46 protein-coding genes (1 of these 46 only partly in view) are annotated in these 57,671 nt (G+C 67.6%); 39 read left to right on the top strand and 7 right to left on the bottom strand.

Going from position 1 to position 57,671, the window contains the following annotated elements; genetic code table 11:
• The 4 genes from BW990_RS15105 to BW990_RS15090 all read left to right on the top strand — a co-directional run.
• Positions 1-278: the final stretch of an exo-alpha-sialidase gene (locus BW990_RS15105; protein WP_143526223.1), read on the top strand. It extends 1,021 nt beyond the left edge of the window; 278 of the gene's 1,299 nt are visible here — the last part of the coding sequence; its start codon lies off the left edge, out of view; its stop codon occupies positions 276-278.
• Positions 279-708: 430 nt separating this feature from the next.
• A complete protein-coding gene (gene putA, locus BW990_RS15100) occupies positions 709-4,371 on the top strand; it encodes a bifunctional proline dehydrogenase/L-glutamate gamma-semialdehyde dehydrogenase PutA (protein ID WP_076449193.1) in 3,663 nt (1,220 codons plus the stop codon).
• Positions 4,372-4,458: 87 nt separating this feature from the next.
• Positions 4,459-5,985 (top strand): Na+/H+ antiporter NhaC, encoded by a 1,527-nt coding sequence (gene nhaC, locus BW990_RS15095; protein ID WP_076449191.1) that lies wholly within the window; start codon positions 4,459-4,461, stop codon positions 5,983-5,985.
• Between the two features lie 236 nt (positions 5,986-6,221).
• Positions 6,222-6,998: a cobalamin-binding protein gene (locus BW990_RS15090; protein ID WP_076449189.1), complete on the top strand. Its 777-nt coding sequence runs from the start codon at positions 6,222-6,224 to the stop codon at positions 6,996-6,998.
• A gap of 67 nt (positions 6,999-7,065) precedes the next feature.
• Here BW990_RS15090 and BW990_RS15085 read toward each other — a convergent pair whose 3' ends face one another.
• Positions 7,066-7,479, bottom strand: a complete 414-nt coding sequence (locus BW990_RS15085; RefSeq protein WP_076449187.1) for an Rrf2 family transcriptional regulator — start codon at positions 7,477-7,479, stop codon at positions 7,066-7,068.
• 144 nt (positions 7,480-7,623) lie between these two features.
• On the opposite strand from BW990_RS15085, the gene BW990_RS15080 reads away from it, so the two are divergent.
• From BW990_RS15080 to BW990_RS15070, 3 genes are all read left to right on the top strand, one after another.
• Positions 7,624-8,832, top strand: a complete 1,209-nt coding sequence (locus BW990_RS15080) for an NnrS family protein (RefSeq protein ID WP_076449245.1) — start codon at positions 7,624-7,626, stop codon at positions 8,830-8,832.
• A gap of 11 nt (positions 8,833-8,843) precedes the next feature.
• A complete protein-coding gene (locus BW990_RS15075) occupies positions 8,844-9,512 on the top strand; it encodes an NnrU family protein (RefSeq protein ID WP_076449185.1) in 669 nt (222 codons plus the stop codon).
• Between the two features lie 82 nt (positions 9,513-9,594).
• Complete coding sequence (locus BW990_RS15070; protein WP_076449183.1) at positions 9,595-9,891, top strand: DUF6455 family protein; 297 nt, start codon at positions 9,595-9,597, stop codon at positions 9,889-9,891.
• A 48-nt stretch (positions 9,892-9,939) separates the two neighbouring features.
• Here BW990_RS15070 and BW990_RS15065 read toward each other — a convergent pair whose 3' ends face one another.
• Positions 9,940-10,635: a helix-turn-helix domain-containing protein gene (locus BW990_RS15065; RefSeq protein WP_076449181.1), complete on the bottom strand. Its 696-nt coding sequence runs from the start codon at positions 10,633-10,635 to the stop codon at positions 9,940-9,942.
• A gap of 257 nt (positions 10,636-10,892) precedes the next feature.
• On the opposite strand from BW990_RS15065, the gene BW990_RS15060 reads away from it, so the two are divergent.
• From BW990_RS15060 to BW990_RS15010, 11 genes are read left to right on the top strand one after another with little or no spacing between them, the layout of a single operon-like run.
• On the top strand, positions 10,893-12,260 hold the full coding sequence (locus BW990_RS15060; RefSeq protein ID WP_076449179.1) for an MFS transporter: 1,368 nt from the start codon (positions 10,893-10,895) through the stop codon (positions 12,258-12,260).
• A 60-nt stretch (positions 12,261-12,320) separates the two neighbouring features.
• Positions 12,321-13,718 carry a NarK family nitrate/nitrite MFS transporter gene (locus BW990_RS15055; RefSeq protein WP_076449177.1) on the top strand — a complete coding sequence of 466 codons (1,398 nt, stop codon included), beginning with the start codon at positions 12,321-12,323 and terminating at the stop codon, positions 13,716-13,718.
• A 59-nt stretch (positions 13,719-13,777) separates the two neighbouring features.
• Positions 13,778-17,518 (top strand): nitrate reductase subunit alpha, encoded by a 3,741-nt coding sequence (locus BW990_RS15050; RefSeq protein ID WP_076449175.1) that lies wholly within the window; start codon positions 13,778-13,780, stop codon positions 17,516-17,518.
• The gene (gene narH / locus BW990_RS15045) at positions 17,515-19,038 is read left to right on the top strand and encodes a nitrate reductase subunit beta (RefSeq protein WP_076449173.1); all 1,524 of its coding nucleotides are present in this window, start codon (positions 17,515-17,517) and stop codon (positions 19,036-19,038) included. Before BW990_RS15050 ends, narH begins: the two co-directional genes overlap by 4 nt.
• Positions 19,038-19,751, top strand: coding sequence for a nitrate reductase molybdenum cofactor assembly chaperone (gene narJ / locus BW990_RS15040; protein WP_076449171.1), 714 nt, complete (start codon positions 19,038-19,040; stop codon positions 19,749-19,751). The genes narH and narJ overlap by 1 nt, the downstream gene beginning before the upstream one ends.
• 12 nt (positions 19,752-19,763) lie before the next feature.
• Complete coding sequence (gene narI, locus BW990_RS15035) at positions 19,764-20,576, top strand: respiratory nitrate reductase subunit gamma (RefSeq protein WP_076449169.1); 813 nt, start codon at positions 19,764-19,766, stop codon at positions 20,574-20,576.
• Positions 20,577-20,581: 5 nt separating this feature from the next.
• On the top strand, positions 20,582-21,379 hold the full coding sequence (locus BW990_RS15030) for a peptidylprolyl isomerase (protein ID WP_076449166.1): 798 nt from the start codon (positions 20,582-20,584) through the stop codon (positions 21,377-21,379).
• Positions 21,380-21,398: 19 nt separating this feature from the next.
• Complete coding sequence (locus BW990_RS15025; RefSeq protein ID WP_076449164.1) at positions 21,399-21,974, top strand: hemerythrin domain-containing protein; 576 nt, start codon at positions 21,399-21,401, stop codon at positions 21,972-21,974.
• On the top strand, positions 21,964-22,581 hold the full coding sequence (locus BW990_RS15020; RefSeq protein WP_076449162.1) for a carbonic anhydrase: 618 nt from the start codon (positions 21,964-21,966) through the stop codon (positions 22,579-22,581). The genes BW990_RS15025 and BW990_RS15020 overlap by 11 nt, the downstream gene beginning before the upstream one ends.
• Positions 22,578-22,877 carry a hypothetical protein gene (locus BW990_RS15015; protein WP_076449160.1) on the top strand — a complete coding sequence of 100 codons (300 nt, stop codon included), beginning with the start codon at positions 22,578-22,580 and terminating at the stop codon, positions 22,875-22,877. The genes BW990_RS15020 and BW990_RS15015 overlap by 4 nt, the downstream gene beginning before the upstream one ends.
• 10 nt (positions 22,878-22,887) lie before the next feature.
• Positions 22,888-23,409, top strand: a complete 522-nt coding sequence (locus BW990_RS15010; protein ID WP_076449158.1) for a DUF2478 domain-containing protein — start codon at positions 22,888-22,890, stop codon at positions 23,407-23,409.
• A 73-nt stretch (positions 23,410-23,482) separates the two neighbouring features.
• Here BW990_RS15010 and BW990_RS15005 read toward each other — a convergent pair whose 3' ends face one another.
• Positions 23,483-24,268, bottom strand: a complete 786-nt coding sequence (locus BW990_RS15005) for a helix-turn-helix domain-containing protein (RefSeq protein ID WP_076449156.1) — start codon at positions 24,266-24,268, stop codon at positions 23,483-23,485.
• Positions 24,269-24,391: 123 nt separating this feature from the next.
• Between BW990_RS15005 and BW990_RS15000 the strand changes: the two genes are divergently transcribed.
• The 19 genes from BW990_RS15000 to BW990_RS14910 all read left to right on the top strand — a co-directional run bounded on the left by BW990_RS15000 (position 24,392) and on the right by BW990_RS14910 (position 51,948).
• Entirely contained in the window at positions 24,392-25,315 is a 924-nt protein-coding gene (locus tag BW990_RS15000; RefSeq protein ID WP_159441663.1) for a type II toxin-antitoxin system RatA family toxin, read from the top strand.
• A 481-nt stretch (positions 25,316-25,796) separates the two neighbouring features.
• Complete coding sequence (locus BW990_RS14995; protein ID WP_076449153.1) at positions 25,797-27,770, top strand: phage tail sheath subtilisin-like domain-containing protein; 1,974 nt, start codon at positions 25,797-25,799, stop codon at positions 27,768-27,770.
• Between the two features lie 17 nt (positions 27,771-27,787).
• The gene (locus BW990_RS14990; RefSeq protein WP_076449151.1) at positions 27,788-28,315 is read left to right on the top strand and encodes a phage tail protein; all 528 of its coding nucleotides are present in this window, start codon (positions 27,788-27,790) and stop codon (positions 28,313-28,315) included.
• Between the two features lie 4 nt (positions 28,316-28,319).
• On the top strand, positions 28,320-28,976 hold the full coding sequence (locus BW990_RS21520) for a hypothetical protein (protein ID WP_076449149.1): 657 nt from the start codon (positions 28,320-28,322) through the stop codon (positions 28,974-28,976).
• A complete protein-coding gene (locus BW990_RS22135) occupies positions 28,973-29,749 on the top strand; it encodes a hypothetical protein (RefSeq protein WP_200798056.1) in 777 nt (258 codons plus the stop codon). Before BW990_RS21520 ends, BW990_RS22135 begins: the two co-directional genes overlap by 4 nt.
• Positions 29,749-31,062, top strand: a complete 1,314-nt coding sequence (locus BW990_RS14975) for a Pvc16 family protein (RefSeq protein WP_076449146.1) — start codon at positions 29,749-29,751, stop codon at positions 31,060-31,062. The genes BW990_RS22135 and BW990_RS14975 overlap by 1 nt, the downstream gene beginning before the upstream one ends.
• Positions 31,059-32,882: an ATP-binding protein gene (locus BW990_RS14970; RefSeq protein WP_076449145.1), complete on the top strand. Its 1,824-nt coding sequence runs from the start codon at positions 31,059-31,061 to the stop codon at positions 32,880-32,882. Before BW990_RS14975 ends, BW990_RS14970 begins: the two co-directional genes overlap by 4 nt.
• On the top strand, positions 32,879-33,127 hold the full coding sequence (locus tag BW990_RS14965) for a hypothetical protein (protein WP_076449143.1): 249 nt from the start codon (positions 32,879-32,881) through the stop codon (positions 33,125-33,127). The genes BW990_RS14970 and BW990_RS14965 overlap by 4 nt, the downstream gene beginning before the upstream one ends.
• Positions 33,124-38,298, top strand: coding sequence for an eCIS core domain-containing protein (locus BW990_RS14960; RefSeq protein WP_076449142.1), 5,175 nt, complete (start codon positions 33,124-33,126; stop codon positions 38,296-38,298). The genes BW990_RS14965 and BW990_RS14960 overlap by 4 nt, the downstream gene beginning before the upstream one ends.
• Position 38,299: 1 nt before the next feature.
• Positions 38,300-38,950, top strand: coding sequence for a CIS tube protein (locus BW990_RS14955; RefSeq protein ID WP_076449141.1), 651 nt, complete (start codon positions 38,300-38,302; stop codon positions 38,948-38,950).
• 14 nt (positions 38,951-38,964) lie between these two features.
• Positions 38,965-39,312, top strand: coding sequence for a tail protein X (locus BW990_RS14950; protein ID WP_076449140.1), 348 nt, complete (start codon positions 38,965-38,967; stop codon positions 39,310-39,312).
• 6 nt (positions 39,313-39,318) lie between these two features.
• Entirely contained in the window at positions 39,319-40,461 is a 1,143-nt protein-coding gene (locus tag BW990_RS14945; protein WP_076449139.1) for a hypothetical protein, read from the top strand.
• The gene (locus BW990_RS14940) at positions 40,458-40,955 is read left to right on the top strand and encodes a phage baseplate assembly protein V (RefSeq protein ID WP_076449138.1); all 498 of its coding nucleotides are present in this window, start codon (positions 40,458-40,460) and stop codon (positions 40,953-40,955) included. Before BW990_RS14945 ends, BW990_RS14940 begins: the two co-directional genes overlap by 4 nt.
• Entirely contained in the window at positions 40,955-41,284 is a 330-nt protein-coding gene (locus BW990_RS14935; RefSeq protein ID WP_076449137.1) for a hypothetical protein, read from the top strand. The genes BW990_RS14940 and BW990_RS14935 overlap by 1 nt, the downstream gene beginning before the upstream one ends.
• Before the next feature lie 18 nt (positions 41,285-41,302).
• The gene (locus BW990_RS14930; protein WP_076449136.1) at positions 41,303-41,662 is read left to right on the top strand and encodes a GPW/gp25 family protein; all 360 of its coding nucleotides are present in this window, start codon (positions 41,303-41,305) and stop codon (positions 41,660-41,662) included.
• Positions 41,663-41,665: 3 nt separating this feature from the next.
• Complete coding sequence (locus BW990_RS14925) at positions 41,666-44,194, top strand: baseplate J/gp47 family protein (protein WP_076449134.1); 2,529 nt, start codon at positions 41,666-41,668, stop codon at positions 44,192-44,194.
• Positions 44,191-46,926: a putative baseplate assembly protein gene (locus BW990_RS14920; RefSeq protein WP_076449132.1), complete on the top strand. Its 2,736-nt coding sequence runs from the start codon at positions 44,191-44,193 to the stop codon at positions 46,924-46,926. Before BW990_RS14925 ends, BW990_RS14920 begins: the two co-directional genes overlap by 4 nt.
• A complete protein-coding gene (locus BW990_RS14915) occupies positions 46,923-49,019 on the top strand; it encodes a hypothetical protein (protein ID WP_076449131.1) in 2,097 nt (698 codons plus the stop codon). Before BW990_RS14920 ends, BW990_RS14915 begins: the two co-directional genes overlap by 4 nt.
• 34 nt (positions 49,020-49,053) lie before the next feature.
• The gene (locus tag BW990_RS14910) at positions 49,054-51,948 is read left to right on the top strand and encodes a DUF6519 domain-containing protein (protein WP_076449129.1); all 2,895 of its coding nucleotides are present in this window, start codon (positions 49,054-49,056) and stop codon (positions 51,946-51,948) included.
• 460 nt (positions 51,949-52,408) lie between these two features.
• Here BW990_RS14910 and BW990_RS14905 read toward each other — a convergent pair whose 3' ends face one another.
• Positions 52,409-53,026, bottom strand: a complete 618-nt coding sequence (locus BW990_RS14905; RefSeq protein WP_076449128.1) for a TetR/AcrR family transcriptional regulator — start codon at positions 53,024-53,026, stop codon at positions 52,409-52,411.
• 85 nt (positions 53,027-53,111) lie between these two features.
• On the opposite strand from BW990_RS14905, the gene BW990_RS14900 reads away from it, so the two are divergent.
• Entirely contained in the window at positions 53,112-53,516 is a 405-nt protein-coding gene (locus BW990_RS14900; RefSeq protein WP_076449126.1) for a hypothetical protein, read from the top strand.
• Complete coding sequence (locus BW990_RS14895; protein WP_200798055.1) at positions 53,516-54,148, top strand: LysE family translocator; 633 nt, start codon at positions 53,516-53,518, stop codon at positions 54,146-54,148. Before BW990_RS14900 ends, BW990_RS14895 begins: the two co-directional genes overlap by 1 nt.
• Positions 54,149-54,439: 291 nt before the next feature.
• On the opposite strand, the gene BW990_RS14890 is transcribed toward BW990_RS14895, so the two are convergent.
• The 3 genes from BW990_RS14890 to BW990_RS14880 all read right to left on the bottom strand — a co-directional run bounded on the left by BW990_RS14890 (position 54,440) and on the right by BW990_RS14880 (position 57,404).
• A complete protein-coding gene (locus BW990_RS14890; protein ID WP_076449122.1) occupies positions 54,440-55,180 on the bottom strand; it encodes a maleate cis-trans isomerase family protein in 741 nt (246 codons plus the stop codon).
• Positions 55,177-56,571, bottom strand: coding sequence for a dihydropyrimidinase (hydA, locus tag BW990_RS14885; RefSeq protein ID WP_076449120.1), 1,395 nt, complete (start codon positions 56,569-56,571; stop codon positions 55,177-55,179). Before hydA ends, BW990_RS14890 begins: the two co-directional genes overlap by 4 nt.
• 74 nt (positions 56,572-56,645) lie before the next feature.
• Positions 56,646-57,404, bottom strand: coding sequence for a GntR family transcriptional regulator (locus BW990_RS14880; RefSeq protein WP_143526221.1), 759 nt, complete (start codon positions 57,402-57,404; stop codon positions 56,646-56,648).
• Positions 57,405-57,671: the final 267 nt, after the last annotated feature.

Below are 57,671 nucleotides of genomic sequence, written 5' to 3'. Positions count from 1 at the left end.
CGGTGGGCCGGGTCGATGTCGCGCTGCTCGGGGATGGCAGCGCGCTGGTGTCCTGGGTCGCCTGGCGCGCGGAGGGCGAGGACCTGATGCTGTGCCGGGTGGAACCGGGTGCGGGGTGTTCGGCCCCGGCGGTGCTGGCCACGAACAGGGCCGGCGCGTCGGTGAACTTTCCCCGAATGGTGCGACGGGGCCGCGATGTCTTCATCGCCTGGACCCAGCCGGACGGGACCGGCGACCGCATCGAGATGCGCCGGGTCAGATTGACGCAGCGCGACTGAACGCGTGGGCGCGGTCCGGGGGGTCGGTATGGCGCGCTTCGCCGGAGGGGCGGGCAGGACGCGCGGCGTCGATGACAGGCCGCGCAATCGGATCCGGCGGCCGAGCGGCAATCGCAAGGCCGTGCGGTCCCGATGGCGGTGGCGAAGGGGGCTGTCGACCGGCGCAAGGAAAATGCGCGGGGCGCGACCGCCATCGCAACCGCCGCCGATGCCTTCGATTGACGCGTTTCGCATCGGACCTGCCGGGCAAAACAGGGACTCTCTCGGGTCCACGGTTGACGCCCAAGGTAATATCAGTTTTGCTGTCAGCTTCTGAAATCACGACGAAAAGCCGCCGCGATCACCTGTAAGAATTTGAAAAATATACCAATTAAGCGTTACTCGGTGCCCGGGCGGAAAGACTTCACCTGCAAGCCTTCGGGAGGCCCACATGAACGAGCTAACACCAGTTGATCAAACCGATCCTGGCGCGTTTCGAACCAAGGTCCGCGAAAATTACACTTCGGATGAAGCCGAGGTCCTGCGCGCGCTGATCGAGCGGTGCAATCTCTCAGAAGACGAGCGCCGCAAGATCGCCAGCGTCGGCGCGCAATATGTCGACCGCGTCCGCAAGGAAACCTCGCCCTCGATGATGGAGGCGTTTCTCGCCGAATACGGCCTCTCGACCGAGGAAGGCGTGGGCCTCATGTGCCTTGCCGAGGCGCTTCTGCGCGTGCCCGATGCCGAGACCATCGACGATCTGATCCACGACAAGATCGAGCCCTCGAACTGGGGCGCGCATCTGGGCCATTCGTCGTCCTCGCTGGTGAACGCCTCGACCTGGGCGCTGATGCTCACGGGCAAGGTGCTCGATGACGATCCCAAGGGTCCGACCCGCGCGCTGCGCGGCCTTGTGCGCCGGATGGGCGAGCCGGTGGTGCGCACCGCCGTCGGCCAGTCGATGCGGATTCTCGGCCGGCAATTCGTGCTGGGCCAGACCATCGAAGAAGGCATGAAGAACGCCCGCGAGCTGGAAAAGAAGGGCTATACCTATTCCTACGACATGCTGGGCGAGGCGGCACGCACGGACGAGGACGCCGTGCGCTACCAGAAGGCCTATGCCAAGGCGATCACCGCGATTGCCAAGCAGGCCAAGGGCGACGTGCGCTCCAGCCCCGGCATTTCGGTGAAGCTGTCGGCGCTGCATCCGCGCTATGAATACACCCACAAAGAGACGGTGATGTCCGAGCTGGTGCCGCGCGCCAAGGAACTCGTGCGGCAGGCCGCTAAGGCCAATATCGGCTTCAACATCGACGCCGAGGAACAGGACCGCCTCGATCTGTCGCTCGACATCATCGAGGAGCTGCTCTCGGATCCCGAGCTGGAAGGCTGGGACGGCTTCGGCGTCGTGGTGCAGGCCTACGGGCGCCGTGCCGCACCGGTGATCGAATACCTCTACGATCTGGCCGAGCGGCTGGACCGCAAGATCATGGTCCGCCTCGTCAAGGGCGCCTACTGGGACACCGAGATCAAGCTCGCGCAGGAAATGGGCGTGGAGCGCTTCCCGGTTTTCACCCGCAAGGCCAATACCGATGTGAGCTACATGGCCTGCGCGCGCATGCTGATGGACCGGCGCGACCGGATCTATCCGCAATTCGCCACGCATAACGCGCATACCTGCGCCGCCGTGATCGCGATGGCAGGCAACGACAAGGACAGTTTCGAATTCCAGCGCCTGCATGGCATGGGCGAGTCGCTGCACGGCATCGTCAAGCAATCCGAAGACACGCGCTGCCGCATCTACGCCCCGGTGGGCGCGCATCGCGACCTTCTGGCCTATCTCGTGCGGCGGCTGCTGGAGAACGGCGCGAACTCGTCCTTCGTGAACCAGATCGTCGATGAAAGCATCCCCTCCGAGGAGATCTCGCGCGACCCGGTGAGCGAGGTGCAAAAGCTCGACCAGATCGCCAATCCGACGATCCGCCTGCCCGGAGAGTTGTTCCCCGACCGGCGCAATTCGCGCGGCTTCCGCATCAACGAGCCCGCCTCGATCCTGCCGCTTCTGGCCGCGCGCGAGGCCTGGTCCGACAAGACCTGGAGCGCCGCACCGATGCTGGTGGGCAACCCCGCACCCAAGGGCGAGGCACGCGACGCGCTGTCGCCCGCCGATCTGACCCATGTCGTCGGCACCGTGCACGAGGCCACCTCCGAGGAGGTCGCCGCCGCGCTCGATGCCGCGGGCCCCGGCTTCGAGGAATGGTCCGCGCGGCCCGTCTCGGAGCGGGCGGATATCCTGCGCAAGGTCGCCGATCTCTACGAGGAAAACATCGCGGAGCTCTGCGCGATCACCACGCGCGAGGCGGGCAAGACCTTGCTCGACGGCATCGCCGAGGTCCGCGAGGCGGTCGATTTCCTGCGCTTCTACGCCAACGAGGCGGAGCGTCTGGAAGAGGAGGAGCCGGGCCAGGCCCGCGGCATCTTCGTCTGCATCAGCCCGTGGAACTTCCCGCTGGCGATCTTCACCGGCCAGATCGCGGCGGCGCTTGCCGCGGGTAACGCGGTGCTTGCGAAACCGGCCGAACAGACGCCGATGATCGCCGCGCGCGCCGTTCAGATGATGCGCGAGGCCGGTCTGCCGGAAGGCGCGCTGCAGCTTCTGCCCGGCGACGGCCCGACCGTGGGCGGCCCGCTGACCAGCGATCCGCGGATCGCGGGCGTGTGCTTCACCGGCTCGACCGAGGTGGCGCAGATCATCCACAAGGCGCTCGTCAAGAATGCCGGGCCCGACGCCGTGCTGATCGCCGAGACCGGCGGTCTCAATGCGATGATCGTAGATTCCACCGCGCTGACGGAACAGGCGGTGCGGGATATCCTGATCTCGTCCTTCCAGTCCGCGGGGCAGCGCTGTTCGGCGCTGCGCATGCTCTACGTGCAGGAAGAGGCGCGCGAGCGGCTGCTCGATATGCTTTATGGCGCGATGGACGCGCTCAGCATCGGCGATCCGTGGAACATCGACACCGATGTCTCGCCGGTCATCGACGAGGAGGCGCGCAAGGGCATCACGGACTATGTCGCGGCGCAGGAAAAGGCCGGACGCGTGCTGAAGACGCTGCCCGCGCCCGAAAAAGGCTCCTACGTGCAGCCCGCGGTCGTGAAGGTGGACGGGATCGGCGATCTCGAACGCGAAATCTTCGGCCCGGTGCTGCATGTCGCCACCTTCAAGGCGTCGCAGATCGACAAGGTCGTGGATGCGATCAACGCCCGCGGCTACGGCCTGACCTTCGGCCTGCATACCCGGATCGACGACCGCGTGCAGCAGATCGTGGAGCGTATCGAGGTCGGCAACACCTACGTGAACCGCAACCAGATTGGCGCCATCGTGGGCTCCCAGCCCTTCGGCGGCGAGGGTCTGTCGGGCACCGGGCCCAAGGCGGGCGGGCCGCTTTACCTGACGCGCTTCCGGCGCACCGGCAAGGTCGGAAGCTACGACGCGCCCAAGGGCGACGCGGTCGATGCCGCGGGTCTCGGCAAGGCCATCGCGAAGCTCGATGCCCGCAACTGGGCGGCGCGCGTGGATGACCGGGTCTCGGTGCTGCGCAAGGCGCTGTCGGGCTCCAAGGGCGAGATCCGCCGCGCGCTGAACGAGACGGCGGCCTTCGACATGACGCCCCAGACGCTGCCAGGACCCACTGGCGAGAGCAACCGCCTCGGCATGTATCCCAAGGGCAAGGTGTTGTGCCTCGGCCCGACGGTCGAGCTGGCGCTGGCCCAGGCCGTGCAGGCGCTCGGTGCCGGGTGCGGCGTGGTCATCGTGGCGCCCGGCGCGAAGGAGGCCGCGCAGCCGCTCGTCGATGCGGGCGCGCCGGTCGCGGCCCTCGATGGCATCGTCGCGCCGGAGACCCTGACGACGCTGGACGGCATCGCGGCGGTCGCCGCCGCAGGCGCCTCCGACTGGACGCGGGACTTGCGTCTGGCGCTGGCGCAACGCGAGGGGCCGATCGTGCCGCTCGAGACGCAGGTTATCTGCCCCGAGCGCTTCGTGGTGGAGCGGCACCTCTGCATCGACACGACCGCCGCGGGAGGCAATGCGAGCCTCCTTGCGAGCGCGGAATAAGCGGTCGGGCCCGCCCAACAAGGCGGGCCCAGCCGGCATTCGCATTCCAAAACGATAATACGGAACCTGAAAACAGGGGGATATCCCATGTCATCTGATACGAAGGAACCGCGCGCGCCATCGCTCGGTCTGGCACTCGTTCCCGTCGTGCTGACCCTGGCGGTGCTGGGCGTGCAGCTATTCTATTTCGACGATTTCACACCGCATATTCCGCTTTCCATCGGTCTCGCGATCACCTCGATCGTGGGGGTCTATCTCGGGCATTCGTGGCCCAACATCCAGGACGGCGTCTTCCACGTCATCAACGTGTCGCTGCCATCGGTGTCGGTGCTGATCACGGTGGGGATGATCATCGGCGTCTGGATCGCCTCGGGCACGGTGCCGACGCTGATCTATTACGGCCTGGTGCTGTTGTCGCCGCAGATCTTCCTCGCCGCGGCGATGATCCTCTGTGCCATCGTCTCGCTGTCGCTGGGCACGTCCTGGGGCACGGTCGGTACCGTGGGCCTCGCGCTCATGGGGATCGGCGCGGGCTTCGACATCCCGATGTACTGGACCGCCGGCGCGGTGGTCTCGGGCGCCTTCTTCGGCGACAAGATCTCGCCCCTGTCCGACACCACCAACCTCGCCCCGGCGGTGACCGGCACCAACCTTTTCGACCACATCAAGAACATGATGCCGACCACGGTCCCGGCGATGCTGATCGCGCTGGCCATCTATACCTGGGCCGGCTTCTCGATGGTGGGCGATGGCGACACCTCGTTCGAGCGGATCGAAAGCATCACCGTGGCGCTGCAGGAGAACTTCTGGATCTCGCCCTGGCTGCTGATCCCGGCGCTTCTCGTCATCGCGCTGGCGGTCACCAAGAAGCCGCCGATCCCGTCGCTTTTCGCGGGCGTCGTCGTCGGCGGCCTGATGGCCATCGGCTTTCAGGGCGCGGGGCTGCACGACGTGTTCACCTTCGCCAATAGCGGCTATTCCATCGATACCGGCGTGTCCGAGATCGACAGCCTGCTCAATCGCGGCGGCATCCAGTCGATGATGTGGACCATCAGCCTCGTCCTGATCGCGCTCGGCTTCGGCGGCGCGCTGGAGCGCACGGGCTGCCTCGAGACGATCATCAACGCGATCATGACCAAGGTCACGAGCTTCGCGGGGATCCAGACCTCGGCCATCGGCACCTCGGTCGCCACCAACCTCGTCGCGGGCGATCCCTACCTCTCGATCGCGCTGCCGGGCCGCATGTACGCGCCGGTCTATCGCGGCATGGGCTACTCGACGCTGAACCTCAGCCGCGCCATCGAGGAAGGCGGCACGCTGATGTCGCCACTTATCCCGTGGAACGCAGGCGGGGCCTTCGTCATCAGCGCGCTGGCGCTCGGCGTGGCGGACGGCAATGTCGAGAACCTGCTCTACATCCCGCTGGCTTTCGCCTGCTGGCTGGCACCGGTGATCGGCATCATCTACGCCGTCACGGGTCTCTTCTCGCCCAAGGCCACGCCCGAGGAAATCCAGGGCTGGAAGGATAGCGGCGAGGCGATTAAGGACCTCAGCGATCACGGCTTTGAGGGACTCGACAGCGCACCGTCCGGACGGGCCCAGCCCGCCGAGTGACGCCAAGACAAAGCTGGTCGCGCTGCGGCGCGGCCAGCATGGCCTGACGATGGCACGCGCACCGGCGCATCCCCGATCTTCGCACCTTTGACAGACCCGACCCTCCATGCAGCGCTTCTGCACGCGTTGGCATGCGCGCGACCGTTCCCCGGTCGACACCGGCGTCGATCCGGGCCAGATATCGCGCAACGCTCACGCCGCCGCCCTTCGGGGGCCGACCGAAAGGGGTGCGAACCATGCGCGTCTTCCCGCCCGAACGCATCGTCTGCCTCACCGAGGAGACCGTCGAGACGCTGTACCTTCTCGGTGCGCAAGACCGCATCGTCGGCGTCACGGGCTACGCGGTCAGACCCGCCCGCGTGCGGCGGGAAAAGCCGCGCGTCGGCGCCTTCACCTCCGCCGATCTGGAAAAGATAAAGGCGCTGGAGCCCGATCTCGTCCTGACCTTCTCGGACCTTCAGGCCGATATCGCGGCCGATCTCCTGCGCGCGGGCATCGCCGTGACGGGCTTCAACCAGCGCGACATCGCGGGCATCTTCGCGATGATCCGACATCTCGGCGCTCTGGTGGATCGCGCGGACCGCGCGGCGGAGATCGTGGCCGAGTACCGTGCGCGGCTGGCGCAATGCACCCGCGCGGCAGAGGGCAAGCCGCGCCCGAAGGTGTATTTCGAGGAATGGGACGACCCGATGATCTCCGGGATCCGCTGGGTGTCGGAACTGGTGGAAATCGCGGGCGGGCAGGAGGCCTTTCCGGAAATCGCGAAAGAGCCGTCGGCGGTCAGGCGCATCGTGACCTCGGAACAGGTGATCGCGGCGCAGCCGGATGTCATCATCGCCTCGTGGTGCGGCAAGAAGGTGCGTCCCGAAAAGATCGCGGCCCGACCGGGATGGGACCGCATCCCGGCCGTTCGCGAGGGCCGCATCACCGAGATCAAGTCGCCGCTGATCCTGCAGCCCGGCCCCGCCGCGCTGACCGACGGTCTGGACGCGATCCTGCACGCCCTGGGCTGAGGCGCACCGCCGGGCTGCCGGGCTGTCGGCACGAAGGGCCCGCGATCGGGGCGAGCGCCGCCCCGCGTCAGGCGCGTTCGGGGCGGTAGATGCAGTCTGCCAGCGTGCTGCGATTGAGCTCGGCGACGAAGGCCGCCTCCGCATGGGCCAGCCGCGCCTTGAGGCGGCATCGGGGCGTGAGGGTGCAGGCATTGCCCGCCGGGGCGAAGCATTCCACCAGCACCTGGTCGGCTTCCAGCTCGGCGATGACGTCCCCAAGCCGGATATCCTCGGCGGGGCGGGCCAGGAACGCGCCGCCGCCGCCGCCGCGGCGGGTCCCGAGATAGCCCGCGTTGGCAAGCGCCGAGATCACCTTGGCCAGGTGATTGCGGGATATTCCGAACTCCGCGGCGAGGTCGGCAGCGGTGAAGGCGCGGTCGGGCGCGCCGGCCATGCGCATCAGCACGCGCAATCCGTAATCGGTGAAGGAGGTGAGACGCATGGGCGCGATCCTGATTTGGTATTTGCAATACGTATTAAATGGGTCTAATCGGTAAATCAAATACGTATTCGTATCTTCCGGACGGCGCCGCAGACGACATCGTTCCGACGGCGCCTCGGACCGCCCTTGGAGGGGCTGATCCCGATGACCGAAACGACCGCCCGACAGATGCGTGCCTGGATCGGCCCCGCGATCCTGACCTACGGGTTCCGGCCTTTCTTTCTCGGGGCCACCCTCTGGGCGGCCGTTGCGATGGTGGTGTGGATCGGGGTGCTGACCGGATCGCTGCGGCTGCCCACCGCCTTCGATGCGGTGAGCTGGCACGCCCACGAATTCCTGTTCGGCTATCTGGGCGCCGTGGTCGCGGGCTTCCTGCTGACGGCGGTTCCGAACTGGACGGGACGGTTGCCGATCGTCGGCTGGCCGCTCGGGGCGCTGGCGGCCATCTGGCTCGCCGGGCGCGTTGCGGTGACCCTGTCGGGGGGCCTGAAACCGCTTCCGATCGCGCTCATTGACCTCGCGTTTCCGGCGGTCCTCGCGCTGGTCATCGGGCGCGAAATCTTCGTGGGGAAGAACTGGCGCAATCTCACGGTGCTGGGGATGCTGGGCGCTTTCGCGGCGGGCAATGCGCTGTTCCACTGGGAGGCCGCGCGGGGCGTCTTCGCCGCGCAGGGCATGGGGCTGCGGCTGGGCGTCGCCGCGGCGATCATGATGATCGCGGTCATCGGCGGGCGCATCGTGCCGTCCTTCACCCGCAACTGGCTGGTCAAGCAGGGAGGCGGGCGTCTGCCCACGCCCCCCATGCAGCGCTTCGACCGGATCGCGCTGCTCGTGCTTCTTTTCGCGTCGCTCCTGTGGGTGCTGCGTCCGGCGGATATGGCCACGGGCCTGGCCCTCGGAGGCGCCGGGCTCTGCCATCTCATCCGGCTGGCGCGATGGGCGGGGCACCGGACCCTGGCGGAGCCGCTCGTGACGGTGCTGCATGTGGCCTATGCGCTTCTGCCGCTCGGGGCGCTGGCGCTCGGTGCGGAGATCGTCGCACCCGGTCTGCTCGGCATGGGGGCGGCGCAGCATCTCTGGATGGGGGGCGCCATCGGGCTGATGACGCTGGCCGTTATGACCCGGGCGACGCTCGGGCATACGGGTCTGGCGCTGCGGGCCGGCGCAGGGACGGTCGCGATCTATGCGGCCCTGCTGCTGGCCGTCCTTCTCCGGGTTGTGGCGGGGGCATGGCCCGCGGCGGCGCCTGCGCTCCATGCGGTCTCCGGAGGGGCGTGGGTCGCGGCCTTCGCCGGTTTCGCGGTGTTCTACGGCCCGGCGCTGCTGCGCCGACCCGCGGCGAAGCGTCTTTGACGGAGGGAACCATGGGCTGGATCGAATTCATCGCGGCCTTTGCCACCTTCTTCCTGTCGCATGCGCTGCCGGTGCGCCCTGCGGTCAAGCGCTGGCTTCAGGCGCGTCTCGGGGCCACCGGGTTCACGGTGCTCTATTCGCTGGTCTCGCTCGCGGCGCTGAGCTGGGTGATCGCGGCGGCGGGACGCGCGCCGGTGGTGCCGCTCTGGAGCCGTGCGCCATGGCAGACGCACGTGGTGCTGGCGCTGATGCTGCCGGTCTGTCTGATCCTCGCGCTCGCCATCGCTGGGCCGAACCCGTTTTCCTTTGGCGGTGCGCACAATGCGCGCTTCGATCCGGCCCGGCCCGGTATCGTCCGGGTCTCGCGCCATCCGCTGCTGCTGGCGCTCGCGCTCTGGGCGGCGGCGCATCTGGTGCCGAACGGCGATCTTGCGCATGTGATCCTCTTCGCCACATTCGCGGGGTTTGCCGCGCTCGGCGGACGCCTGATCGACCGCCGCAAGGCATGGGAAATGGGCCCGGACTGGCAGCGGATGCGCGCGCGTGTGGCGCAGGCGCCCATGGTGCCGCGGCCCCTGTCCCGGGGCAGCGCGGCGGCCCGGCTGGCCCTCGGGGTCGCGCTGTATGCAACGCTTCTGTGGCTGCACCCGTGGCTCTTCGGCGTCGATCCCTTGGCGTGACCGAGGCCGGTTTTGGGAGCGCTGACGCGTGACAGAAAAGACCGCCCATGCTATCATTTGACCACTGTTCCGGAGCTCTGCCATGCCCGCCTTGTCCCCCGATACCCTGACCATCGACGCCTTCGAAGAGAGAATGCGGCTGAGACGGCGCATGTTCGCGCAATGCGGTGTGAGCGTCGCGGCGTTGCATGCGGCCCAGGATCTCGATGCCGCAGCCCGGCGCAGCGTGGAAACCTGCGTGTCCTGCGATGCCGACGGGTCCTGCGCGGCATGGCTGGGCGCGGGGCAGAGGGGCGAGACGCCGCCGCGCTTCTGCCCGAACCGGGATCTCATCGCGTCGCTGCGCGCGGACGGGCGCGCAGACATGCCCGTCAGCTAGACCGCCCGGCAGGCCGAAGTGGGTCTCGGTCAGGCCCTGTCCGGCGCTTTATGTCGCGAAATCGTCGATCAACGGGTCGGGCTTCGCGAAAGCCACGAGGTTCGTGGGATCGTCGATCCGGATCCGCGTGCCGGTCACCGAAACGCCGTAGGGCTGAAGGCTCTTGAACGCCCGGCTCAGGTTCTCGGGGGTCATGCCCAGGAACGAGGCGAGCCTGCGCTTTTCGAACGGCAGGTCGAACTCGGTCCCGGAAGCGTTCTTGTGCTGCCTCAGCAGGTAATTGGCGAGCCGTTCGAGCGAGGTTCGAAGCTTGAGGTCTTTCTGCGCCTTGATGACCGAGCGGTAGCACTGGGCCAGCTCCGTCACGATGGCCCGGGCGAAATCGTTGTCGGCATCGAAGACCGCGCGCACGTCCTGGCTGGGGATCAGGGCGATCCGGCTTTTTTCCAGCGTGCGCGCCGACATCAGGTAAGCGGCGTCCTTGATGGTCGCGGCGAGGATGAAGGTCGAGATGGGCCGGACCGCAGCCATGCTGGATTCGCGGCCGTTCCAGTGAGAGAACAACTCGACCGCGCCCGACAGCACCACATGCAGGAAGTCGCTGGGTTCGCCTTCGGTGATCAATTCGATCTGGGGCGGGAAGTTCTGCACATAGGCGCCGCGCATGAGCGCGGTGAAATGCTCATCCGCCATCTCGTGGAAAAGATGCAGCCCCCGGATGTCCGGGTAGTCCGACTCGGGCATCCCTAAGCGCAATATCCACCCCCTTGATATTTATCAGGCAGTCGATTGACCAAAAACAAGGCCCCGACTGATCGCTGTCCCGCGCCTTCTTGATAGCCTGCGCGCGCCGTTCTGACAAATTTTGGCAAGTCATTTATTTCAAACGAGTTTCCCGGTGTTTTGATCTGGATCAACCCCAAATCGCCCGCCCGGTCCGCATTTTGCGGCCAAGCCCGTCATTGGCGCCAAGCCGATGCGGAATCTTGGAGGGACAGCGCATGCACGCACTCGACGGCGTCTCACGCTCGGACCAGTACCGGGCCCTGGGGCTCAGCACCTTCGCGTTCACGGTCTGCTTTGCGGTTTGGACGATCTTTTCCATCATCGGGGTTCAGATCAAACAGGACCTCGGGCTGAACGACACGCAGTTCGGCCTGCTGGTGGCGACCCCGATCCTGACCGGTTCGATCAGCCGGATCTTCCTCGGCGTCTGGACCGAGCAGTTCGGCGGGCGGATCATGTTCCCGCTGCAGATGCTCATCACCGCGGTCGCGGTCTGGTTGCTGACCAGCGTCGAGACCTACGAGATCTTCCTGCTCGCGGCACTCGGCCTCGGACTTGCCGGCGGGTCGTTCATCGTGGGCGTGGCCTATACCTCGCGCTGGTTCGACAAGGAACATCAAGGCACGGCCCTCGGCATTTTCGGTGCCGGCAATGTCGGCGCGGCGGTCACCAATTTCGCGGCGCCCTTCCTCGTCGTGGCGCTCGGTTGGGAGGGGACGGCGCGCATCTACGCCATCGTGCTCGCGGTGGTCGCGGTTCTGTTCTACCTGCTGGCCAAGACCGACCCCGTGCAGGAAGAACGCAAGCGCAGCGGCGCGGGCCCGGTCTCCGCAGGCTCGATGCTGGAGCCGCTGAAGAACATCCAGGTCTGGCGCTTCGCCACCTATTACTTCTTCGTCTTCGGCGCCTTCGTCGCGCTCGCGAGCTTCCTGCCGCGCTACTATGTCGGCGCCTACGGGCTCGAGCTGACCACCGCGGGCGTCTTTGCCGGTCTCTATTCGCTGCCCGGTTCGGTCTTCCGCGCGCTTGGCGGCTGGATGTCGGACAAGTGGGGCGCGCGCTTCGTCATGTACGTGACGTTCATCGGCTCGCTCGTGATCCTGTTCGTGATGAGCTATCCCGAGACCGGCTATGTCGTGCAGGGCATCACCGGGCCGATCACCTTCGATTTCGGTCTCTCCGTCGGCGTCTTCGTGGCGATGACCATCGTCTTAGGGTTCCTGATGAGCCTCGGCAAGGCCGCCGTCTACAAGCACATCCCGGTCTATTACCCGCATCACGTGGGCTCGGTCGGCGGGCTCGTGGGCATGATCGGCGGTCTCGGCGGGTTCTTCCTGCCCATCGCCTTCGGCGTCCTGCTCGACCTCACCGGCATCTGGACCGCGCCCTTCATGCTGCTCTTCGCGATCGTCGCCGTCTCCACGATCTGGATGCACGTCGCGATCCGCCGGATGGAGCGCGCCCGTCACCCCGGCCTCGCGGACGAGAGATACCTCTCCGACGTGCCGCAAGAGCCGCATCCCGCCCCGGCAGAGCGCCATCGGCCCGCGACCGGTACCCCGGCGCCGCAGCCCGCCGAATGACATGCATGCGGGCCGCCCGGTCGCGGCCCGCCCCACCACACCGCCGCAAGGGAGGCTTCCATGGCGACCACAGCCACTCACCCCGGACAGCAGGGGCACACGCTCATCGACTGGCACCCCGAGGATCCGCAATTCTGGAAAGAGCACGGCCGCGCGATTGCCACCCGCAACCTGTGGATCTCGATCCCGAACCTTCTCCTAGCCTTCTCCGTCTGGATGGTCTGGTCGGTCGTGGTGGCCAAGCTGCCCGCCATCGGCTTCGACTATGCGACCGGCCAGCTGTTCTGGCTGGCGGCGCTGCCGGGGCTCTCCGGCGCGACGCTGCGGATCTTCTACAGCTTCATGATCCCGATCTTCGGCGGCCGCAAATGGACCGCGCTTTCGACGGCGTCGCTGCTGCTGCCGGCGCTCGGCATCGGTTTCGCGGTGCAGAACCCCGACACGCCTTATTGGATTTTCCTGGCGCTGGCGCTGATGTGCGGCTTCGGCGGCGGCAACTTCGCCTCCTCCATGGCCAATATCGCGTATTTCTACCCCAAGAAGACCAAGGGCAACGCGCTGGCGCTGAATGCGGGGCTCGGCAATCTCGGCGTATCGGTCATGCAATTCGTCGTGCCGATGGTCATCACCGCGGGCGTCTTCGGCGCCATCGGGGGCGCGCCCGTCACGCTGGAGGACGGCAGCCAGCTCTGGATCCAGAACGCGGGCTTCGTCTGGGTGCCGTTCATCGCGCTTTCCGCCATCGCGGCGTGGTTCGGCATGAACGACATCGCCGACGCCAAGGCCTCGTTCAAGGAGCAGTCGATCATCTTCACGCGCCGGCACACCTGGATCATGTGCCTTCTCTATACCGGCACGTTCGGCAGCTTCATCGGCTATGCGGCGGGCTTTCCGCTGCTGATGAAGACCCAGTTTCCCGAGGTCGACGTGCTGCGCTACGCCTTTCTCGGCCCGCTCGTGGGCGCGTTGAGCCGTGCCGCGACGGGCTGGGTCTCGGACCGGTTCGGCGGCGGCCGCGTGACCTTCTGGACCTTCCTCGGCATGATCGTCGCGGTCTGGAGCGTGCTGCAATTCCTGCCCTCGGGGGCAAGTCCCGCCGGCAATTTCTGGGGCTTCTTCGCCTGTTTCATGGCGCTGTTCTTCCTGACCGGTGTCGGCAACGCGTCGACCTTCCAGATGATCCCGTCGATCATGCGCCAGGAAGTGCCCCGGCTGATGCCGGAGCTGGACGCAGCCGCGACGTTGAAGCAGTCCGAGCGGGAAAGCGCCGCGATCATCGCCTTCACCTCGGCCATCGCGGCCTATGGCGCCTTCTTCATCCCCAAGGCCTACGGCACGTCGATCAGCGTGACCGGGGCGCCCAATGGCGCGCTCTGGGCCTTCCTCGCCTTCTACGTGCTCTGCATCGCGATCACCTGGATTTTCTACAGCCGCAAGAACGCACCTGTTCCCTGCTGAGCCCGTAACGCCCCCGGGTGCGCGATCCCGCGCGCCCGGCCCGCCACAGGAGAAATGACATGAGCCACCTGCTCGACAGAATGAACTTCCTCCAGTCCAAGGAGCTGGAACGGTTCTCCAACGGCCACGGCCAGGTCACGCGCGAGAGCCGCGACTGGGAGGAGACCTATCGAAACCGCTGGCGGCACGACAAGATCGTGCGCTCGACCCACGGGGTGAATTGCACCGGCTCGTGCAGCTGGAAGATCTACGTCAAGTCCGGCATCGTCACCTGGGAGACGCAGCAGACGGATTACCCGCGCATGCGGCCCGACCTGCCCAACCACGAGCCGCGCGGCTGTGCGCGGGGCGCCTCCTACAGCTGGTATCTCTATTCCGCCAACCGGGTGAAGAACCCGCTGGTGCGCGGGCGGCTGATGAAGGCCTGGCGCAAGATGCGCGAGACCATGACCCCGATCGAGGCCTGGACCGCGCTCCAGAACGACCCCATCCTGCGCGCGTCCTATGTGGAGACCCGAGGCAAGGGCGGCTTCGTCCGCGCAAGCTGGGACGAGGCGACCGAGATCACCGCTGCCGCCAATGCCTACACGGCCAGGACCTACGGCCCGGACCGGATCTTCGGCTTCTCGCCCATTCCGGCGATGTCGATGATCTCCTACGCCGCGGGCTCGCGCTACCTGTCGCTCATGGGCGGTGTCTGCATGTCGTTCTACGACTGGTATTGCGACCTGCCGCCGGCCTCGCCGATGACCTGGGGCGAGCAGACCGACGTGCCGGAATCGGCGGATTGGTACAATGCGGGCTACCTGCTGCTCTGGGGCTCGAACGTGCCGCAGACGCGGACGCCGGACGCGCATTTCTACACCGAGGCGCGCTATCGCGGCACCAAGTCCGCCGTCATCTGCCCGGATTATTCGGAAGCCGCGAAATTCGGCGATGTCTGGCTGAACGCGAAGCAGGGCACCGATGCGGCGCTGGCCATGGCCTTCGGCCACGTCATCCTGCGCGAGTTCCACCTCGACTGGCAGGCCGAGTATTTCGAGGAATATTGCCGCAAATATTCCGACTTCCCGATGCTGGTGAAGATCGAGGACAAGGACGGCCGGATGATCCCGGGCCGCTTCCTGCGCGCCGACGATCTCGACGGCAAGCTCGGGCAGGCGAACAATCCCGAATGGAAGACCGTCGCGCTCGACGAAACCTCCGGCGCGCTCGTCGCGCCCAACGGCTCGATCGGCTACCGCTGGGGCGAGGACGGCGAATGGAACCTCGAGGAGAAGGCCGCGGGCGCCGAGATCGCGCTGCGCATGTCGCAGATCCTCGACGAGGACCACGACGAGGTGATCGGCGTGGATTTCCCCTATTTCGGAGCCGACGCGACCGAGGCCTTCGACGCCGGCGACCGCCGCCCCAACGTCCTGACCCGCAACGTGCCGGTCAGGCGCATCCAGACGGCGGAGGGGGAGGTGGCCGTGGCCACGGTTTTCGACCTCTTCTGCGCCAATTACGGGCTCGATCGGGGGCTCGGCGGCGACTGGGTGGCCCGGCACTACGACGAGGACGTGCCCGGCACCCCGAAATGGGCCGAGAAGATCACCGGCGTGAGGGCCGACAAGATCGTCCATGTCGCGCGCGAATTCGCGCAGACCGCCGAGAAGACGAACGGCAAGTCGATGATCATCATCGGAGCCGCGATGAACCATTGGTACCACATGGACATGAACTACCGCGGCGTCATCAACATGCTGGTGATGTGCGGTTGCGTGGGCCAGTCGGGCGGCGGCTGGGCGCATTATGTGGGCCAGGAGAAGCTGCGCCCGCAGACCGGCTGGCTGCCGCTGGCCTTCGCGCTCGATTGGGGCCGTCCGCCGCGCCACATGAACTCGACCAGCGCCTGGTACGCCCATACCGACCAGTGGCGCTACGAAACCCTGACGGCGGGCGAGATCCTGTCGCCCACGGCGCCGGACGGCGATTGGGACATCAGCCTGATCGACTACAACATCCGCGCCGAGCGGATGGGCTGGCTGCCCTCCGCGCCGCAGCTCAAGACCAATCCGCTGGAGGTGGCCAAGGCGGCGAAAGCCGCGGGCCGCGAGATCCCAGACTATGTGGCCGAACAGCTCAAATCCGGCGATCTCGAGATGTCCTGCGAGGATCCGGACGCGCCGGAGAACTGGCCGCGCAACCTCTTTGTCTGGCGCTCGAACCTTTTGGGATCGAGCGGCAAGGGGCACGAATACTTCCTCAAGCACCTGCTCGGCACCGATCACGGCGTTCTGGGCCGGGATCTGGGCGAGGAGGGGCGCGCGAAGCCGAAAGAGGCGCGCTGGCACGAGAACGCTCCGCGCGGCAAGCTCGACCTGCTGGTGACCATCGATTTCCGCATGTCCACAACCGCGGTCTATTCCGACATCGTCCTGCCCACGGCCTCGTGGTACGAGAAGAACGATCTCAACACCTCGGACATGCATCCGTTCATCCACCCGCTGCAGGCCGCCGTCGATCCGGCCTACGAAAGCAAGTCCGACTGGGAGATCTTCAAGGCCATCGCCTACAAGGTGCAGCAGGTCGCGCCGGAAATCCTCGGCAAGGAAACCGACATCGTCGCGCTGCCGATCCTGCACGACACGCCGGGCGAGCTTGCCCAGGACCAGGTGCGGGACTGGAAGGCGGGCGAATGCGATCTGATCCCCGGCAAGACCGCGCCGAACTTCATCGCGGTCGAACGGGATTACACCGCCATCGGCGACCGCTTCTGTGCGCTCGGGCCGCTCATGGACAAGCTCGGCAACGGCGGCAAGGGCATCGCGTGGAAGACCGGTTCCGAGGTGCAGCACCTGCGCGATCTCAACGGTGTCTGGGAGGACGGCCCGGCCAAGGGCTGCGCCCGGATCGTCACCGATATCGACGCGACCGAGGTCGTGCTGATGCTGGCGCCGGAGACCAATGGCGCTGTCGCTGTGAAGGCGTGGGAGGCGCTGTCGAAGGCCACCGGGCGGGATCACACGCATCTCGCCCGGCCCAAGGCGGACGAGAAGATCCGCTTCCGCGATATCGCGGCGCAACCGCGCAAGATCATCTCGTCGCCCACCTGGTCCGGGCTCGAATCCGAGCATGTCTGCTACAATGCCGGCTACACCAACGTGCATGAGCTGATCCCGTGGCGCACGCTGACCGGCCGCCAGCAGCTCTATCAGGATCACCTTTGGATGCGGGCCTTCGGCGAGGGCTTCGTGTCCTACCGGCCCCCGGTCGACCTCAAGACCATCACGAAGGAGGTGCGGGATGCGGGCGACAGCCTCGTTCTGAACTTCATCACGCCGCACCAGAAATGGGGCATCCATTCGACCTACAGCGACAACCTGCTGATGCTGACGCTCAATCGCGGCGGTCCGGTGATCTGGATTTCCGAGAACGACGCCCGATCCGCCGGCATCGTCGATAACGACTGGGTGGAGCTTTACAACGCCAACGGCGCGCTGACCGCCCGGGCGGTGGTGAGCCAGCGCATCAAGGACGGCACGACCTTCATGTACCACGCCCAGGAGAAGATCGTGAACACGCCCGGCTCCGAGAAGACCTGCAAGCGGGGCGGCATCCACAACTCGGTCACCCGCGCGGTGCCCAAACCCACCCACATGATCGGCGGCTACGCCCAGCAATCCTACGGCTTCAACTATTACGGCACCGTGGGTGCCAACCGGGACGAATTCGTCGTCGTCAGGAAGATGAAGAAGGTGGACTGGCTCGACCGCGAAAAGAGCTGGAAAGCCCCTGCACAGGAGGCAGCGGAATGAGAATTCGTGCGCAAATCGGCATGGTGCTGAACCTCGACAAATGCATCGGGTGTCACACCTGCTCTGTCACCTGCAAGAACGTCTGGACCAGCCGCGAAGGCGTCGAATACGCTTGGTTCAACAATGTCGAGACCAAGCCCGGCACCGGTTATCCGACCGATTGGGAAAACCAGGACCGCTGGAAGGGCGGCTGGGAACGCACCAGGGCCGGCAAGCTGCAGCCCAAGCAGGGTGCCAAGTGGCGGATCCTGGCGAACATCTTCGCCAATCCCGACCTGCCCGAGATCGACGATTACTACGAGCCGTTCGATTTCGACTACGACCACCTGAAATCCGCCCCCGAACTGGAGGCCTTCCCGACCGCGCGCCCGCGCTCGAAGATCACCGGCGAGCGGATCGAGAAGATCGAGAAGGGCCCGAACTGGGAGGAGATCCTCGGCGGGGAATTCTCCAAGCGCAGCCAGGATTACAACTTCGAGGGCGTGCAGAAGCAGATCTACGGGGAATACGAGAACACCTTCATGATGTATCTCCCCCGGCTCTGCGAGCATTGCCTGAATCCCGCCTGCGCCGCGTCGTGCCCCTCGGGCGCGATCTACAAGCGCGAGGAGGACGGGATCGTCCTGATCGACCAGGAGAAATGCCGCGGCTGGCGGATGTGCGTCTCGGGCTGCCCTTACAAGAAGGTCTATTACAACTGGTCGACCGGCAAATCCGAGAAATGCACCCTGTGCTATCCGCGGATCGAATCCGGCAATCCCACGGTCTGCTCCGAAACCTGCGTCGGTCGCATCCGCTATATCGGCGTGATGCTCTATGATGCCGACCGGATCGAGGAGGCGGCGAACGCGCCCGAAACGACCGATCTTTACGATGCGCAGCTGGGCGTGTTCCTCGATCCGACCGATCCGGTGATCATCGAGACGGCGCGCGCCGACGGCATCCCCGAAGACTGGATCCGGGCCGCGCAGGAAAGCCCGGTCTGGAAGATGGCGATGGAATGGAAGGTCGCCTTCCCGCTGCATCCCGAATACCGGACGCTGCCGATGGTGTGGTACATCCCGCCGCTGAGCCCGATCCAGAACGCGGCCGAGGCCGGCGCCATCGGCATGGACGGCGCGATGCCGGACGTGAAGAACCTGCGGATCCCGCTGCGCTATCTCGCCAACATGCTGACCGCGGGTGACGAAGCCCCGGTCGCGCAGGCGCTGGAGCGGATGCTGGCCATGCGCGCCTATATGCGCGCCAAGACCATCGACGGCGTGCGCGACGAGGCCATCGCCGCCCGGGTCGGCCTGTCGGGCCGCGTCATCGAGGACATGTACCGGATCATGGCGCTGGCCGATTACGAGGACCGGTTCGTGATCCCCACGACGCATCGCGAACAGGTCGAGGAGGCCTATGACCTGCGCGGCGGCTGCGGCTTCACCGACGGCAACGGATGCTCCAGCGGCATCTCCAAGGGCTCGCTTTTCGGCGGCTCGAAGAAACCCCTGAAAATGCCCACGGAGGTGATGTGATGGACCGCACGCTCAAGGCCCTGTCGCTCGTTCTGAGCTACCCGACCCGCGCATTGCAGGCGGCCATGCCGGAGATCGGGGGCGTTCTGGCCGCCGATACCCGGCTGACCGCCGCCGCGCGCCGGGCCCTGCGGCCGCTTCTGGAGGAGCTGGGCGGCCGCGACATCTACGCGCTCGCAGAGCAATACGTGATGCTTTTCGACCGGTCGCGGACCCTGTCGCTGAACCTTTTCGAGCATGTCCACGGCGAGAGCCGGGACAGGGGGGGCGCCATGGTGTCCCTGCTCGAAACCTATCGCGCGGGCGGGTTCGAACCCGTCACCTCGGAACTGCCAGATCACCTGCCGGTGCTGCTCGAATTCCTGTCCATGCGTTCCTGCGCCGAGGCGCGGGACGTTCTGGCGGATGCGGCGCATATCTTCGAGGCGTTGAACGCGCGGCTTGTCCGGCGGGAAAGTCCCTATGGCGCGGTCTTCGCCGCGCTTCTGCAGCTTTCCGGCGCCAGGGCCGATCCGGCGGCGGTGGCCGCGCTTCTGCACGAGCCTGAGACGGACCCCGACGACCTTGTGGCGCTGGACGAGGTCTGGGAGGAAAGCGAGGTCCGCTTCGGGCCCGACCCGAATGCCGGCTGTCCCGTCTCGCGCGATATCCTCGCGCGGATGGACGCGCCCGCTCCGCCTGTCCCGCCCGCCCCGCAGCACGCGGCCGAATAGGAGATCCGAGTCATGTTCGCTAATTTCGATATCAACTTCGTCCTGTTCGGCGTGATGCCCTATGTCGCGCTGACGATCTTCCTGGTGGGCTCCATCGCCCGGTACGAGCGCGATCCCTTCACCTGGAAAAGCTCCTCGAGCCAGCTTTTGCGGCGCAAGCAGCTGATCTGGGGGTCGATCCTGTTTCACGTCGGCATCCTGACCGTGTTCTTCGGCCACCTCATCGGTCTCTTCACGCCCGTCCGGGTGCTCGACGCGTTCGGCATTCCCTATGCGCTCAAGCAATGGATGGCGGTCCTGATCGGCGGCCCGGCGGGGATCGCCGCGCTGATCGGGGCGACGATGCTTCTGCACCGGCGTCTCTCCGATCCGCGCATCCGCGTCACCTCGAGCTATGCCGACATCGCCATCTTGGGGCTGATCTGGCTGCAGCTTGCGATCGGTCTGCTGACGATCACGCAGACCTTGCAGCACATGGACGGCTCGGAGATGGTGCGCTTCATGACCTGGTCGCAAAGCGTGGTGACCTGGAACCTGAACGCCTGGGTCACCGTCGTGGACGTGCACTGGCTCTACAAGCTGCACATCTTCCTCGGGCTCATCATCACCATGCTGTTCCCGTTCACGCGGCTCGTGCACATCTGGTCGGGGTTCGCCGCGCCGCTCCGCTACCTGCTGGGGCGACCGGGCTACCAGATCGTGCGCTCGCGACGCAAAAGCGCGCTGCCCGCCCCTAGCGGCCCGGTCAGTGCGACAACGCACGCGGCGGTCCCGCCGCGCGCCATGGGGCGGCCCGAAGCCTCCATCGCGAACCCGGCGGAGTGAGCCTGATGAGCGCGGCCCTTTTTCCCGACCTCGTGGTCAACGGCGAAACCGTCCCGCAGGCGGTGATCGCGCGCGAGACGCAGAACCACGCGGCTCCGGGCGGCAAGCCGGGGATCGCCTGGCGGAAAGCGATGAATGCCGTCGCGGTCCGGACCCTGCTCTTGCAGGAGGCGCGCCGGCGCGGTCTGCAGCCTTTGCCCGAAGAGCGCGCGCCCGGGCGCTTCGAGACTGACGAGGAGGCCCTGATCCGGGGCCTTCTCGAGATCGCGGTGGATGTGCCGCCGCCTTCGGAAGAGGCCCTGCGGGCCGAATGGGCGCGTGCGCCCGAACGCTTCCGCGCCCCGCCTCTCTGGGAGGTGTCGCATATCCTGTGCGCCTGCGATCGGCGCGACAGCGCCGCGAAGGACGGCGCGCAGGCGCGGGCCATCGCTTTGACGGAAAAGGCCCGCGCCAATCCCCGCGGTTTCGCGACGCTCGCGACGGAGCACAGCGATTGCAGCTCGAAGGTTTCGGGCGGTGCATTGGGGCAGCTCGGCCCCGGCGATACCGTGCCGGAATTCGAGGCCGTCCTGCGCAGTCTGCCGGAAGGCGCGATCACCGACGCTCCGGTGCTCACGCGCCATGGCTGGCATGTCATCCGGATGGATGCGGTCGCCGAGGGCGCGGTGCTGCCCTTCGATGCGGTGCGCGGGAAGGTGTCCGACGCCATGGAGAAGGCGTCCTGGGCCCGCGCCGCCCGCGATTTCGTCAATGAGCTTGTCGCGTCCGCCGAGATTTCCGGCGCGGACCTGCGCCCGGTCTGACGCGGCGGGGGGCGGGCCAATGAGCGAGCATGCGCAGCAGGGCCTGAGACCGGGGCAGGGCCTGTCACCGACGCATCCCGCGCTGCTCGCGCAACCGCTGGACTACCTGCACGAGGAGCATTTGCGCGAACGCCGGATCTGCGTCGAACTCGATGCGCTGGCCGCGACCGGGGCGCCCGATGCGGACATCGTGGCGGGCATCCTCGCCTATCTCAGGGACGAGCTGCCGCTGCATCTCGAAGACGAGGAAGACGACCTGTTTCCGCTTCTGCGGCGCCGCTGCGCGCCCGAGGACGAGATCGGCAAGGCCATTGCCCGGCTGGCCAGCGATCACCGGCATACGGACAAAGACATCCCGCTTGTTATCGCCGCTCTGACGCGCCTTGCGGAAGGGGGCAGCACCCTGTCGCCGCAGATGCGCGGGCGCTTCGCGCGGTTCGTCACTGATGCCCGCCGGCATCTGATCCTCGAAAACGCGATCATCCTGCCCTTCGCCCGGCTGCGCCTGACCGCGCAGGACCTCGAAACGCTGCGGCTGTGCATGATGCAGCGCCGGGGGCTCGCGCGATCCATGGAGGAACCCGATGCTCAGTGACCTCATCGACCGCAACCGCCACTGGTCCGAGGCCCGGCGCGCCGCCGACCCGGCCTATTTCGCCCGGCTGGCCGCGCAACAGGCGCCGGAGTTTTTCTGGATCGGATGTTCGGACAGCCGCGTGCCCGCCAATGTCGTCGCGGGCCTCGATCCGGGCGAGGTCTTCGTGCACCGCAACGTCGCCAACGTGGTCCATTCCAGCGACATGAACCTGCTCTCGGCGCTGGAATTCGCGGTCGAGGCGCTGCACGTGCGCGAGATCATCGTCTGCGGACATTACGGCTGCGGCGGCGTGAAGGCCGCGACCGAGGACATGCCCCACGGGCTCGCGGATCACTGGCTGGAACCGATCCGGCGGCTGGCCCGAAGCCGGGCGGTCGATCTCTCGCGGTGCGCGGATATCGGCGCGCGGCGGGACATGCTGGCCGAGTTGAACGTCATCGAGGGTGTTCAGCGCGTGGCCGAAACACCGATCCTGCAGAAAGCCTGGCTGCGCCGCGCCGATATCCGCGTCCACGGGCTGATCTACGGGCTGAAGGACGGACGGCTGCGCAATCTCGATTGCTCGATCGGGCCGGGCCATTTCCAAAGGGAGGTTGCGGAATGACCATTCAGCGAAAGATCACCACTGATGGCTGGGGCTGCGATGCGCCGGGCCACCTCGCGACGCTGATCGGGATCGACGAGGCGCTCCGCCGCAAGGCCGGGCGCTGCGAAATCCGGCCCGTCGCCCTGATCGGCTTCGATGCCCTCGGTGGCGAGGTCGCGCAGATCGAAGCGGACACGCATTCCGGGCGTATCGGAAGGGTGGCCCTGGCGGACGGGTTGGTCTTTCTGCACGCCGAGACCGATCAACTGCCAGCCGGTGCGCCGGTCGAATTTTTACCATTCCAAGAAGCGTGAGGACCGAGACATGAAACTTGCCTATACGATGGCGCCCGGACGCGGCGACATGGACCTGATCCTCGCCGGTCTGGCCCGGGACTTGGCCGCCCGGGGCCTGCGGGTCGCCGGAACGGTGCAGATCAACACGGCGGCCCCGCATGCCGGGCCTTGCGACATGGACGTGAAGGTCCTGCCGGACGGGCCGGTGCTGCGCATCAGCCAGGATCTCGGGCCGTCGGCTCGCGGGTGCCGTCTCGATCCCGAGGCGCTGGAAAACGCGGTGGGGATGGTGGCGGCGCGGCTCGATCTCGGTGTGGACCTTCTGATCGTCAACAAGTTCGGCAAGCACGAGGCCGCGGGCCGCGGTTTTCGCGGCGTGATCGCCGAGGCGCTTGCGCTGGACGTGCCGGTCCTCGTGGGTCTGAACGGTCTCAACGCGGAGGCGTTCGCGGCATTCGTGGGCGGGGAGGCGGTGGCCCTGCCGCCCGAGCCGGCTGCACTTCTCCGCTGGGCCGAGCGGGCGATGTCGGGGCAGGGCGAACCGGTCTGAGGCTGGAACGGCAGAGGCTGTCCGGAGGCCCGCTCTTGCGGCGCCCGGGCGCCGGCACCCGCCCAAGGCCCCGTCAGCGCCGCAAGTCCATGAACCAGCGGCGCGTCGCCTCGTTGGCGGGCAGCAAGGTCTCGATCCGCAGATCGTCCAGGGTGGCGTCCATGGTCATGCCCACGGTGGCGATCAGCGAGAACAGCCGCAACTCGGCGCCTTCGATGGTGACGTCGATGGACAGGACCGGCGCGGGATGCGCGCTGACCCGGTCCGCGACCGCCTCGGCGACGCCGGGAAGCTCCGTCAACTCCTCCAGCAGCGCCTTCGCCTCTGCGTCATGGGGCCGGCGCGCAACTTCGAGATCGAGGAGCCGGAAGAGGGCGCGGGCGACCTCGGGCCAGTTGCGAATGTTGCCGCGCAGCGCTCCGGGCGAAAACAACTCGCGCAAGAGGTTGGGTTGCCCGGTACCGCCCGCGACGGCGAAGAACGCCCGCGCGCTTTCATTGGCCCGTTGCAGGTTCCAGATGCGATCGATTGAGACGGCGGGGAAGGGTTCGTGGCCGGTCAGGACATGCGCGATGGAGGCATCGACGGCCGCCCGGACCTCGGCGCTCCAGGGCGTATCGACCGATTGCGGGGCAAACCCGGCGGAGACCAGCATCACGTCGCGTTCCGCCGCGGGCATCTCCAGCGCCGCGCAGATCTGCCCGACGGCGTAGCGGCTGGGCTTGGCGCGTCCGGTCTCGAGAAAGCTGACATGGCGCTGCGACATGCCGGCCTCGAGCGCGAGGTCGAACTGGCTCAGCCGCCGTCTCGTGCGCCACCATTTCAGCAAAGGGCCGAAGGCGTCCTGGGGCCGGTTCATCACGAATGTCATGCCCCCTTTTGCCCCTTGGTCGGGCCCGCCGCCATTACTCCGGAGGTAATTGAGGCCTGCGCGCCGGATGGTTCTCATGGCCGGGAAACATCAACCTGCCAGAGGTACCACATGTCAAGTTCAGCCAATGCCGCGCGACGCTTCCTCAAGATGAACAGCCTGTTTTCGGTGCTCACCGCCGCGCCCCTTCTTCTGGCGGCCGGCATGGTTGCGCCGCTGCTTTTCGCCGTCCCCGTGGACTGGGCCGCCATGGCGCTGCGCGGGTTGGGGATCGGTCTGCTGGGCTTTGCGGGGCTGGTTTACGCGCTGTCGCGATACCGGTTCGTATCCCGCGCCATGGTCCATGAGATCGTCTTTCTGGACGTGCTGTGGATCATCGGCAGCGTCGTGCTGATCGCCGCCTTCGGGCAGGTTCTGACCGCGACGGGCGTCGCGATCGTGGCTGCGGTAGCGCTGGTCGTGGCGTTCTTCGCAATCTCCCAGTTCCTGTCCGCGGCCCGGATCGAAAGGCCTGTCCCGGTGGCCCGGGTGGAGATGCGGGACGGAACGCTTCATGCCATTGTCAAGCGCCGCGTGCGCGCGCCGGTCGCGACCGTGTGGGACGTGATGACCGATCATCCGGGCTATGCGGATGTCGCGGACAATCTCTCGAAGGTCGAGGTGCTGTCGGGTGACGGGCTGGGGATGACGCGGCGGTGCCATGGGCCCAAGGGCGAAAGCTGGACGGAGACCTGCGATCTATTCGAGCCCGGCCAAGCCTACGGGTTCCGCGTTCATACCGAGGCCGCGGACTATCCCTATCCTTTCGCGGATCTCTCGGGACGCTGGCGCGTCGAGGATCACCCGGAGGGCGCGGCCTTCGAGATCGACATCACGGCCCGGCTGAAAGGCAACGCCCTGTCGCGGTGGCTGTTCGCGACCATGGCCGGGCCGCAATTCAGGACCATCCTGATCGACCTCGCCGATGCCTGGGCCGCGCGGATGGAGCGGGAGGCGGGTCTGCAAGCGGACAACAAGGCGGTTGCGGGGGAGTGAGGCGCGTCCCGGTCAGCGTCCCGGCGGGCGCGACGGGCAGAGATCCGGTTCGCAATGGGGGCGCATCTTGGATCGGCCGGTACGCCCTCTCGCCGAAGCCAAGCACTCGGAATGCCGCGCATCGCGCCGGTCCTTTGACGGCAACGGACAGGCGATCATAGCCCGGGCAAGATACGCCGCCTGAGCCCCGTGGATACGGTGGCGCGGACGGTGCGAAAGCCTGCCCATCGCGACATCGCGGAAGTGATTTACGTTGCGGCAAGCGGTCGCGGTTGTTACACTCACAAAATGGTTACGTGATTTTTGGCCTCTGCGAGATTTTCCCAAGCGTTTGATTTTTCATTATTTTATGTTTCTTTTCCGGCACGGCGCGACCCATTTGAACACTGCCCGCCCCGTCCATCCCTCTGCAGACCTCTGATCCGTCGCCGCGGTTCCGCGCGCGTATTTTCGCGCCCCATGACTGAGCAGAGGTCTTGCCATGTTCGATACCCCAGGCGTCTATGTCCGTGAAATTCCGTCCGGTGTCCGGTCGATATCCGGGGTCGCGACCTCGAATACCGCCTTCGTCGGCGTCTTTGCCCGAGGGCCGCTGAACGAAGCCACGCGCGTCACCTCCTTCGGCGAGTTCGAGCGCATCTTCGGTGGCGTGTTCGCGGGCTCCGAAGCGTCCTACGCGGTGCGCCATTACTTCCTCAATGGCGGCAATGTCGCGTTCATCGTCCGGGTCGCGGCGGGAGGCATTGCGGCGGCCGATGTGGACACAAACGGCGTCGCGATGACCGTGACGGCGGTGGCCCCGGGCGCGGACGGAAACCGGATCGCCGTGGGCATCGCCCATGCCGACGCCGCGACCGACACGTTCCAGATGCTGGTCCGCGCATTCGAGGCCGATGGCACCACGGTCGCGACCGAGGAGTTTTTCGACAACCTCTCGACCGATGCGGCCAATGCGCAGCATGTGGAAACCATCGTCAATGCGGGCAGCACGCTGGTGCGCGTCCAGCATGCGGACGGGTCGCTGCCGGCGCGGTTCGATGTGGGCGGGTCGCCCGCCACGAACCAGGCCGAGATCGAGGCCGCCACGCCGGGCGAATTGCTGGCGCTGGCGGGCGGAGGCATCGCCGCCGCCTCGGTGGAGATCGACACCGAAGGTGCCGCTGCGGCATCCCTGACGGTCGCGGCGTCCTCCGTCGGGTCGTGGGGCGACACGCTGCGCGTGGGCATCGCCCATGCCGGGGCCGGGGCCACGAGCTTCGATCTGGTGGTGCGGGAATTCGAGGGCACCGAGGTGATCCGCGAGGAGGCGCATCTCGGCGTGACCATCAATGCGGGCGATGCGCGATACGTCGAGACGGTGGTGGCCGCCGAAAGCGAGATGATCACCGTGCAGCACCAGGACGGCACCTTGCCCGAGCGCACGGTCGTCACCGGTGCGGGTGCGGCGGCGGATTTCAACGCGCTGCTCGAAGCGCCGGCGGACGATCTGGCGCAGCTCGGCGGCGGCAATGACGGCACGCTGCCCGGCAATACCGACGCCTGGCGCGACGCGGTGATCGACGCGATCGGCGGCGACGAGGCCGCGGGCGAGGGGATCTTCGCCCTCGATGCCATCGTGCCGGACGTCTTCAACCTGATGTGCCTGCCGGATCTCTCGGCGCTCGATCACACCCGGATGGCGAACGCGGCGCAGGTCTACCAGGCGGCCCATGCCTATTGCACGCGGAACTTCGCCTTCCTGATCGTCGATGTGCCCGAGGGCACGGACCGCACCAACATCCTCGCCTGGACAGGGCAGCTGGGCGGCACCGTGCGGCGCAACGCGGCGCTCTATTATCCCAAGGTGACGGGGCCGGATGTGGCCAACCCCGCCACGCCCCGGGTGATGCCCACAAGCGGCATCGCCGCCGGGCTCTATGCCCGGACCGATGCGGCGCGCGGCGTCTGGAAGGCGCCTGCGGGCACCGCGGCGGGGATCGCGGGGGGCACGCCCGTCGATGTGATGACCAACCGCCAGCAGGGCCCGCTGAACCAGCAGGGCATCAACGCAATCCGGACCTTCCCGGTCTACAATTCGGTGATCTGGGGGGCGCGCACGCTCGATGGCGCGGACGCGCTGGCCTCGGAATGGCGCTACATCCCGGTCCGGCGGCTGGCGCTGTTCATAGAGCATTCGCTGTTCCGCGGGCTGCAATGGGTCGTCTTCGAGCCCAATGACGAGCCGCTGTGGTCCAACGTGCGGCTGAACGTGAACGCCTTCATGTCGCAACTGCACCGGCAGGGCGCGTTCCAGGGGGCCTCGGCGCGCGATGCCTATCTCGTCAAATGCGACAGCGAGACGACGACGCAGGCCGACATCAACCTCGGCATCCTGAACATCTATGTGGGTTTCGCCCCGGTGCGTCCGGCGGAATTCGTCGTGCTGAAGTTCCAGCAGCTCATGCAGTCCAACTGAATCAAGGGGCCGAAACCATGGCACAATTCACCGTCAACGCGAACCGTTTCGATCCCTACAAGAACTTCAAGTTCCGAGTGAAATGGGACAACCGCTACGTGGCCGGCATCTCCAAGGTCAGCCCGCTGAAGCGCACGACCGAGATCGTCGAGCATCGCGAGGGGGGCGACGCCTCGACCCCGCGCAAAAGCCCGGGCCGCACGATGTTCGAGGGCATCACGCTGGAACGCGGCGTGACCCATGACGTCGAGTTCGAGCAATGGGCGAACAAGGTCTGGAATTACGGCTCGGCCCTCGGCGCCGAGGTCAGCCTGCAGGATTTCCGCAAGGACCTCGTGCTCGACCTCTACAACGAGGCCGGGCAGCTGGCGCTCAGCTATCGCATCTTCCGCTGCTGGGTGTCGGAATACCAGGCCATGCCGGAGCTGGACGCGAATGCCAACGCGGTGGCGATCCAGATGATCAAGATCGAGAACGAGGGCTGGGAACGGGATTACGACGCGGTCGAGCCTGCCGAGATTTCCTTCCTCGAACCTGCCGTGTAGGGCCGTGGCCTTCGGCAGCGAAGACCTGCTGCGGCTCTACGAGCGTGGCAAGGATGGCGGTCCCCTGGAGCGGGCCCGCCTGCTGGGCAAGGCCGCCCTCGGGGACCGGGCCGAGGAGGCGCCGATCGGCGATCTCGACCGGGCGGTCTGGGCGCTGCGCGGAACGCTTCTCGACACTGCGGCGGAGGCCACGACGACCTGTCCCGGCTGCGGCACCCGGCTGGAATTCGAGATCCCGCGCGCATTCGGCCTGCCTGAGCGGCGCGCGGTCTCGGAGGTGACCGTGACCCATGCCGGGCGCGACATCGCGGTGCGTCTTCCGACCCTGCGCCACGTGACGCGCGCGGGGCTCGACCTCGTGGCGCTGGCACCGGAGGCGCCCTGGGACGATCCGGCCTTCCGGGCGGCGGCGGAGGCCCGCATCGAGGAGGCCGATCCGGCGCTTGCCATGACGCTGGGGTTCCGCTGCGAGGCTTGCGGCGCCCAGGCCACGCCCGCCTTCGATGCCCTGGCCTTCGTCTGGGGCGAGTTCGAGGCGGCGGCGCGGCGCGTCGTGGCGGATGTCGTCGCACTCGCGCGGGGCTATGGCTGGCGCGAGGCGGACATCCTCGCGATGTCCGCGCTGCGCCGGGGCCTCTATCTCGAGGCGCTGGAGCGATGAGCGGGCTTTTCGATCGCATCGCCGACCGGTTTTCGGCGACGACGCGCCCGGCGATCCTGCCCCGGGCCCAGGGCCGGTTCGAGGAGGCGCCCGGCGACGAGGGTCTGCGCGAGGAATCCGCCGAGCGGCGCGCGGAGCCACCGGCACCGCCCGCGCCCTCCACCCGTCAGAGCCGCAGCGCGGGGGGCGATCCCGTCCGGCCGGAGGCGCGGTCGCGGGCTACGGGGCCGGTGGATCCCACTGAGCCTGGGCGGGCACGGGGGGCGGACGTGGACCGACCGGTGTCAGGGCCCTTTCGGAGTTCTGAGGCGCCGGCCCGTCCCCAAGAACCCGCACCACCGTCGGAACAGGCCGAGACCCGACGCGCGACGCCGCCCGAACCTCCGGCGCCGCCGGAGGTCGAACGGCACATCGACCGGACGGACCATGGCCCCGAGGCCGCGCGTCCCTCTGAGCGCGTGACCATCCACGAGACCGAGCGCCACGTCATTGAAACCCGGTCCGTGCCTGCACCAGACGGGCCACCACCCGCACCCCCGATGATCGAGGCGCGCAGGGCCGTGGACGGCCCGAACGACCGGGCGGATGCCATGCCCGCGCCACAGAAACCAACGGTCAGCGTGCGGATCGGCAAGGTCGAGGTGACCGCGCCGCCGCCCGAACGGCCCGCACCACCGCCGCCGGCCCCCGCCGCACCGGCCCGCGCGCCCGTGGCCCGCGCCGCGCCCCGGTCCGGCGGGCTGACCGATTACCTTGGCTGGAAGAAACGCTGATGGCCAACGCCCTCGCCATCGCCGGCGTCACCGCCGTTCTCAGAGACCTCCTCAACGAGGGGCTGATCAACAACAATGTCGATCAGATCGGGCAATTCACCGTGTCCTCGCGCCCGGTCGACGCGCTGGAACCCGAAGACGATGCGGATCAGATCAACCGGCTCAACATCTACATGTGGAACGCCACGCGCAATCCGGCCTGGTCCAACGAACGGCTGCCCGCGCGCAGCGCCGATGGCGCGCGGATCGACGGGCCGTTTCTCGCGCTCGATCTGCATTACGTGCTGACCGCCACCGGCGCGGACGAGCTGAGTTCGGAAATCCTGCTCGGATACGGTATGCAGCTTCTGCACGAGACGCCGGTTCTCACGCGCGAGGCGATCCGGGAGGCCCTGGGCGGCACGGCGCCGGTCGATGCCGACATCCTGCCGCCCGCGCGCCGGTTCCTCGCGGCCACCGATCTGGCCGACCAGTTCGAGCAGATCCGGATCACGCCGGCCAGTCTCGACCCCGATCCGCAGCGGCGCGTGGAAGTGCTGAGCAACATCTGGTCGAGCTTTTCCTCCGCCCTGCGCGCATCGGCCTTCTACCAGGTGAATTGCGTGCTGATCGAAAACCGCACGCCGGTCCGATCCTCCCTGCCGGTCCTGAGCATAGGGGGCCGCGTGGCGCCGCTGCGCGCGCCGCGGGTGACGCGGATCCGCGCGCTGCCGGGCGGGGCGGGCAGCCTGCCGGACCCGGTGGCCCCGATCCTCGCGGGCGGCGTCGTGGCGATGGAAGGCACCGCGCTCGTTTCCGAGAACATGCGGGTGATGCTGGGCCTGCGCGAACTGGCGGTCGCGGCGGCCGATCTGCGCAACACGCGCATCGACGTGGCGCTGCCCGCCGACGTGCCCGCGGGCTTCGCGGCACTCAGCGTGGAGCATCTTTTCGATCCCGGAAACGGCGATATCCGGGTCTGGGAGATGTCGAACGCGCTGGCCTTCCCGATTGCCCCCGTGATGACCACGGCAACGCCATCGGGCAGCGTGACGAACGGCACCTTCACCGGCACGGTGACCGTCGATCTCGCGCATCCGGTTCTGACCGATCAGGTCGCGGCGCTGCTGTTCAATCCTGTGCCCGGCGCGCCGGAGCCCGCGTTTTCGGTCCGCTGCCGCCGGGTGGCGGCGACCGGAACGCAGGTGGTTGCCGACCTCGCCGGGGTTCCGGCTGCGGTATACCTCATACGGGTCGAGATCGACGGCGCGGCCAGCCAGCTTGGTCTCGGGCCTTCGGGTTTCGACTCGCCCGTCGTCGATCTGGGCCCGTGACCCGGCACGAGGCGATATCGGCGGCGGCCATCCAGGCCCGCGCGCTGCAGGCGCTGGCCGGGCATTGTCTGGCGCTGCTCGGGGCCGGGCAGGGGACGGCGCCTGCGCTCCGGGGCGCTTTGGCGGGCCTCGGCGCGCTGGGGCCCGTGGCGCTTGCGGCGCTGATCGAGCGGTTCGGGTTGAGCGAGCGGCAGGTCGATATCTTCGCGCTGGTGGCCGCACCCGAGCTTGGCCCCGAGGCCGCGACGGCGCTTGCAGGCCATCCGCTGTCGCAGAAGGGCCGGGCGACGCCCGCGCTGGTCCAGATGGTGCTCGGGCCTGAAGTAGCGCCCGAGCTTTTCTCCACCGGGCGGTTGCGCGGCGCCAGCCTGATCGCGCTGGAGCCGGGCTCTGGCTTTGCGCAGCGCGCGCTCGTTCTGCCCGACGCGGTGACGGCCTATCTCTGGGGCGGGGGGGAGCCCGACGCGGCCTTGCGTCCCGCGATGTCGCTCCTGTCTCCGGAGGGGCGGCAGGACGCCGCGACGCTGGCCCGTGCCGTGCCCAAGGCGCGCGATTGGGCGCAGCGGCCGATCCTTTGCATCCAGACCGACGATCCGGTCGAGGCACGCGGGCTTGCGGCGGATGCGGCGGCGATGCTGGGCCTGCATTGCTATGCGCTCGACCCCGCGCTTCTGCCCGCGGGTCTTGGTCCCGCGGAGGCCGCGGAGCGGCTGAACCGGGATCTGGTGCTGCTCGAGGGCGCGGTCCTGCTGCCCGCGACGCCCGAGGGCGGGCTGATCGCCGACCGGACCAGCGCGCCGCTTTTCCTGTGGGGCAGCGCGCCGCCGCGAACCCATCGCCCGGTCGCCGCCTTCCGGCCCGCGCCGATAGCACGGCCCGCCGACGAGCCCTTCCGGCTGTCGCCCGTCGACCGCGCGGATATCGAGGCGACGCACGGGATGGCCTTTGCGCCCGACATCTGGACACTGGCGCGCAGCCGCGCGGAACGCGCGCTCGAGGGGCTCGCGGAACGCATCCAGCCGCAGGCCACATGGGACGATCTGATCCTGCCGGAGGGCCAGATGCGGCAGCTGCACCAGCTGGCAGCCTACCGGGTGCATCGCGACACGGTGCTGGATGATTGGGGGTTCCGCGGCAAGTCGAGCCGGGGGCTCGGCCTTTCGGCGCTGTTTTCCGGGGCCAGCGGGACCGGCAAGACCATGGCCGCCGAGATCCTCGCGCGCGATCTGGGCGGGGCGCGCGGTGCGCTCGGGCTCTACCGCGTCGACCTGTCGTCGATGATCTCCAAATATATCGGCGAGACCGAGAAGAACATCTCGCGGATCTTCGATGCGGCGGAGGATTCGGGCGCGATCCTTATCTTCGACGAGGGCGAGGCGCTGTTTTCCAAGCGCAGCAGCGACGTGAAGGACAGTCTCGACCGGCATTCGAACTCGGAAACCGCGCATCTGCTGCAGCGGCTCGAGGCCTTCACCGGCGTCGCCATCGTCACCACCAACCTCAAGGGCACGGTGGACGACGCCTTCCTGCGCCGCTTCCGGGCGGTGGTGGATTTCCCCTTTCCCGACGCCGTGCATCGTGCGCGGATCTGGCAGACGGTTTTTCCCGATGCCGTGCCGCGTGAGGACCTCGATTATCCGGCGCTCGCGCGGCTGGCGATCTCGGGCGGCTTCATCCGCTCCATCGCGCTCACAGCCGCGTTCCTTGCCGCCGAGGCGGGCGGCCCGGTCACCATGGCGCATCTGAAGCGCGCGGCGCGGCAGGAATACGGCAAGATCGGCAAGACCCTGTCGGAAAGCGAATTGCGGGGCTTCGGATGACCGAGAGCGTCGTGCATATCGACGGCCTTGCGCTGAATGGGTTCACGCTGGACGAGGGCCGGCGCGCGGCGGAGGCGTTCGAGGCCCGGCTGAGCGAGCTTCTGAACCGCTACGGATTGCCTGAGGGCGTCGCGGCGGAGGATATCGGCGCGATCGACCTCGGCAGCCTGCCCGCCGAGGGCAAGACGCCCGAAGGCATCGGCCAGGCGCTGGCCGCGGCGCTGTTCGGGAGGCTCTGGACATGAGTGGCGCCCCCGCCCGGACCCACGCGCCGAAGTCCAAGGCGCCGGAACAGGCGGGTGCCAAGCCGCGCCGCTGGAAGGTGGTCGTCGACAATACCGAGGCCGACCGGAACCGGGCGGAGGCGCTGCCGGATCATCTGCCGCTCGAGAAGATGCGCGCGGCTGCGGACCTCGCCTTTGGCCCGGTGCCTTTCCGCTCCGAGATGGAGGGCCTCTTCGGCACCGATCTGGGTTTTGCCCGCGCGGCGCAGGGCCCGGATGTGGACGCGGCGCTGGATGCCGAGGGGGCCGATGCCGCGACCCATGGCGACGTGATCTTCCTGCGCGAAGCGGCCGGCCCGGACGTGGTCGCGCATGAGTTGACCCATGTGCTGCAAGCGCGCGACGGCCAGCCGGTGGATCGCACGGGCGCGGAAGTGGAGGCGGCGCGGGCGGAGCGGCATCTGGCCCGGGGCGTGCCGGTGCCGGAGGTTCGAACCGGGCTCGGGCCTCAGGACGTGGCCTATCGCATGCCCGACGGCGTGTCCGAGGCGGAGCTCGTGGCCCAACCGTCGGAAGAGGCCGCGGCGGAGTTCCGGGAGTCCGCGCCGGATGCGGCGGAGAGCGCGCCCGAGGCCGAACAGGGGTCGGCCGAGGGGGAGGGCGCGGATGTCGAGACGAACGCCGAAGCCGGAGAGGCGGGCGAGGCCGGCGGGATCGCGGCGCCGGATCTCGGCGCGGACGTGGAGGAGAACCCGGTTCCGACCTTCGAATTGCCGCCCGAGCCGGAGATCGAGATCGACGAGGAGGCCGCCGCGGCGGCGCAGGCCGAAGCCGAGGCGGCCTTCGACGCCGCGGAGGATGCGGATGCGCTGATGGGCGCGCTGCAGGAGGCGCCGCCCTCGGTCAAGGCGATGAAGCAGGCGAGCCTCGACAGCGAGACCGAACGGCTGAGCGCCGAGGAGCAGGCCGGTTTCGACGCGGCGATGCCGGATTTCGATGCCGAGATGAGCGGCGAGGACGACCTCGAGGCGCCCGCGCCGGTGGCCCCACCCGGCGGCACCGAGGCGGTGCTCGAGGATGGCACGCCCGCGCCCGCGCCCGAACCGGCGGTGGATCCCACGCCCGATCCCGGCGCGGCGGAGCTGAACGACAACATCCGCTCGATCCTCGCCAATTTCTTCGGCTTCGGCGATGCGGGTGGTCTCGGGCAGGCCTTCGACCGGGTCAGCACGCGCGACGACGAGGTGGACACCTCGGCGGGCGCCCGGCCCGATGTGCCTCTGGAGGGCGACACCGACCCCGAGCGGGTGGCGACGCAGGACGGGGCCGCCAAGGACGAGGCGCGGCTGAAGCGCGAGGAGGCCACGCAGGGCGTCCTCGACGGCCCCGGCCCGGAGCAGGCCCAGCTGCAGGAAATGCACGAGGCCTTCGCGCTCGATGCGCGCGCCGCGCCCGAGATCGCCACCGATGCCGCGCCCGTCGAAGGGGCCGAGGCGTTCAACCAGAAGCCGCTCGACGCCGACGTGGTGGCGCTTTTCGATCAGCACCACGACGAGGCGATGAGGTCGAACCTGACCGCGGCCCGCGAGGAAATGGACGTGGCCGTGGCCGACCGCGACAGCGGGCGCGACGAGAAGGTGGCCCAGGCCGAGGCGGATCGCGACCGGCTGAACGCCGAGGCCGATGCGGATCAGCGCGACGAGATCCGCGCCCGGCGGCAGGACATCCAGGACGCCCGGCAGCAGGCGGTGGATGACCAGGCCGGTCACGTGGCGGACATGGAAACCCAGGCCGAGCTGGACCGCGTCGAGGCCGAGGGCAAGATCGAGGACAAGGTCACGGAGACCGAGACAGAGGTCGCGACCTCCTTCGACGATGCGGAAACGCGCGCGGACGACGAGCTCGCCGAAGGCAACCGCAAGGCCGACGAGGAACGCCGCAAGTCCGAGGACAAGGCCGAGGACCAGAGCTGGTGGGACCGGGCGACCGATTGGGTGGCGGAGCAGTTCGACAAGCTGACCAGCCTCATCAACGACATTTTCGACGCGGTCCGCTCGGCGGTGAAGGACATCATCGACGCGGTCAAGGAGGCCGCGCTGACCCTGATCGACGCTGCCGCCAACGCCATCAAATCGGCCATCGAAACCTTCGGCGAGGCGCTGAAATCGGCGGTGAACGCGCTGCTGGCGGAACATTTCCCGGAAGTGGCCGAGGCGCTCAACAACGCCATCGACGGCGCTGTCGAGCTGGCCCAGGCCGCCGTCGACGTGGTGGCCGAGGGGCTGAAGGCCGGCATCGCCAACCTGCTCGACGCGCTGGCCGCCGGCATCGACGCCATCCTCGCGGCCTACCAGGCGGCGGTGAATGCCGCGCTGGCCATCGCGCGGGCCGCGCTGACCGGCGATTGGGCGGCGCTCGCCAAGCTGGTGCTGGAGCCCATCCTCTACGCCCTCGGCATCCAGCCCGCCGCCTTTTACGAGATCATCGCGCGGGTGGAGGAATCGCTCGACCTGATCATCGACGATCCGCTGGGCTTCCTGTCGAACCTCGTCGATTCCGTGACCGGCGGCATCGGCCGGTTCGCCGACAATTTCCTGACCCATCTGCAGGCGGGCATCATCTCCTGGCTGACGGGCGCGCTCGGCGGCGGCATCACCATGCCGGAGCGCTGGGATCTTTGGGGGCTGCTCGATCTCGCCCGACAAATCCTCGGCCTGACCGTGGACATGATGCGGCGGGTGGCGGTGCGCATTCTGGGCGAGGCCGCCGTGGAGAAGATCGAGTTCTTCATCTCCTACGCGACGGAGCTGATCACCGGCGGCTGGTCCGCACTCTGGGAGAAGATCCAGGAGGATCTGGGCCGCCTCAAGGACACCGTGCTGGACCAGATCAAGACATTCCTCGTCGAGCGCATCGTGATGGCCGCGATCACCTGGCTCGTGAGCCTTTTCAACCCGGTCGGGGCGCTGATCAAGCTGGTGCTGACGATCTGGAATTTCGTCATGTTCCTGAAGGATCAGCTGGCGCGCATCTTCGCCGTCGCCGAGACCATCATCAACACGATGTGGGAGATCGCGACCGGCGTGCTCGATCCCGCGATGCAGGGCGTCGAGCGGGTGCTGGCGCGGCTTCTGCCGGTTGCGATCGACCTTCTGGCGCGGCTGCTCGGCCTCGGCAACGTGGCGGGACGGGTGCAGCGCATCATTGCCGATGTGCGCCAGGCCATCGAGGATGCCATCGTCAGTCTGATCCAGCGCGTCGTGGCGCGGTTCACCGGAAGGGGCGGGGGCGCAGGCGCGGAGGGCGCAGCGCCCGATGGCGAGGCCCCGGGCGAGATCATGCGGCCCGTCGCGGTGCGGGGCGGGGGCGAGAGCCATACGCTGTCCATCGCCGATCAGGGCGAAACGGTCGTGCCGATGATCCGCTCGACGCCCATGCCGCTTGCGACATGGCTCGACACCCGGATGGGCGCGCCGTTCGACGCCGTGGCCGAGGAAAACGCGTGGCAGGGCGAGGTGCGCAGCCAGAAGCGCACCGATCTGCAACGGCTCGTCGACCGCGCCAAGGAGGAAGAGGGCCTTCTCGACGCGGAGGCGGAAGAGGCCGAAGACAGCCTGAACGAGGCCGGCGAGGAGAATGCCACGCCGCAGGAGCAAACCGAGGCACAGTCTGACGTCCAGGAAGTCGCGGCTCAGGCCGAGGACACCAAGAGCGCGCTCGAGCAGGTGCTGGAGTTCTTCGGGATCGACCCGGAACCGGATCTGGCCGAGAAATACGCCGAGGCCATCCGGGACCACGTCCATCCGACGGTCGCCGAACAACTGACGCGCAACGTGCTGCCGAACCTGAATGCCCGCGACTACGCGCTGCTCGACTGGCCCGAGGCCCGCGCGAGGATCGCCGGAGAGACGGCATTGCCCGGCGCCTGGCTGACCCCCGCCGCCCGGCGGGAAGGCGGCACGGGCGGGATCATCCAGCGCGCCGACGAGGCGGGATACCGAAGCGCGGTCGGGGCTATCCTGGAGGCCGCGCGCGGCGAGGCGCCGACCGAAGAGGCCATCACGCAGTTCCTCGACCGCAAGCTCACGCCCGCGCTCAACACGCCCGCGCATCGGCGCAGTCTGCTCGTGGCGGTGCTCGACGGCGAAAGCGATGTCGGCGCGAATGCGGTGAACGCGGTCAGAAGCATCGTCGAGACCCTCGCGGCTGAGAGGACCGGCCTCGAATACGACAAGGCGTTCAAAAAGGTGACCGGCACCTATTACGAGTCGCTGCAGACGCTGACCACGTTCCAGACCGAGATCGCCAACCAGGCATGGGGGAAATACGCCCACGAGGATGACGCCAATGTCGAAGGCGACACCACCGGCGACGACAAGCCCATCACGTTCTTCGTGGGCATAGATGCCGCCGGTCAATCCGGTTCCAAGCGGGGTCAGAAAAACCGCGAGCGGATGGCACAAGCGGTGCGCGGCGCAAGGGGCCGCCAGCACGAATGGATCCCCTCGACGCTGGCCAATACCATCGTGGAGACCGCGGCGAACCGGGCTGCGGGCGGAAACCTCGACGAAGCGGCCGGGGCGTTCGAACTCATCCAGTTCCAGCACGAGGTCCGCACGCCCACGTCGAAGCTGATCTTCCGCCCGGGCGCGGGATTTCCTGCGCAGGAGGTGACGATCACCTACAAGGCGCCGGAACACCGCGAAAGCGCGGAATATGCGGACACGCCGATGTCCGATCTGCCGGATGAGGAACGCTTCGCCTGGTATCCGCCGGGCGGTCCGCATGAAGGCGATGAGGTGGGCATTCTGCAAGGCCATCCCGGCGCCATTTCCGCGCGGGTCAGCGGCGGTGCGCAAAGCACCGAGATCCACGGACAGGAGGGCGGTCATGGCACCTGGAACACCAGGCTGACGACCGAAATCGTTCAGAAGGAACTGACCGACGGCACGGTGCTCTTCCGCGAGGTGGACGAGATCGGCACCGGTATCCTGAGCTTCTACCGCGAGACGATCTGGCGCGGAGAACGCAGCCCCCGCGCGCAGGGCGGGCGGTTCTACTTCGAGTATTTCGCCTCGAAGACCGGCAGCGGCGCGGTGGATTACGGCACGCTGAAGACACGGTACGCGAGTGAATTCGAGACCGTCTACCAAGAGCTTTCAAACAATATCAACACGGTGAGGACCACATGACATGACCGGATATTCCCGCTCCCCGCGCCTGTTGAAAGCCGCCATCGTCGCGTTCCGCCTGCCGGTGCCGATCCCGGCGGTGATCCCGTTCCAGATCAATCCCGACACCATGAGCCGCACCGTCGAGGCCAATCTCGCCGAAAGCGAGGGCGGCACCGAGACCTTCCGCCTCGCCGGGGCGCCGAAGGAGACCTACAAGATCGAGACGGTGCTCGATGCGACCGACGATCTGGAACGCGACGATGCCACTGCGCGCACCATCGGCTTGCATGCGCGGCTCGCGCAGTTCGAGACGCTGATCTATCCCTTGTCGGCCACGGTCATCGCGAACAGCGTCATGATGGCGGCGGGCCGGGTCGAGGTCCTGCCCCCCAAGGCGCTCTTCACCGTCTTCGTCTGGGGCAGGTCGCGGATCCTGCCTGTCAGGATCTCGAGCCTGAACATCACCGAGGAAGCCTTCGATCCGAACCTGAACCCGATCCGGGCCAAGGTGGCGATGGACCTCGCGGTTCTCAGCACTTCCGACCTGCAGATCAGCCATCCGGGCTACGCGATGTTCCTCAGCCACCAGATCGTCAAGGAGACGATGGCGGCGGTCGGGCAGGTCAATTCGCTGGGCCGCGTGCTCGGCTCCGATATCGCGATCCTGTAGGAGGAGACGCCGTCATGTTCGACAGATCCAGCCGCTACGTCAATCGGCCCATCAAGACCTATATCGACGCCGACGGGCGCGAGATCAGCTATGTGGCCCGGCGGAAAATCCCTGAAAACCAGAGCATTATCGCTGAAATCCGCGTGCAGGACGGCGACCGGCTCGACCTCGTGGCAGAGCGTGCCTATGGCGATGCGCGCCTTTTCTGGCGGGTGATGGATGCCAATCCCGATCCCGATCCGCTGACGCTGGCCGACACGCCGCGCCCCACCGAGGGCGCGATCCCCGAGGTCACGCCGCGCCGCGCGGAGATGCGAGCGGTGCGCAAGCTCAGGCTGTCGCAGATCGAGCCGGGGGAGTGATACGACATGCTCGATGATCTACTCGGCGCAGGGTTTTCGGTCATGGCGGGGCAGGGCGTGCCGCGCCCGCTGCCACTGCCGATCATGGAGCAGTTCGTCTCCGCCGAGATCGCCATTTCCGACAGCGAGCGGTCGGGTTTCGAGTTGGTCTTCAGCGCGGTGCGGTCCCCCGCCCTGGCCGGCGTCTTCCCGGTGATGGTGGAGCCCGCGCTGAAGGCGGGCGCGCGGGTGGTGCTGACATCGGTGATCGGCATCCGCCCCGAAGTGCTGATGGACGGGATCGTCGAGACCGCCGAGTTCAAGCCGTCCGAGGGCGATGGCCCGGCGATGCTGCATGTGCGGGGCAAGGACCTGACCTTCGCCATGGACCGCGAGGAACGCGAGGTGGCGCATCCGGCGCAGGGCCCGGGCGAGATCGCGGCGCTGGTGCTTCTGGGCTATGCCCGGCTCGGGGTGGTCCCCCTGGTGATCCCGCCCAGCGCCGCCGAACGCCCCAACCCGATCGACCGCGTGCCGATGCAGCGCGGCACCGATTACGCCTATCTGAGCGAGCTCGCGGAAGCCCATGACAGCATCTTCACGCTGATCCCGGGGCCCGCGCCCTTGACCTCGGTCGCCTATTGGGGGCCGAAGCCCCGGATCGGCGTTCCGCAGCGCGCCATCACCACCGATATGGGCCCCGAGAACAACGTGTCCGGGCTGAGCTTCGAGAACGCCGCGTCGGAGGCCGCGAACGTGGCGGGCCAGGTGCAGGACCGGCAGAGCGGCCAGTCGGTTCCGGTGCAATCGGTGGCGCCGCAGCGGCCGCCGTTGGCGCAGGTCCCGGCGCTGGCCAATGCCGGGGTGATCCGGCGCAACCTCTTCCGCGCCAGCGGCGCGCAGAGCGCGGCGCAGGCCGTGGGCGAGGCGCAGTCGCAATCGGATGCGACGACGGATGTCGTGACGGTCAAGGGCGATCTCGATACCGGGCGCTACGGCGCCGTGCTGCAGACCCGCGGCCTCGTGGGCATGCGCGGGGCCGGGCTCGATCATGACGGGCTCTATTACGTCCAGAGCGTGGTGCACAAGATCAGCCGCGGCGCGTGGCTGCAATCCTTCACCCTCAACCGGGAGGGAACGGGCACCAACGTTCCCGTGGTGTTGCCATGACCGACCAATCCACCATCCGCGGCTTTTTCGGCAAGTATCGCGGCACCGTCGTGAACAATATCGATCCGAACCGGAAGGGGCGGCTGCAGGTTCAGGTGCCCTCGGTCTACGGCACCAACACGCTGAACTGGGCGATGCCCTCGGTGCCCTATGCGGGGCCCGACCAGGGTCTGTTCCTCATGCCGCCGGTGGGCGCCAATATCTGGGTCGAGTTCGAGGCGGGCGACATCAACAGCCCGATCTGGGCGGGTTGTTTCTGGGGCGAGGGCGAATGCCCGGGCAACCTGCCGCTCACCAAGCTCATCAAGACGCCCGGTGCGACCGTCACCCTCGACGAGGCGAACCCGGCGGCGCCGGTGACCATCGAGACGCCAGCGGGCCACCGGATCACGATCACCGCGCAGGGCATCACGCTGGAGACCTCGAGCGGCGCCAGGATCGAGCTTTCGGGCCCGCAGGTCAGCGTCAACAACGGCGCGCTGGAGGTGGTGTGATGAGCTTTCTTCTGCATCAGGGGGCGCAGGTCATGTGCAGCCATGCCGGGCAGGCCAATCCCACGACCGCCTCGCTGCGGGTGAAGCTGGGCGGCCAGCCGGCCACGACGATGGCCCATACCTACATGATCGCCGGATGCCCGTTCACCACGCCGGAGCCCGCGCCGAAACCCTGCACGATCGTGCAATGGACCACGCCCGCGACGCGGCTGCGCATCGAGGGACAGCCGGCGCTCCTCTCGACCTCGCAAGGGATCTGCAACGGCCCGCTCGGCGTGCAGGGCACCCCGCAGGTGGTCATGCAGCAGACCCGCGTGCGCGGGCAATAGCGAAAGGAGGGCCCGGTCATGTATCTCTCGCAGCCATTCCGGATCGACGGCACCGGACGGACGGCGACCACCGAGGACCGTCAGGCCCATGTGCGCGACATGATCGAGGCGGTGCTCTTCACCGCGCCCGGCGAGCGGGTGATGCGACCGGGCTTCGGCTCGGGCATCCACGAGATGCTCTTCGATGCCAATAACGAGGCGCTGGAGACCGCCGCCGAATTCCTCATCCAGTCGGCGATCCAGCAGCATCTGAGCAACGTGGTCAGCATCGAGGCGCTGGAGGTGGCGCGCGACGAGGGTCAGCTCAACATCACGCTCACCTATGTGGTCACCGGCGAGGACGAGCGCGTCACAGACACCTTCTCGCGGGAGGTCTAGGCGATGGCGCGGGTGGAAAGCTTTCTCGATCAGCGCCGCGAACGGCTCGCCGCCTCGGCGGCGGATATCAACGGCATCGCCGGGATCGAGGTGGATCTGGCGGATCCGACGATCCTTCGGGTGACGATGGTGCATCCGCTGCCGGGCGAGGCCGGGGGACGGCCGTCGGGCGGCGCGGCGCTCGGGCCGGGCGATCTGACCATTCGCGGCGGCGACCGGTTTCCGGCGGTGCGTCCGCTGGGCACCGCCTCGAACGGGCGGGTGCTGACGGTCACGGTCAACCGGGTGGGCGATTTCTCGACCTATGTTCTGAGCATCGACGAGGCCGTCGCGGGCATCGACCCCCTGCTGCGCAGCGTCGAGTTCCGCTTCCGGGTGCATTGCGACACCGATCTGGATTGCGAGGATCCGCCGCTGCCGCCGGAGCCGCCGGTGACCGAGCCGCGCCTGGACCATCTGGCGCGCGATTACGAGAGTTACCGGCGGATGATGCTCGACCGGATGGCCGTCACCGTGCCCGACTGGACCGAGCGCAACCCCGCCAGCCTCGGCGTGACGCTGGTGGAATGGCTGGCCAGCGTGGGCGACGAGCTGAGCTACAAGCTCGATCATGTCGGCACCGAATACAGCCTCGGGTCGGCGCGGCTGCGCAGCTCGGCCATGCGCCATGCGCGGCTGACCGGCTACCGCGCCCATAACGGGGTGAGCGCGCGGACCTTCGTACAGGTGCGCCTGCGGCCCGGCGTGCCGCCCTTCGCGCTGCCGGAAACCGGCGTGGCCTTCCTGACCCGGTCGCGGACCACGCGCGAGCCGGTGATCGCGCTTTCCGAGGTCGAACGCGAGCTGCGCCACGGCGCGGTGGCCTTCGAACCGGTCACTCCGAGGGTGCGGGATGCCGTCACGGGTAACCTAGTGCCCGATCCGGTGACGCTGCACGACACCAACCACGACATCGAGCTGCACCATTGGGGCGATCCCAACGCGGTGCTCGCCAAGGGCGCAACCGAGGCCTGGCTGCGCAATCCGCAAAGCGACGTGCAGCTGCAGGCCGGCGATATCCTGATCCTGTCGCAGCTGCGCGACCCGGGAACGCGGCGGGCGGCGGATGCCGATCCCGCATGCCGCCAGGCCGTGCGGCTGACCGAGGCGCCCGTCGTCCTGACCGACCCTCTGGAACAGGTGGATATCGGCGCGGGGCCCATCGACCTGCCGCTTCTGCGGATCCGCTGGGCGGCGGAAGACGCGCTCGGCTTCGATCTGCATGTGGGGCTGGCTCCGGGCGAGACCGAGCCCATGGCCATCGCGCTCGGCAATATCGTGCTGGCCGATCACGGCTTCACCCTGCCGGAGCCCGAGCCCCTGGGCGCCGCGCGTGGCCTGTTCGATCCCGAGGACCTGCCGGTGGGCACACCGCTTTCCGCACTCGACCGCCCGCGTTCGTTCCGGCCGCACCTGTCCCGGCGCGATCTGACCCATGCGGTGCGCCCCTTCGTGCCTGCCGACACCCTGGCCGCCGCTGCCTACCTGACGGTGCCGCCGGAAGATGCGGTGGCGGCGATCACGCTCAGTTGCGATGCCGAAGCCGATCCATGGACGCCGCGCGCGGATTTCATCGGCACCGCTGCCGACGCGCTGGCCTTCGTGCCCGAAGTCGAGGCGGATGGGACCACGCGGCTGCGCTTCTGGGCGGCGCCCGGCGGCACCGAGGGCCTGCACGGCAAGACGCCTGAGCCCGGCGAGACCTTCGAGGCGCGCTACCGCGTGGGCACGGGCACGGCGGGCAATGTGGGGGCCGAGGCCATCGCGCATATCGCGGCCTCGGGCATCGTCGCGCCGAATGTCGCCTCGGTGACCAACCCGCTTGCAGCGACCGGCGGGCGCAACCGCGAGACCATCGCCGAGATCCGCCAGCGCGCGCCCTTGGCCTTCACCCGCCAGTACCGCGCCGTCACGCTGGCCGATTACGAGGCGCTGCTGACGGATCGCGACGACGTGCAGCGCGCGCAGGCGCGCAAGCGCGATCTCGGCGGGTGGACGGCGATCTTTCTGACCGTGGACCGGGTGGGCGGCCTCGAGATCGACACGGACTTCCGCCGTGCACTGTTGGCCTATCTCGAACCGTTCCGGATGATGGGCCACGACCTGGCCATCGACGCCCCGGTCTACGTGCCGCTGGCCATCGAGCTGAAGGCCTGCGCCGAACCCGACGCCTTTGCCGACCGGATCGCCGAGGCGCTGGAAGACCGGTTCTCCACCGGGCTGATGCGCGACGGGCGGCGCGGCTATTTCCATCCCGACAACATCACCTTCTCGTCCGATATCTATCTCAGCCGGCTCTACGAGGCGGCGCTCGAGGTGGACGGCGTGTCGGATGTGCGCATCACCCGGTTCAGCCGCGCCGGACGGATGACCGACGAAGGGCTTGATGCGGGCGTGCTCAGTTTCGGGCCGCGCGAGATCCCGATCCTGTCGAACGATCCCAACCGCCCCTCCGAGGGCAGCCTGACCATCGTCGCGGAGGGAGGCCGATGACACGCTCACTGAAAATCCGGACGCCGCAACCCGTCGAGAACCGCCCCGGCCTCGACGAGATCCGCACGCGGGTCGGGACGCATTCGCAATTCTATGCCTCGATGCTGCGCCGGCTTGCCGATGCGCACCGTCCGGGCCTGTCGGACCTGCGCACGCGGACCGAGGGGGATTACACGCTGGGCCTGTTCGATGCCTGGGCTGGGGTCTGCCACACGCTCGCCTTCTATGCCGAGCGCGACGCCAACGAGGCCTATCTCAGGACGGCGACCGAGCGCGAGAGCGTGCGCGCCCATGCCGACCTGATCGGCTACCAGCTGGCGCCGGCGAAGGCCGCGGGCGTGCATCTGGCCTTCGAGGCGGAGCCCGGGGATGCGCCCGACGAGACGCTGGAATACGCGCCCGGCCTGCGCGTGCGCTCGGTGCCGCGGGATGGCGAGACGCCGCAGATCTTCGAGACGGTTGAGCCGCTGACCGCGCGGGCGGAGTGGAACGCCCTGACGCCGCGCCTTGCCTATCCGCAGGTGCTCGACGCGGACAGCGAGACCCTGTCGCTGACCGCCGATGTCGCGCGGGTCAATGCGGGCGATCCGATCCTGCTCATGCGCGGGAACATGCCCGTGGCCTTCGGCGAGGGCGAGGGCTTCCTGCGGCGTGTCAGCGATCGCAGCGCCGGGCTGGACGGCCGGCGGATCGTGGCGCTGAAGGCCGATCCGACCAATCCCCCGCCTTACGTCTATATCGCCTCGCTGCTGGTCTTTCCTGCCTGGGATGCGAACCAGGCGCTCAATTCCGCCAATCTTGGGGCGGCGGTCTCGGGCGGAAGCTGGACGGCCTCGGCGCTCAGCACGACGACGGCGCTGAACAATATCGGACTCTTCACGCTCAACCTCGCGATCAGTTCGCTGGTCTTCGTGCCGCCGGACCCGATCCTGCCCCATGCGATGCGGGTGCAGGCGGGCTTTTTCGGGAATATCGCGATCACCCGGCGAACCTCGCCGGTGGAAAGCGACACGACGGCGGGCCTCTCCGGGACGGGCGCGGTAATCTTTGCGGGGCCGTCCCTGTCGGCGGGCAGCTACACGACGCAACAGCCGAGCGACATCCTGTCCACGGCAGGGGATATCGACGAGGAAGGAACGCCCTCGTCGGGGCGCGGCTTCATTTACCTCGAACGCGAGTTCACCGAGATCACGCCGGGGCAGACCATCCTGATCCGCGACGCGACCCACGAGGCTTGGGTGAGCGTTCACGCCGCCGAAACGCAAAGCGTCGAGGGCTATTCGATGTCGGCCAAGGTGACGCGGCTGGAGGTGGCGCTGAGTGGCACCGGGCCGGACGGCGCCTCGGTCAGCCTCGAGACGTTCCAGACGCGGACCGCCACGGTCTTTGCCATGCCCGAGGCGCTGACCCTGTCGGACCTGCCGATCACGGCGCCGGTCGGCGCTGCCGACGGCGCGCTCACCACGTTCCAGGTCGAACTCGGCACGTCGGAGCTGCTGCTGCTGCCCGGCAAGACGGTGATCGTCACCGGCGAGCTCGAGGAACTCGCCGGCGTGGTCGCCTCGGAAGTGCTGGAGATCGCCGAGAACACGCTCGACAAGGGCCATTCGATCCTGACCTTCACCACGCCCTTCGCGAACCGCTATGTCCGCGCCAGCGTGACGATCTGCGCGAATGTCGCCTTCGCGACCCATGGCGAAACCGTGCAGGAGACCCTGGGCGATGGCGACGCCACGCGGCCCTTCCAGGCGTTTACGCTGTCGTCGAAGCCGCTCACATACGTCTCGGCCCGGACCGCGAGCGGCATGCTCCCGGCGCTCGAGGTGCGGGTCGATCGCGTGCTCTGGTCGCTGGTCGATGATTTCCGCGATGCGGGGCCGGAAGACCCTGTCTACATCGTGCGCCACGCCGAGGACGGTACCGCGCAGATCATCTTCGGCGGCGGTCAGCGGCTTCCCACCGGGCAGGACAACGTGGAGGCGGTCTACCGCAAGGGCGCGGGTCTTGCGGGGCATCTGGAGGCCCATCAGCTGACGCTGCTCGCCGCCAAGCCCGCCGGGCTGAAGGGCGTCACCAACCCGCTGCCGCCGGGCGGCGGGGCCGATGCGGAGGTTCTGGAGGACGCGCGGAAGAACGCGCCCCTGAAGGTGCTGACGCTGGGCCGCGTCGTGTCGCTGCGCGATTACGAGGATTTCGCCCGCGGCTTCGCATCGGTGGCCAAGGCCCGGGCGGACTGGACCTTCGACGGGTTCGATCGCCCGATCTACGTCACCGTCGCCGGACAGGACGGCGTCGAGCTGGCGGAGAACGGCGACGACATGCAAAACCTCAAGGCCGCGCTCGCCGAGGCCGGGGAGGCCGATCAGCGTGTCTACGTGCAGAATTACGCGCCGGTCGAGTTCGGCCTCGAAGCGCGGCTCTACGTCGATGCGGCCTTCGTGCCCGACGAGGTCGAGGCGGCGGCACGGGCGCAGGCGCTCGACGTCTTCTCCTTCGACAGCCGCGGTCTTGGCCAGCCGGTGACGCGCGCCGAGGCCATGGCCGCGCTGCAGGCCGTGCCGGGCGTGCTCGGCGTCGATGTCGATTTCCTCTACCGGCTGGGCCTGGGCAAGACGAATGAGCCGCATCTCGTCGCCGCTGTGGCGCAGCCCGATCTCTCGGGCGGCCTGCCGATCCCGGCGGAATTGCTGACCCTCGGCGAGGCGGCCCTCAAGCTGGAGATCGAACAATGACCCGTTTCGCCACCGACGATCTGTTCCAGCTGCTGCCTGCCTATCTGCGGGTCCGCGATGCCGAGGAAGGCGCCCGCGTGAAAGGCCGGGTCGCGCCCGGCGATGCGCGCGACATCGAGGATTTCGGACCGCTCAGAACACTCGCCTCGCTGATCGCCCGCGAGGCGCAGATCGTCGACGAAAGCCTCGACGATCTTTACGACAACGCCTTCATCGAGACCTGCGCGCCCTGGGTCATTCCCTATATCGGCGATCTTCTGGGCATGCGGGGGCTGGAGGACATCCCCGAAGGCATCGACATGCGCGCCCGGGTGGCCGATGCGCTGGCGCTGCGGGCGCGCAAGGGCACGCTGCGGGCGCTGGAGCATGCCTCGGGCACCGCGTCGAACTGGCCGGTCTATGCCGCCGAATACTGGAACCGGCTCGTGCACGCCCAGTCCATGCGCCTCCTGCATCCCGATTTCGGCGGCTCGGTCGACATGCGCGACCGCGCGGCGCTGGCCCGGATCGGCACCGCGTTCGAGCGCAATTCGCGCAATGTGGAAGTGCGCCGCATCGAGACCGCGGGCGGCCAGTGGAACCGCGGCAATATCGGCATCCATATCTGGCGGCTGCGCCCGTATTCGATCTCCGGCCATCCCGCCACGCAGGCGCCGGGCGACCGGCGGTTCCGCTTCCATCCTCTGGGATGCGACGCGCAGCTCTTCGACCGCGCCCATGACCGGCCTTTGATCGACACGCCGGTGACCGAGGACGTCCTGCCGAGCCCAATCGCCCGCTGGATCATGGACGAGGCGCCGGGCACCTTCTACGGCCAGAACCGCGCAATGATGCTGATGCTCGACGGCACCGAGGTGCCGGTCGAGCAAATCTGCGTGGCGCATCTGGGCGACGAGCCCGGCGGCGGGGCGGAGCCGCCGTGGAACCATCCGCCCCGCGACGACCGGATCATGATCGACCCGGAGCTTGGGCGCATTGTGCTGCGCACCGGCGATCCGGCCAATCCCGACCTGCGCGTCACCTGTCATTTCGCCCGCCCGCTGGAGATCGGCGGCGGCGAGCATGGCAGCCGCGATCTCGATGACCTTTCGGCGGGCACGGTGATCGCGCCGGGCGGCCCGCCGGTTTCGACGGCGATCAACGCGGCGGGCGGGCAGGGGCTCTTCGTGCTCGATGCCACCGACATCTACACCGCGGGCGGCACGATCACGGTGCCCGCGGGCGGCGCCCTGCGTCTCGTCGCGGCGACGCAGCATTTCCCGACGCTGCGGCTGACCTCGGAGCTCGATTTCGCGCTTGGCGACGGGGCCACGCTGGAGCTGAACGGGCTGCGCATCTTCAACGCTCCGGTACGGATCAGCGGCACCGGAGAGACCGCCACCATCGCCGACACGACGCTGGTGCCCGGACGGCGGCTGAACCGGCTCGGCGCGCCGGAGCAGCCCAATGCCGCGGCGCTCTTCGTCGATGCGGTGGGCATCACCCTCGACATGGCGCGGGTCATTACCGGCCCGGTGCGCCTCGAGGCCGAGGTGGATGCCTGCTTTGCCGAGACGATCATCGATGCCATGCGGCCGCAGAACCGGGCGATCTTCCTCAACGGGGCGCCGTTGCGCCAGGTGATCCGGCTCGACCGCTGCACGGTCCATGGCCGGGTCGAGACCGACGCCTTCGGCGAGGGCGACAGGCGGCCTATCGGCGGGTTGGGCGCGGTCTCCGAAGACGATCCGGAGGCGCGGCTGGCCACCTCGGACACCTTGTTCGTGAGCGACACCGTCCCGGCGGTCCGCGCCGAGCGCCGTCAGGTCGGCTGCATCCGGTTCTCCCATGTGCCGCCCGACAGCGTCACGCCGCGGCTCTATCGCTGCACCGAGGGGCCGGCGCCGGTCTTCGACAGCCTGCGCTACGCCGATCCCGATTACATGCTGCTGCGCGTGCAGACTGGCGACCACATCCTGCGCGGGGCCGAGAACCGTGGCGAGATCGGCGCCTATAACCGCGCGGCCCATACCGTGCGCCGGGACAATATCCGCCGCAGCATCGACGATTTCCTACGGTTCGGCCACGCCGCCGGGCTCTTTTGCAGCACGTAGCCACAGACTCGACCTTGCACTGGGAGGGCAAGACATGAACGGTGATTTTTCACGCTGGCGCGGCACCAATGCGCGCGCGCGGGGCTATACCGGCGTCCTCATCCAGCAGGGCCGCCTATACACCGATTCCGACTGGAACGAGAATGTCCAGATCCAGACCGAACGGGCCGAGACCGCGCTGGCGGACCTGATCGGGCCCGCGGGCACGCCGAAGGACCGACCGGGCTTCACGATTGCGGCGGCCGCGGGCGGGACGGGCGGGTTCCGGATCGGGGCCGGGGCCTTCTACGTCAACGGCCTCAAGGTCGAGAACCCGGCCATCACCGATTACGACACGCAGTCGGGCGACCTGTCGCTGCCGGCCTTTTCCGACGGCATCGCGAATGGCGACGAGGTGCTGATCTATCTGGAGGCGTGGAAAGGCCATGTGAACGCCTTCGACGACGTGCTCCTGAACGATCCGGCCCTGTCCGGCGCCGATACCGGCACCCGGATCAAGGCCCGCTGGCGCGTCGGAGTGCGCGCCGTGACGCTGACGGATGCCGAACGCGAGACGCTGATCGCCCGGGCGCGCTGCGGGATGATGCCCGACGGCTTCGCGGCGGGACCCGGCACCGGGCGCATGGCGGCGGGCACCAACCCGGCCGATCCGGCCGACGCGACCGATTGCCTGATCCCGCCCGAGGCGGGGTATCTCAGTCAGGAGAACCAGCTCTACCGCATCGCCATCGTCGAGGGCGGGGCGCGCAGCGCCGCCCGCTTCGTCTGGTCGCGCGAGAACGGCCATGTGGAGGCCGCGCTGGCGCTGAACACCGATGGCGATCTCGTCCTGCGGGGCGCGCGCGACGATGCCAATCTGGGCTTCGTGAATGGCGGCTGGGTCGAGGTCTTCGACGAGCGCAACCGCGCGCTCGGAACGGTGGGCGTGCTGTCGCGGATCGACATCTCGGCGCAGAACGGCACCGTGAGCTTCGACAATCCCGCCGTGGTCTTCGCCGATCTCATCAACCCGCGCGTCCGGCGCTGGGACCATGGCGGTCTGTCCGACCGCGGCCGCCCGCTCAGCGCCACGCCGACGCTGCTGGAGCATGGGGTCACGGTAAGCTTCACCACCGGCGAATACCGGGTCGGCGATGTCTGGATGTTCGAGGCCCGCGCGGCCACCGGCACGATCATCTGGACGCCGATGCCCAGCGAAAACCCCAACGACCCGGTGCCGCCGATGAGCTGGGGGCGGCATTTCGCGCCCCTCGCGCTGGCCCGCCGGCAGGGCAACACCATAGGCGGCATCATCGATATCCGCCCGCTGATCCCGCCGCTCGTCTGCCTCGAGGCCGAGGACGTGCGGTTCGACGACAGCATGTGCAACCTCGGCGCGGAGACGGTGCAGGAGGCGCTCGAGGCGCTCTGCCAGCAGACCACCGGGGCAGGGCTGTGCACCTTCGTGATCGGCGATGTCACCGAGCTGATCGACGTGGTGACCGGGCTGCCGCCGGGCCGGGATGTGAAACTCTGCCTGCGCGCGGGCCAGTTCGCCCTGCCGGGCACGCTGGAATTCACCGGCCTCGGTCACGTCACCGTCGAGGGCACCGGCCCGCAGACCGTCGTCAGCGTCGCCGGAAGCGAGGCCGCTTTCCTCTTTCGCGACTGCACCACGGTCCGGGTCACCGACATGTCGATCAACGGCGGCCGGATCGGCACCGATGCCGCGAGCGAGCGCGACGGCCGGCGCGGCGCCGTCAGCGCGTTCGATTGCGGAGATTCCAGCTTCGAGCGGCTGCGCCTGCGCTGCCGCAACGGGCGCGACCGCGCGGCGGCCTGCCTCGCGACGCGCAACGACCGGGGCCGCCCTTCGGTGCTGGTGCGCGATTGCAAGCTGCGTGTTGGCCAGTCGCAGATCGGCATCAACATCATCGACGCCGCCCGCGCGCGCGTGCAGGACAACGATCTGCGCCCGGCGGACGATGTCGGGCGCCGCGGCGTCCTTTCGCGGATCACGGCGGACCCGGTGCTGGTGGCGCGGCTGTCGCGGGGCATCCTGTGGTTCTCGGACAACCGGGCCGGCAATCTCGGGCAAGCGACCGTCATTCCCGAGGGACGGCGCGGCGCCGGACCGCGCGACACGCAAAGGATCGGCTTTCACGAACTCCGGGGCCGCGTCACCCGCGAGGCCTTCGCGCTGGAACGGCGCGGGCGCAGCATAACGGCCAATCTGCGCACCGATATCGCCGATACGCTGGCCGCAGAACTGCGCCGCAATGAGGCCAACCATATCGACGATGCCGGCGAGATGCGGCGGCACATCCGCAACGTGCTGGGCACCGCGATCCGCAATAACGGGCGCGTGCGCATCGGCGCGCAGACCAGCCGGGTGATCGACATGGACCGGCTTGCCATTGCCGAGGAAACCTTCATGGCGCAGGGCATCGTCGTGGCCGGGCGGCAGGTGACCGAGGCGCAGGTCTCCGGGAACACCATCACCCGCGCCACGGACGGTATCCGGATCGCGGCCTCGACGTCGAACGACCGCGAGCCGCCGCGCTGGCGCGACACGCGGCCCGACAACCGGGTGATCCGGGCGATCATCACCGGCAACGTCATCGAGGTCCGGCCGCTGGCCACCACCGCATCGGCCTTCGGCATCTTCCTCGGCCATGCGGACCGCGTGTCGGCGTCGGAGAACCTCATCTCCGGACCGGGCGGGATCAGCGATAATGACCGCCCGAGGCCGCATTACGGCCTTTACCAGTTCGGCTGGCGCGGCGCGCACCTGACCTGGAGCATGAACGGCGTCGAGGGCCTCTATAACGGGTATTTCGTCGGGCCCGAGACAAGCAGCCAGCCGAACCGCCGCTGGCAGCTGCGCGATAACGCCACCTCGGGCACCGTGCGCGCCTATGTGCTGGCACCCGATGTCGATGCGAACTGATCGTTTGGCTTGGTGCAGGGGGCGGCCTGTGGTAGTTTTAGCGCGTCAGAGAAGGTCGCTTGATCGTCTGGGGTATCCGTAGGGGCAACCTTACACTTCAAATGCCGTTCGACTCGGTTCGATGACACGGATGAGGCGCACCATGCGCCTCTACCCTTTTCTGGGGATGCGATTCCCCGAGGCGAGCCTTTCCTGAACCATGATGTGACTTCGGTCGGGGTGTCGTCTGGCCTCTTGTTCGGGGTCTTTTTGGGCGCGTTCATGTAGCCGGGACATATCGCTCCCGACCGGAGCCCGAGCTCGTTCGGAACTAAGTCTCACCGCGCAGGATCGGACCCGTCGGAACCTGCATCACGGGGGCTGCGGCTCCGAATATCTCGGTTGAAGTCCCATCGCGCCTCTTGGTGATCGAGGTCTTGCAAAGCTGTAGTCGCCTTCGGGAGATGACGCGCGCAAATCGTCAGGACCCGCTTTCGGAGTCCCCGCCCAGAAGGTGCCGCAGGTGGCGCACGGCGCGCGCGGCGCGCGCCTCGCGGAATGCCTTGGACGGACGGGGCTGGCGACCGATCACGCGCCGGATTTGCAGATCGCCGATCAACAGGTCGAGATAGAGGCCCACCGCCTCACCGGACTCGTCGAAGGCGAGTTGCGCGTCTTTCCTGGCGCGCAGGAGCACCTGCTCCAGGCGCGGAAAGACCGCTTCGCGCCCGGCCTTCGAGATCGTCGCGCCGAGTTCGCCGCTTGGGTCGGCGGCCGCCGCGCGGTTCAGCGCCACGGCCCGGTCGCCGGTGAGCAGGTCCAGAAGCTTCGGGCCAAGGCTGCCGAGGATCGACAGCGCGTCGTGATCCGTCTCGAGTTCCGCTTCGAGATGGCTTTTGACCTCGGCGGCGTTGCGCGTCACGAGCGCCTGAAACAGGCCCTGCTTGTCGCCGTACCACTTATAGAGCGTCTCGTTCGACGCGCGGGCCTTTTTCGCGATGCCCTGCATGGACGTGCCCGCATAGCCTTTTGCCTCCAGCAGCGCATAGGCCGCTTCTTCAATCTGTTGCTGGCGGATGGACCGGTTTTCTTCGCGCATGCCTCACACTCCCGTTGACAGAATCCGTAACTGGAATTACGGCTACGCGCAACCGTAACCACAATTACGCTTTTGGAGAAAGCCCGTGCCCAATTCCAACCGCCATGCCGCCGCAGCTCTTGCGATCCTGATCGTTCTTCAGCTGACGATGTTGTCCGCGCTTTATGCCGGGATCGAACCGCATCCCCCGATTGCCACGCCGCTCTTCGGTATCGCGCCTTTTATCGGGGCATCCGTGTCGCTGGCCCTTGCCGCCATCATGTCCAAGCCCGCGACCAGCGCCGCGGGCAGGGGCCTGAGCGTGCTGGCCGTGCTTTCGGCGCTCGTGTCGTTCGGGCCGCAGAAATACGTCGACCCGAATTTCGGATTGATCTGGCCCGCCGTCATGCTGGGCCAGGTGGCGGCCTCGGTGATCGTGATCGAGGTCGTGCGGATTTCCCGCCGGCGCCGCAGCGACCCGATGATGGCCTCCGACACAGGGCGCATATGATGGAACTCTCGCTCGTCGCCTTCGCGCTGATGTCGCTTGTGGTGGTCATGACACCCGGACCCACCGTCCTGCTGGCATTGTCCAACGGTTCCCGTTTCGGTCTGGCCGCTGCGGGCTGCGGCATCGCGGGTGCCGCGCTTTCGGACGCTGTTCTGATCCTTGCCGCCGCACTGGGCCTCGGCGCGCTGCTCATGGCCTCCGCCTTCTGGTTCGCCATCATGAAGTGGATCGGTGTCGTCTACCTGATCTGGATCGGCGTGCAGATGCTCGGCATGTCGGGCGGCTGCAAGGCGGCGTCTGAGGCCGCGTCAGGGGGGCGGCAACCGCGTCTGTCGATCTTCCGGAAAAGCTTCCTCGTCGCGGTGACCAATCCGAAAGGCTACCTGTTCTTCGCGGCGTTCCTGCCGCAATTCCTCGACCTCTCCGAAGCGCTCGTCCCGCAATACCTGGCGCTCGCCCTGATCTTCGTCGCGACGGATATCGCCGTGATGGCGATCTATGCCGGTTTGGGTGTGCGGGCGTCGCGCTTTCTCAAGGATCAAGGCAGCACGTGGATCGACCGTGGTTGCGGGGGCCTTCTGATCGGCCTTGCCGCGGCCCTCGCGCTTGTGCGCCGCGCCGGGGTTTCTTGAGCGGAGCGTGGCAGCGGTGGGCTGGCGTAAATTACCGGGCTTGGCGGGGCTACGTGCTGGTCGGAGGACGGCAAGCGGTTCGAGCCTCTGGGCATCGATCCCGGAGTTTTGACGGTCGCAGAGACAGGCTCTTTGACCGGTGGCGCACGGCGATCAGCTCAGAGCCCGTCCGCTTTGGGGCGACATCGCAAGGTGGCCCGGCGTTGATGCTGCATCGCGGTCATGACACACGCATGCAAATCCTTGTCCGTCAGAGCCACCCGGGCACGGCTTCATCGGACAGACGGCCCATCAGACGCGTTGGAACACGCTGCCCCAGCCCGTCACGCGCGCCGGATCCAGACCCACTTCGCGCAGGCAGTGCGCGGCTGTCACCGCGACGGAATCGAGGACCGGAACGCCGGTGGCATCCTCGATCCCGACTGCGACGGGCGCGCCGCGGAAATTCGTGCACACGATGGCGATCGCGTCCGGCTTTGCAGCGGCCACCTCTTCAACCAAGGCGCCAACCTGTTCGGGAGGGTAGGTGGCAAAGCTGTAATTTCCCTTGTCGTCCAGCCGAGCGGCGCTCACGACCTCGATGCCCTGCGACGCGTAGTTCGCGATCATGCGGGATTCGATGTCTTGGATATAGGGCGTGACCACGCCGAGCCGGCGAATGCCCATCTTTCTGAAGAGCGCTTCGTAGGCGAGGATCGTCGAGGTGGCGGGCACGCCCGTGCGCTCGGTGATCGCAGCACAGAGGGCGCGGTCCTTCTCGAGGCCCAACCAGCTCGCGGAGGTGCCGTTCCAGCAGATCAGGGCCGGTTCGGCTTCGGCGAGGCGTTCGGCGGCTTCGAGGATCGGCTCAAGCGTGAATTGCGATTGCGACGCTTCGGACATGGAGATCTCGACGACGCGAAACCGTCCGAAATGTGCGGTCGCCGCGTCTCCGAACGGGGCGAACATAGCCGAGGTATAGGGCTCCAGAACCGTGTTCGAGGACGGCGTGAGCATACCGACCCGGCGGCCGTCGACTGGCGTGTAATTCATGGTGTGGCATCCGGTTTCGTGCGGGCGATATGGCGGCCGTCCGGGTTTCCCACCGGTGCGCCGTTCAGCATTGTCGTCTGGCCGCGCAAGATCGTGCGGACGGGCCAGCCGGTAACCTCGAAGCCTTCCCACGGGGTGTAATCGGACCCGTGATGCAGATCGTCCTGCGAGATTCTGCGCGTGAGCGACGGGTCCCAGAGCACGATGTCGGCATCCTTGCCGATGGCGATGGAGCCCTTGGACTCCAGCCCGTAGATGCGGGCGTTATTGGTGGCGGTCAGCGTGGCGAAACGTTCGAGGCTGATGCGGCCTTTTGTGACCCCTTCGGAGAACAGGATCGGCAGGCGCGTCTCGATTCCCGGGATGCCGTTGGGAATATTGCGGAAGGACGTGCGCGCTCCGGGTGCGTCCTTGCCCGCTTTGTCGGCGAAGCGAAACGGGCAATGGTCGGAAGAAAACACGTCGAACGCGCCTTGCTCCAGGCCAGCCCAGATCGCTGCCTGTTCGTCCGTATCGCGGGGCGGGGGCGAACAGACCCATTTCGCGCCCTCGAACCCCGCGCGGTCGAGGTCGTCTGCCGTCAGCGTGATGTATTGCGGGCAGGTCTCCGCGAAGACGCGGACACCCCGGGCGCGGGCGCGCTGGATTTCGTCCAGCGCGGCACCGTTTGAGACGTGGACGATCATGACCGGCACATCCGCCACCTCCGCCAGCGTCGTTGCGCGATGCGTCGCTTCGCGCTCCACCGGGACGGGGCGGGTGCGCGCGTGGTGGACGGGCTGGGTGCGTCCATCCCGCTCCGCCTTGTCGCGCAGGAACTCTATGGCGTCCTCGTTCTCCGCGTGCACCATCGTCAGGGCACCCTGTTCACGGGCGACATCCATGACCTGGAGGATTTCGGCGTCCGTCAGGCGCATGCCCTGATAGGTCATGAAGACCTTGAAGCTGGTCATACCCTGCGCGATCAGCGCCGGCAGGTCCTGGCCCAGGGTCACGGGGTCGACCGATTTGACGATCAGGTGAAGTGAAACGTCGGTCAGGCACTGCCCCTCTGCCTTGGCGAGATAGGCGGTGACCGCGTCGCGCAGGCTCTGCCCGTCTTCGGGCAGGCAGAACGGCATGACCGTCGTGTTCCCGCCGCAGGCCGCAGCACGGGTCGCCGAGGCGAAGTCGTCGGCCATCTCTATGCCGGGACCCGAGGGCTGCGAGATGTGCACGTGGCTGTCGATGCCGCCAGGCATGGCGATCAGGCCTCTGGCGTCGATGACCTCCTCGCCGTCCAGATGGGTGCCAAGCGCCTCGATTTGCCCTCCCGTGATGCCGATGCTGCACAGCGAGACGCCGCCAGACGTGACGACGCGGGCGTTTCGGATGACGAGGTCATGTTGCATGGGCGATTGTCTTCATCGTTTCAGCTCCTGTGACGTGAGAGCGCGGAACGCCCGATGGCGCGGTTGGCGAGGTGCTATCCAAGGAGGATTTCCTCAAGGGTGCGCGGATCGGCAGCGCGCGGATTGAGGTTAACGCCTGCGGCTATTCCGTCGATATGCTCTTCGATCCGCCGGGCGATCAGATCGGGATCCCCCGATTGCAGTGCTGCGAGGATCTCCGCGTGCTCGTTTCTGGTACAGACATCCTGCTGGCGGGTTCCGAACATCTGGATGATCAGGGATTCGCGCACGACGAGATCGTTGAGGTAGCGGCGCAGCGGCGCGTTTCCCGCGATCTCGGCGATCAGGATATGAAACTCGCCGGACAAGGCGACGACCTTGGCCCAGTCCGATTTTTCCTGTGCGGCCCGCTCCCGCGCGATGTGTTTTTCGAGCTTCCTGACCGATTGCGGCGTGAGATTCTGTGCCGCGATCCGGGCGATGGCCACTTCGATGCTTTTGCGGGCAGTGAAAAGGTCTTCCGCGTCCTGAACGGTGGGCTGGGCAACCGAGGCGCCCCGGTTGGCCTCCTGCTCAACGAGACCTTCGAAAGCGAGACGGTCCAAAGCCTTGCGCACGGCACCTCTCGATGCGCCGAGGATCTTGCCCAGCGGGATCTCGCGAAGCCGCGTGCCCGGCGCGAGTTTTCGCGTCAGGATCGCCTCGCGGAGTGACTGGTATATCGCATCCTCGGATGCCTGCGCAGGTTTCATAGGCTGAGGCCCGGACAATTTATGTGCCGAAGATACGAGCAAAACCGAGAGTTTCAAACACGCATTTGACGGCGGCGGCAATTGTCAGGCGGGTGGCAAGATATTGAATAAACGTTGAAATAATCGACTCTGCTGCAAAACTGTCGCGGATCGATCAATCATTGTGCGCAAAAATAACTTGAATTGTCGACAATCTGATCGCCTCAATCATGCAGAGGACTGGTGCTTTCTTGGCCGACGGTTTGCGGCCCGGGAATTGTTGGCATCGCCGCCCGATTGTCTGTTGAAAAAAATACAATGAGAGGATTTTCGCCGTGAACCACTTCCGTGCCATCGCTACCGCAATGA

It is taken from the genome of Roseivivax lentus, from assembly GCF_900156805.1.
GTDB lineage: Bacteria > Pseudomonadota > Alphaproteobacteria > Rhodobacterales > Rhodobacteraceae > Roseivivax > Roseivivax lentus.
Note: the sequence above shows the minus strand (reverse complement) of the source record. Positions and strands in the feature narration are given on the sequence as shown.

Coding starts and splice junctions, on each gene's coding strand:
- putA (WP_076449193.1), top strand. CDS start 709: ATGAACGAGCTAACACCAGTTGATCAAACCGATCCTGGCGCGTTTCGA.
- nhaC (WP_076449191.1), top strand. CDS start 4,459: ATGTCATCTGATACGAAGGAACCGCGCGCGCCATCGCTCGGTCTGGCA.
- BW990_RS15090 (WP_076449189.1), top strand. CDS start 6,222: ATGCGCGTCTTCCCGCCCGAACGCATCGTCTGCCTCACCGAGGAGACC.
- BW990_RS15085 (WP_076449187.1), bottom strand. CDS start 7,479: ATGCGTCTCACCTCCTTCACCGATTACGGATTGCGCGTGCTGATGCGC.
- BW990_RS15080 (WP_076449245.1), top strand. CDS start 7,624: ATGACCGAAACGACCGCCCGACAGATGCGTGCCTGGATCGGCCCCGCG.
- BW990_RS15075 (WP_076449185.1), top strand. CDS start 8,844: ATGGGCTGGATCGAATTCATCGCGGCCTTTGCCACCTTCTTCCTGTCG.
- BW990_RS15070 (WP_076449183.1), top strand. CDS start 9,595: ATGCCCGCCTTGTCCCCCGATACCCTGACCATCGACGCCTTCGAAGAG.
- BW990_RS15065 (WP_076449181.1), bottom strand. CDS start 10,635: ATGCCCGAGTCGGACTACCCGGACATCCGGGGGCTGCATCTTTTCCAC.
- BW990_RS15060 (WP_076449179.1), top strand. CDS start 10,893: ATGCACGCACTCGACGGCGTCTCACGCTCGGACCAGTACCGGGCCCTG.
- BW990_RS15055 (WP_076449177.1), top strand. CDS start 12,321: ATGGCGACCACAGCCACTCACCCCGGACAGCAGGGGCACACGCTCATC.
- BW990_RS15050 (WP_076449175.1), top strand. CDS start 13,778: ATGAGCCACCTGCTCGACAGAATGAACTTCCTCCAGTCCAAGGAGCTG.
- narH (WP_076449173.1), top strand. CDS start 17,515: ATGAGAATTCGTGCGCAAATCGGCATGGTGCTGAACCTCGACAAATGC.
- narJ (WP_076449171.1), top strand. CDS start 19,038: ATGGACCGCACGCTCAAGGCCCTGTCGCTCGTTCTGAGCTACCCGACC.
- narI (WP_076449169.1), top strand. CDS start 19,764: ATGTTCGCTAATTTCGATATCAACTTCGTCCTGTTCGGCGTGATGCCC.
- BW990_RS15030 (WP_076449166.1), top strand. CDS start 20,582: ATGAGCGCGGCCCTTTTTCCCGACCTCGTGGTCAACGGCGAAACCGTC.
- BW990_RS15025 (WP_076449164.1), top strand. CDS start 21,399: ATGAGCGAGCATGCGCAGCAGGGCCTGAGACCGGGGCAGGGCCTGTCA.
- BW990_RS15020 (WP_076449162.1), top strand. CDS start 21,964: ATGCTCAGTGACCTCATCGACCGCAACCGCCACTGGTCCGAGGCCCGG.
- BW990_RS15015 (WP_076449160.1), top strand. CDS start 22,578: ATGACCATTCAGCGAAAGATCACCACTGATGGCTGGGGCTGCGATGCG.
- BW990_RS15010 (WP_076449158.1), top strand. CDS start 22,888: ATGAAACTTGCCTATACGATGGCGCCCGGACGCGGCGACATGGACCTG.
- BW990_RS15005 (WP_076449156.1), bottom strand. CDS start 24,268: ATGAACCGGCCCCAGGACGCCTTCGGCCCTTTGCTGAAATGGTGGCGC.
- BW990_RS15000 (WP_159441663.1), top strand. CDS start 24,392: ATGTCAAGTTCAGCCAATGCCGCGCGACGCTTCCTCAAGATGAACAGC.
- BW990_RS14995 (WP_076449153.1), top strand. CDS start 25,797: ATGTTCGATACCCCAGGCGTCTATGTCCGTGAAATTCCGTCCGGTGTC.
- BW990_RS14990 (WP_076449151.1), top strand. CDS start 27,788: ATGGCACAATTCACCGTCAACGCGAACCGTTTCGATCCCTACAAGAAC.
- BW990_RS22135 (WP_200798056.1), top strand. CDS start 28,973: ATGAGCGGGCTTTTCGATCGCATCGCCGACCGGTTTTCGGCGACGACG.
- BW990_RS14975 (WP_076449146.1), top strand. CDS start 29,749: ATGGCCAACGCCCTCGCCATCGCCGGCGTCACCGCCGTTCTCAGAGAC.
- BW990_RS14965 (WP_076449143.1), top strand. CDS start 32,879: ATGACCGAGAGCGTCGTGCATATCGACGGCCTTGCGCTGAATGGGTTC.
- BW990_RS14960 (WP_076449142.1), top strand. CDS start 33,124: ATGAGTGGCGCCCCCGCCCGGACCCACGCGCCGAAGTCCAAGGCGCCG.
- BW990_RS14955 (WP_076449141.1), top strand. CDS start 38,300: ATGACCGGATATTCCCGCTCCCCGCGCCTGTTGAAAGCCGCCATCGTC.
- BW990_RS14950 (WP_076449140.1), top strand. CDS start 38,965: ATGTTCGACAGATCCAGCCGCTACGTCAATCGGCCCATCAAGACCTAT.
- BW990_RS14945 (WP_076449139.1), top strand. CDS start 39,319: ATGCTCGATGATCTACTCGGCGCAGGGTTTTCGGTCATGGCGGGGCAG.
- BW990_RS14940 (WP_076449138.1), top strand. CDS start 40,458: ATGACCGACCAATCCACCATCCGCGGCTTTTTCGGCAAGTATCGCGGC.
- BW990_RS14935 (WP_076449137.1), top strand. CDS start 40,955: ATGAGCTTTCTTCTGCATCAGGGGGCGCAGGTCATGTGCAGCCATGCC.
- BW990_RS14930 (WP_076449136.1), top strand. CDS start 41,303: ATGTATCTCTCGCAGCCATTCCGGATCGACGGCACCGGACGGACGGCG.
- BW990_RS14925 (WP_076449134.1), top strand. CDS start 41,666: ATGGCGCGGGTGGAAAGCTTTCTCGATCAGCGCCGCGAACGGCTCGCC.
- BW990_RS14920 (WP_076449132.1), top strand. CDS start 44,191: ATGACACGCTCACTGAAAATCCGGACGCCGCAACCCGTCGAGAACCGC.
- BW990_RS14915 (WP_076449131.1), top strand. CDS start 46,923: ATGACCCGTTTCGCCACCGACGATCTGTTCCAGCTGCTGCCTGCCTAT.
- BW990_RS14910 (WP_076449129.1), top strand. CDS start 49,054: ATGAACGGTGATTTTTCACGCTGGCGCGGCACCAATGCGCGCGCGCGG.
- BW990_RS14905 (WP_076449128.1), bottom strand. CDS start 53,026: ATGCGCGAAGAAAACCGGTCCATCCGCCAGCAACAGATTGAAGAAGCG.
- BW990_RS14895 (WP_200798055.1), top strand. CDS start 53,516: ATGGAACTCTCGCTCGTCGCCTTCGCGCTGATGTCGCTTGTGGTGGTC.
- BW990_RS14890 (WP_076449122.1), bottom strand. CDS start 55,180: ATGAATTACACGCCAGTCGACGGCCGCCGGGTCGGTATGCTCACGCCG.
- hydA (WP_076449120.1), bottom strand. CDS start 56,571: ATGCAACATGACCTCGTCATCCGAAACGCCCGCGTCGTCACGTCTGGC.